Below are 45,007 nucleotides of genomic sequence, written 5' to 3'. Positions count from 1 at the left end.
CGACCACGCGGGCATAGTCCGCCGTGGGCGAGGTACGACCACTTTCGGCGTCGGCCCGCCCGTTGACGACTGTCTCCACCAATCGGAACGGCAGATCCTCCGTACCTGGGATAGCGGTAGCTCTCCCGACGTCGAGCACTTCTGCGGCGATCGAGGCATACAGGTCCATCAGTGCGTGGCGGTGTTCCCGGAAGGTCTCGAACCGCTCGTTGCGCAACTCCGGCAGTAGATAGAGCGCCCCAAGGTTCCACGTGGATCGTCCCAGCTGACCGGCGTCGAACAGAGCGAGCGCGTACATCTTCACCTCGGGCGGTGCATCCGAGGCGCGGATAGCCTGCGCGACGGCCAACGGCTGATCGACGGTCCCGCTCAGCAGCGCGTCGAGCAGTTCGTCCTTGTTGGCGAAGTGGTGATACAGCGATGCCTGACGCATTCCGACCGCCTCGGCGATCATCCGCGTCGAGGTATTGGTGAACCCTCGGGTGGTGAACAGCTCCGCCGCAGCGTCGAGGATTTCCTCGCGAGCCGTCTCTCCCGGCCGCTTCTTCGTACTGAGCCTCGGTCGGCCTGCGGTCGTCATGGTGTCCATCCTGGCATCGAACAGCCGCCGGTGAAGTTTCTGTCACTTGATAGAAATAGAGGAAACACAGTTGTTTCACAGACGCCACTGTTCGATACATGGGCGTCACCCACGGGAACTGTCGACGCGGAAAACTATCGACTGACAGAAACCCCGCACCGGCAGCGCAGACGGGCGGTCACTCTTCTTCCTTCCAGGAGACGCACATGAGCTCGACTACTCTGCCCGCGCCCGAGGGTTCACCGGCACCGGTCTCCACTGACCAGTCGGATCTCGCGGAGCTGGGATACGAACAGCAACTACACCGTTCGCTCGGCAAGTTCGCATCGTTCGCCGCAGGCTTCTCGTTCGTATCGATCCTCACCACCATCTTCCAGCTCTTCGCTCTCGGATTCAGCTTCGGCGGCCCGGCTTTCTTCTTCACCTGGCCATTGGTGTTCCTCGGCCAGTTCATGGTGGCCCTCAATTTCGCTGAACTTGCTGCGCGATATCCTATTTCGGGAGCCATCTACCAATGGTCACGACGCATGGGCGGTGAGATCGTCGGTTGGTTCGCAGGCTGGTTCATGATCATCGCGCAGATCGTGACCGCCTCGGCCGCAGCAATCGCCCTTCAGGTGGTCCTTCCCAGCATCTGGAGCGGATTTCAGATCGTCGGCGACGATCCGGCACTCACTTCGCCGAGTGGAGCTACCAACGCAGTAATTCTCGGGTCCGTCTTGCTCGTCGCCACGACGACCATCAACTCGATCGGCGTCAACTGGATGTCGCGCATCAACAGCATCGGCGTGACATGCGAGATCGTCGGTGTCATCGCGTTGGTCGCAGTCTTCTTCACGCACGCTCAGCGCGGACCGCAGGTGGTACTCGACACCGGTGCCGCAGGCGCAGAACCCGGATACATCTGGGCATGGATCGTCTCGGGCCTCATGGCTGCCTACGTGATGGTCGGATTCGGTTCTGCCGGTGAACTTGCCGAGGAAACCCACAATCCACGTCGCGTCGCACCTCGCACCATCCGCCTGGCACTGTCTGCCTCCGCGCTCGGCGGCGGTCTGATGATCGTCGGCGCACTCATGGCGGCCCCGTCACTGACCGACGGAAACCTTGCGACGCTCGGCCTCCCGTACGTGATCGATTCGATCCTCACCTCACCGTGGGGGACGGTGCTTCTGATCGATGTCGCGATCGCAGTCTTCATCTGCACGTTGGCCATTCAGACCGCAGCTTCGAGACTGATGTTCTCGATGGCTCGTGACGGACGACTTCCCGCGTCGCAGGTGCTGTCCAAGATCAACTCCAAGACCGGAACACCCATCGCCCCTTCGGTTCTCATCGGACTCGCCTGCATCGCCGTGTTGGTCGTCAACGTCGGGAACGCCGCACTGTTCACGACTCTCACCAGCGTGTGCATCGTGCTGATCTACCTCGCCTACATGATGGTGACGGTTCCCCTTCTGTTCCAACGATTGAAGGGTTGGCCGCACGGGGGAGTCCAGGTGGACGCCGAAGGCAAAAAGCTCTTCACCCTCGGTTGGCTCGGCATCCCCGTCAACGTCGCAGCCGTCCTCTACGGCGGTCTGATGGTGATCAACCTGTCCTGGCCTCGCGCCGAGATCTTCGATCCCACCGGCGAATACCCAGTCCTGCTGTGGGCCGCACCGTTGACGATCCTCGCCGTGACCGTCGTGGGAATCGCATGCTTCCCCCACGGAAAGACCCACCCACGGCCGGCATCCGCTCATCCGCAGGCCCCTTCGTCACGACAAGAAAGCACCAACGCATGAGCACCGCAACCACACACGCAGCCAAAGAACACGCCCGGTCCCAGGCCATCACCGTCGACGGACCCACCCCTCCCGCCGGCATCGATCGTCTCGTTTTCGCCGACACCGTTCCCGGCGGCCGCTACACCACCATGGTCCTGTCCCGAGGGACCAGGCTGCGGTTGCGCGACGTCGACGGCAGCGCCTGCGCGAACATCCTGCTCTACCGCGCCGAGGCCCCCTGGGAGCGCCTGAACGCCGCCGACACCGTCAAGGTGCCGTGGCAGGCATACCTCGGCGTCGGACATCCGCTGCTGTCCGATCAGGGTCTAGTGCTCGCCACCGTCGTCGCCGACAGCTCCGCGCACCACGACGCCCTGTGCGGCACCACCTCCGAAAAGTCGAACACTGCCAGATACGGAAGCGGCGCACTGCATTCGACATCACCGGCAGGACGGGAACTGTTCACCGTCGCCGCCGCCAAGAACGGACTCGAACCACGGGATCTTCCACCGTCGATCTCGTTCTTCCACGGGGTACGCGTCGAGGCCGACGGCACATTGGTGAGCACCGGCACCGCGGGTGCAGGGACAGAGATCGACCTACTGATCCACCTACCGGTGATCGTGCTGCTCGCCAACACCGCTCACCCGCTCGATCCGTCCCCGACTTTCGACACCACCACTCTCGACGTGCTGGCGTGGGATGCGACCGAGGAGTTGACGGACCTGCCCAACACCGAACCCGAATACACACGCGCAGTCTGGAATACCGAGTCTGCATGGAATTCCGGCCTGAAAGGCACCCGATGACAACGACACTCGACACGATCATTCTCGATCAGACGGCCGACGCACGCGCACCCTGGTCCACCGTCGTCGCGGCCGGAGACGTTCTGACGATCATCGACCTCCACGGAAACCAGGCTGTCGACACGCTGATGTACTCGGCACACGATCACGCAGTCCGCTATTCCGCCAGCGCGACGATCGCCGCGCAGCGCAACCTGTTTCTCACCACCGGAAGCGTTCTGCTCAGCGATGATTCGACACCGCTGATGACGATCGTCGCCGACGAGGTCGGCAACCACGACACCGTTGGTGGCGCCTGCTCACAGGAATCGAACACGCTGCGCTACGGCCACCACACCAAACACCAGCACGCGTGCGTGGAGAACTTCCTGATCGAAGGCGCCAAGTGGGGACTCGGCAAGCGGGACATGGTGTCCAACATCAACTTCTTCATGAACGTCCCGGTGGACGCCGACGGAACTCTCGGCATCGTGGACGGGTTGTCGGCACCGGGTAAGTCCTTGTCGCTGAGGGCCGAGATCGACACCCTCGTCCTGGTGTCGAACTGCCCTCAGATCAACAACCCCTGCAATGGGTTCGACCCCACGCCGGTACGGATGGTCGTGACCCGATCATGAGCGTCACCAAGATGACCGTGGTCCGACCCGGCATGCTCACCACTATCCAGGACTGGCCTGGCCGCATCGGATACTGGAAGGTGGGTGTGCCGCCGTCGGGGCCGATGGACGACCTGTCGTTTCGCCTCGGAAACGTCGCGCTCGGCAACCCCGAGGGCGCGCCGGGCCTGGAGTCCGCGATGTCGGGGCCGGCACTGACCTTCGACGCCGACACGTACGTGTGCGTCACCGGAGCCGACGCTCGGGTCCGCGTCGACGGCCGGGATGTACCGCAGTGGCGGCCGGTCATGGTGCCTGCGGGCGCTGTGTTGGACGTCGGGCCGACGCATGGTGCCGGACTACGTGTGTACGTGACCATTCAGGGCAGCATCGAGGTCGAGGACTATCTCGGCAGCGCATCGACCTTCACCCTCGGCAAATTCGGCGGGCACCGAGGCGGCACCCTCGGCGAGGGGGACATTCTCAGAATCGAGAGCCGCCACGATTCCGAACGCATTCGGTCGATCCCCATGGAGCACCGTCCGGTCCTACCCGTTACATCGAACGGCGGGAACTGGAACATCGCCGTCACCGAGGGGCCACACGGGGCGCCGGAGTTCTTCACTCGCGCCGACATGGACACCCTCTACTCGACCGACTACGAGGTGCACTTCAACTCCGACCGCACCGGAGTACGTCTCATCGGGCCCAAGCCGGAATGGGCGCGAGAGGACGGCGGCGAAGCGGGCCTGCACCCGTCGAACATCCACGACAACGCCTATTCCGTCGGCGCCCTCGATTTCACCGGTGACACACCGATTCTCCTCGGACCCGACGGCCCGAGCCTCGGCGGGTTCGTCTGCCCGGTGACGGTCGTCGCAGCCGAACGCTGGAAGCTCGGGCAGCTCAAGCCGGGGGACACCATCCGATTCGTTCCGGTGAAAGCCGCACACGCCGCGGCGCTCGGCGCGCTGGGGCTGGAGCGCCGTGCGTCGTTGCCGGTCGTCTTCTCTTCCGGAGGAGATGGAGACGACGGGGTCATCGCGCGCCGCGACGGTGACACCGCGGTGACCTATCGCCGGTCCGGAGACGACAACGTTCTTGTCGAGTACGGAGACATGAAGCTCGACCTGGCACTGCGCGCCCGCGCACATGCGCTGCACCAGCGGGTGGAAGCGCTGAACCCACGTGGCCTGCTCGATCTGACACCCGGCATCAGGTCGCTGCAGGTCAAGGTCGACCCGGATGTCCTTCCCATCACCACGCTGATGGGATTGCTACACGACATCGAAGACGACCTTCCCGCAGCATCGGAATTGGTGGTGCCCTCCCGTACCGTCCGCATGCCGCTGTCGTGGGACGATCCCGCGACCCGCGAAGCAATCGCCCGGTACATGCACGGTGTGCGCTCGGACGCGCCGTGGTGCCCGTGGAACATCGAGTTCATTCGTCGGATGAACGGGCTCGACAGCGTCGCAGATGTTTTCGACACCGTGTTCGCAGCGGACTACATGGTTCTCGGTCTCGGCGACGTCTATCTCGGCGCGCCCGTGGCAACGCCACTCGACCCACGCCATCGGCTCGTCACCACCAAGTACAACCCGGCCCGCACCTGGACGCCGGAGAATGCAGTCGGAATCGGCGGCGCATACTTGTGTATCTACGGCATGGAGGGACCCGGCGGATACCAGTTCGTGGGCCGCACCACCCAGGTATGGAATCACCGATATCCAGACCAGAGTGGTTCTTTCGAGCAGGAGAGTCCCTGGTTGCTGAGATTCTTCGATCGCATCTCGTGGTACCCCGTATCACCCGAGGAACTGATGGACCTACGCGCGGACACCGCGGCCGGACGCGGGGGCGGAGTGGAGATCACCGACGGCGCATTTTCCCTCGCCGAGCACGACGAATTTCTCGCCGCGAACAGCGATTCCATCGAGAAGTTCCGTGCCGTGCAGTCGGTTGCCTTCGACGCCGAACGTACAGCTTGGTCTGCCGCAGGAGAATTCACCAAGAAGGAGAGATCCGATGCAGCATGAGGTAGCCGAGCGAGTTCGTAAGGCTTACAAGCGAATCGCAGAAGTAGATCGGCCCGAGATCTGGATCACGCTTCGCATGGAGGACGAGGTACTCGCCGATGCCCATGCGTTGGACACCACACTCCCGCTGGCGGGCATGCTCGTCGCAGTCAAGGACAACGTCGATGTAGCGGGACTTCCCACCACAGCGGCCTGCCCGGAGTACGCCTACGTTCCCGAGGTATCGGCCACGGCTGTCCTGAGATTGGTCGAGCACGGTGCACTGATACTCGGCAAGACCAACCTCGATCAATTCGCGACGGGTCTCGTCGGCACCCGTAGCCCGTACGGCGCCGTCCGGTGCGCTTGGGATCCCGAGCTCGTCTCGGGTGGTTCGAGTTCCGGATCAGCAGTAGCCGTTGCCCTCGGCATCGCGGACATCGGGATAGGCACCGATACTGCCGGTTCCGGCCGCGTCCCAGCTGCGTTCCACGGGCTTGTCGGAGTCAAGACGACGCTCGGCATTGTGCCGTCGACGGGCGTCGTACCGGCCTGTGCCGACTACGACTGTGTGACGGTATTGGCCGGCGATCTCGACACGGCCACCCTTGCCACCCGAATCATGGCCGGCTACGACGACGCCGATCCGCGGAGTCGAACGTGGCCTACCGATGTGCCACTCGCGGCCGGCGCGACCCCGAGAGTGGCGATACCTCGGCCCGAGGACCTCGCTGCGCTGTGCCCGGAGTACAAAGACGCGTTCGATCGGACCGTGGCCGGGCTGGCATCGAAAGGAATCGACTGTGCGCCCGTCGATATTTCGTCGCTCCTGGACGTGGCGACCCTGCTGTACGACGGCGCCATCGTTGCGCAGCGATACTCGGCGGTCGGCGAATTCCTTGCCGGCGATCCTGCTTCGGCGGATCCGACGGTCGCGCAGATCGTTCGAGGCGCCGCAGACCCGACGGCGCACCGCTACGTCGACGACCTGTCCACGATCGCGAAGGGTAAACGCCGTGCGTCTGCTCTGCTCGACGGCTTCGACGGGCTACTGCTCCCCACGACCCCCGAACACCCGAGTATCGCTGCCGTGCAGGCAGATCCGCTAGGAATCAATCGGCGGTTGGGTACGTTCACCAACTTCTGCAATCTTCTGGACATGGCAGCGGTTGCGGTACCCGGCGCTCCCACCCTCGACGACCACCCGTTCGGTGTGATGGTGGTGGTTCCCACGTTCCATGATCAGGTCGCGATCGATGTGGCAGCCAAGCTCAGCTCCTCCGATGCCCCCGTTCTCGTCGACGAAGGCTTGGATGTGCTGGTCGTGGGTGCACACCTATCCGGATTCCCGGTGCACCATCAGCTCACCGATCGTGGCGCGCGTTTTGGGGGCGAAGTGCTGACCTCGGACGCGTACCGCCTCGTCGATCTGGGGACGACGCCGCCGAAACCCGGACTCGTCCGTCATGGGCCCGGTCTGGGTGCACCCATCGCAGGAGAGCTGTACCGGATGTCGGCGGCCGGGCTCGGGACATTCCTCGCTGGGCTTCCCGTGCCGATGGGTTTGACGAAGATAGAACTGTCCGACGGCAGCTGGGTGACCGGGTTCTGCTGTTCACATGACGCTGCAGAGGGAGGTTTGGACATCACCGACTTCGGCGGGTGGCGTTCCTACCGGGCTTCGGTACAGGCGGCTGGATAGAAAGCTACTGCGGAATAGAACTACTGCGGCCTGATGCTGTCGATCCACGCACGCGGATCGTTGACGTACCAGGCCGCAGAGTCGCCACCGAATCCCACCCGGAGCAGATCCTGCCCGACGGACTTACCGGCGTGCGATCGAACGATGTCGACGAATTCGATTGTCGTCAACGGTATTTCGAGCGGTTTCGTCGAACCGATCCGACGAAACCACAGTACGTGCAAGGTGAGGACGAGGGCGCCGTTGCCGCGGACCTGCCGTCCCCCTTTGGATGCGAGGCCGAAGAAGTTCGCGGCCGGGTCGGATAGAACGATGTCCTTCTCGGAGAAGTTCTCGGCAATCATTCGACCGGACGACAGAGCGACGCGACGCAGCGCTGTTCGCGTCACGATCAGGATCGCCGCAACGAGGGCGACGACGACAACCACGATCAAGACGACAATCGCGACATTCATCGGCTCAGGATAGGGGAGGCGGATCGGTTCGTCCACGCGCAAAGGAGAAGCGACGATCACGCAGGAGCCGGGCGGCTTCCGTCGGTCGCGAGCCGAACGGCAAGTAGTCCCAGCACCGTTCCCATCACGTAGCGCTGCACTCTGATCCAGCTCGGACGCACCGCGAGGAACTGTGCGATGGAGCCTGAACCCAGCACTATCAGCGCATTGATGCTCACCGCAACAGCAATCTGTACCCCACCGAGTACGAGGCCCTGCAGCAGCACCGAACCCGCTGCGGGATCGACGAACTGCGGAATGATCGAGATGTACATGACGGCCATCTTCGGGTTGAGCAGATTCGTCAGCAGCCCCATCGTGACCAGCCGTCGATTCGAATCCTGCTGCAAGCCAGTGACTTCGAATACCGTCGTGGACCCCCGGACCGCCGAGATCGCCAGCCACATCAAGTAGCACGCGCCGGCGATCTTGATCGCGAGATACAGCGTCGGGACGGCCGCGAACAGCGCCGCGAGGCCGAGGTTGGTTGCGATGACGTACACAACCAACCCCAGCGCGACGCCTCCGAGCGACACCAGACCGGCGGCGCGTCCCTGAGAGATGCTGCGTGAGACGAGGTACACCATGTTCGGTCCGGGAGTCAGCACCATCGCCAACGCGACCGCGAACACACCGGCAACTGCAGTCGTGGACACCATACGAGCAAGACTGGCACCGATACCGATGGTTGTAACGGTCCAGTTCTACGATCCTGGCTACCCGCCTACTTCTTGCCGCCACCGAGTAGTCCGCCGAGCAGGTCACCGAGCCCGCCTGCCGAACCACCGGATCCACCGGATCCACCGCCGAGAATTCCACCCAGGACGCCGCCGAGCCCGCCCGAGCCGCCGGATCCGCCACCGCCGAGCACGCTGCCCAGTAGATCTCCGAGCCCACCCCCGGAAGACTCGCCTGCTTGGCCGCCCGTGAATCTCTTCGCCAGGTACGCCAACACGATCGGCGCAAGAATGGGAAGGACCTTGGCGACGAGTCCGCTGTCTGCGCCCCCGCTGATGCCGCCGAGCGCACTGGCTACGTCGCTCTTTTTGTCTCCGAACACATTCGACACGATCTTCGCGCCGTCAGCTTCGTCGACCTGATCGATATCGACGCCACCGTCCAGCAGTGACGACGAACTATGCTGCTGCAGAGCATTTTCCAGGGACGCGGCACCCGCAGGGTCCTGCGCGTTGGCCTCGAGCCCGCCGACGAGAGTCGGCAACGCGCGAGTGACGGCAGACCGTGCCGTCTCTTCGTCCACACCGAGCTTGGACGCTATCTGGTCGATCGGAATCTGTGCGAGAAGTTCGTCGAGCGATGCCATGACAAGACCACCTACCGAGTGAGTGTGCACCCCCCGTTGGGCGCAGTCAGCTCAGAGTAAGGGAATCGGCGACAACCTGGGCGAACGCGGCCATTCCGGCAGCCGTGGGATGCAGCGGCGCGGCCGGGTTGGCGGGGATCACACCTTCGAGGTACCGCTCGTCGGGTGCAGCACACGCGTCGTGGCCGATACTGACCGGCCGCACGTCGACGAATCGTGCGCCGTGGTCTTCGGCTTGTTCGGCCAGGGCGTCGTTCAACCGATCGACGCTCGCCTGAAGGTAGTCGGCGTCGCGGGCCCACACCGGCTGAGTTCCGTAGCAGCCACCGGGCCGTACGTACGTGCCGTACCCGACCACCACGATGTCTGCGTTGGGCGCTCGACCAGCGATGGCGTCGAGGACCTGCCCCCAATTCGGCGCCGCCTCCGTTATCGCGTCGCCGATGACATCGGTTCCGCCCGCAGTCAGCGCGTCGGCACAGGAACTTCCGGACGGTTCCGGCGAGAAGTTGACACATCCGCGTGCCGAGGATACGAGATCGACGTCGTTACCACCGATCGTGATGGTCACCAGATCCGTCTCCTCGGACAACGCGTCGATCTGCAACGGAATCGGCCCGCTGTTGGTCGACTGCACGTCGGTGGCGATGTTCTCCGAGCGCGCACCTGAGCACGACACGTCGACGAAAGATCGCGCCCCGATCAGCCCAGCCAGAACGTGCGGATAGTTCGAATCCGACTGCAGGCACCCAGCCGTTCCCGTCGACTGCGGAATCAGCGGCCCCGAGGCGCCCGAATCACCGAGGGCGACGTAATCGAGAGCGGGTGCGGGCTCCACCGGCTCCACATTCTGCGCGGAACCTGTGGAGCACGACACAAGTGCCGCCACACACAGGAGCCCTACCACCGCGCGGCGCATGCATCCGACGCTACCCGCGCCGAGCACGATTCACAGGTACCCGACAGGTCCTACGACCTGTCGGTCGTCCTGAACTGCCGGTAGCCTCGATCGGGTTCACCGTGCATACGAAAAAGGGATGACTCATGCTTACCAACTTCATCAATCAGATCCTCGGCGGCGTCGGCAGTATCTCCGCAGGAAGCAGTGGCTTCGAACTGCAGCCGGGAACGCTGCCCTTCGGCCTCTGATCGGTCCGACCGGCATCGAAGGGTGACGGGTACCCGGTGGCCATTCAGCAGGCTCCTGGTGCCCGTCACCTCTAACATATGACGATGCACACGCTGCGACGGTTCTTCGCACGCCTCGAACCCGCGGCGTTGTTCTTCGCAATAGTCTTCTTCGCGTTCTCGATGACGCCGTCCCTGCTGCCCCGAGCGTGGTATCTGCAGGGCGTGGCCACCGGCATCAGCGTCGCAACCGGCTATGGCCTCGGTTGCCTCCTCGTGTGGATCGGACATGCGTGTGGAATACGTCCCAACTGGTCGGACGCGAGCAAGCGATACGGCTGGTGGGCACTTGCCGGCACCGCCATCGTTGTCTTCCCACTGTTCCTGATTCTCGGCTCGTGGTGGCAGCAGATCGTTCGGAAGCTTGTTGAAGTCGACTACGAGGGCGGCGGCCGCATCCTCTATGTCGCGGTTCTTCTCGTTGCACTAGTGGTGGCCGTTCTACTTCTGTTCATCGCCCGTGGTTTGCGTTGGTGCGCCAGAAGCCTTGCCGCGCTCTGCACGCGATTCGTACCGGTTCCGATCGCCAAGGGCATCGGGGTCGCGGTCGTAGCCGTTCTCACCCTCTTTCTGCTCAACGGCGCAGTGAACAACGTGCTGATCGCAGCGATCGCAAGCTCCTCCGAGCTGGCCGACAAGGGCAGCCATCCGGGCGTCGAACAGCCGAGTGCACCCGAGAACTCCGGGTCTGAAGAGTCGTACGAGGACTGGGATTCGTTGGGCATGGAGGGGCGCCGCTTCGTCTCCTCGGGTCCGACGGCCGAGGAGATCGAGAGCTTCACCGGGACAACCGCATTGACGCCGATACGCGCGTATGTCGGCGCAGCCGACGTGGATTCGATCGACGAAGCTGCAGATCGTGTGGTGGCCGAACTGGAGCGAACCGGCGCTTTCGATCGGGCCGTACTGGCTGTGGCCACGACGACCGGGCGCGGCTGGGTCAACGAATCTGTCGCCGGACCGCTCGAATACATGTACGGCGGGGACACTGCTATCGCGTCGATGCAGTACTCCTTCCTTCCGAGCCCGATAGCCTTTCTGGCCGATCGAGATTCACCTCGCGAGGCCGGACGAGCACTGTTCGAGCGGGTGTACGACGCGGTGCAGGAACTACCGGAGGAATCCCGTCCGAAGCTCGTGACATTCGGCGAGAGCCTCGGCGCCTACGGCGGGCAGGACGCGTTCGGCGGGGCCCGGGACATGGCCGCACGAACAGACGGCGCTCTGTGGGTGGGCAATCCCAACTTCACGAAGCAGTGGTCCGAGATCACCGCCGATCGTGACGCCGGGTCCCGCGAGATACTGCCGGTGGTCGACGACGGGCGCTACGTACGCTTCGCGGGTCGGCCGGACGATCTCGAGATCGGTACTCCCTGGGCAGAACCCCGCGTGGTGTATTGGCAGCACGCGTCGGATCCGATCACCTGGTGGTCACCCAACCTTGTTTTGCATCAACCGGATTGGTTGCGTGAGGAACGCGGTGTCGACGTCGATCCAGGGGTCCGCTGGTTTCCGTTCGTGACGTTCTGGCAGACGACTTTCGACATGGTGTTTTCCACCGACGTGCCGCAGGGTTACGGGCACAATTACGGCGAGGACTCCGTCGAGCTGTGGGCCGAAATCCTCCAACCCGAGGGTTGGACCGATTCCGACACCGAGCGCCTGCGGGATATCGTCGCCCGCTGACCGGCAGCGTTTCGGTTACCCCTGGGCGGGTATGGCCACGTCATGACCGATACACAGCCAGACCCACACACCGAAGACGCCGGCAAGAACCAGGAAGGCGCCGAGGCTGACGTCCAGTCCGACCCTGCCGAGGGCGAAGAGTCCGGCGACTGGTCGGGCGAAGGAGGAGCGACGCACGACGGACCCGCCACCGACACGGACTGATCGATCAGGCGCCCGACATCCGCTCTGCAACCCCGCGGACAAGCCGCACGTCACAGGGAGCCACTACCTTCACGGCGGTCGACCGGCGCTCGAACCAATCGCCGTCGAGAACGAACTCGACACGCAGATCACCGAGCCAGTCGATATCCACGACTACTCCCACGGTGCCGAGGGGCACGCCGCTACACAAGGCACGCTTGCCTAGATGTCGGGCCGCGGCCACTACGTCCCCGTGTCGAAGCGCCTTCTCGTCTCGGATGCCGCGTGATGCTGGATACATGTTCCCCGCTCGTGTCGTGTTCCCCGCTGACCAGTGAACACCCGACGAGGGCGGGCTTCAAGTCGCCCACGGTTCGCTGACCAGGCCTTTCCATGGCGGGCAGATTGGTCGATACCGCAAATCGGACGCATCGCCGAAGAAGGCGTCCAACGACGAACTGATTCCCCGAACATCGAGCCCGTGGGTGTTTCGGTGTTCTTTCGGGGTGCCGTACTTGCGTAGCTCGTGGTGCCCGACGCCGAGCCCGATCACCCGATGCCGAACAGTCACAGCACCGGCGCGAATGCGCCTTGCTGTTTCAGCAATTTTTCTTGCCGAAATGTTGGCGGGCGACCATAGTGGCTCCTATGACATCGAATCCGCGCTACGACGTACTCATCATCGGCGGCGGGGCCGCCGGCCTCTCCGCGGCAGTGACGCTGGCACGTGCCCGGCGGCGTGTACTCGTCGTCGACGCCGGAACTCCGCGCAATTTGCCTGCCGCACATGCCCACAACTATTTGGGCGCGGAGGGGATCTCGCCTCTCGAACTAGTGAAGCGAGGACGCACGGAAGCACTCGGGTACGGCGCCGAATTCCGCGATGGATCCGTCGAGTCCGTCACCGGGAGTATCGGCGAGTTCACCGCTTACCTCGCCGACGGCACTTCGATCGACGCCCGACGACTGCTCATCACGACCGGATTGACCGACGAGCTTCCCGATATCCCTGGCGTGGCCGAGCGGTGGGGCAGAGAAGTGCTGCACTGCCCGTTCTGCCACGGCTGGGAAGTTCGCGAAGACAGGGTGGGAATCATCGGCAGCGCGTTCGGCGTGCACCAGGCCTTGATGTGGCGGCAGTGGACGGACCGAGTCGTGTTGTTCGCCCAGGACTTCGAACCGACCGACGAGGAATACGAGAAGCTGGCAGCTCGCGACATCGGCGTCGTCACCGGAACGGTGAGCAAATTGATCGTCGCCGATGACACGCTCGTCGGTGTGAAGCTTGCGTCGGGAACAACCGTCGAGATCGATGCGGTCGTCGTGAAGCCCTACTTCGCTGCCAACGCGTCTCTCCTTCTCGGACTCGGACTCGAGGTCACCGACGTCATGATGGGTGAACACTCGATGGGTAGCGCACTGGCTGCGGATCCGACCGGCGCCACATCCGTCGCCGGCGTCCTCGCGGCAGGCAACGTCGTTGGAATCACCGAGAATTTGATCGGCTCGGCCGCGGCCGGCTCGAAGGTAGGCGGCGCAGTCAACGGCAGTCTCATCGAGGAGGACGTCAGGTTCGCCGTCGACGCGCGGGCCGCCGTCCCGTCTTCGTAGGCGCTGTCAGAGCAGCTCCCGTTGAGGTCGATAAGCGTGAAGCACTCGTAGCGCGCGAAGGGTCACCCACCGACTCGGCGAGCGTGCAGGTGGGTATTCGATGTGGGTCCGGCCGGGATACTGGGATGCGGCAACCCATCGGCCATCGCGTCGGCGTCTGCTCTCGACCACGCGCAGAGCGTCCTCCAATCGCGGATCCCACGGGATTCGCGCAGCACGCAGGACATCGAGGCCGTGAAGGACGTCGAAATGCCACCGTGCGGGGTGATGCAGCCTGGTGAACTCAGCACTGATCGGTTCGTGGTCCGAGCGTCGTTGGTACAGACGGCGCGACAGTAGCGATTCGGTCGCCGCGAGCAGTGCACTCAGCACGTCACCCGAGCGATAGGCGTAGTCCCGGCCCAGATATTCGGCGAGGCCGTCGATGACGCTGGTCGTCGAGTGCACGGATGCGGTGCGTGCGCCGGAACGATTGGATCGACAATTGAATCCACCATCGGCCATCTGCTGACCGAGAACGAAGTCCACCACACTCTCCAGCGCGGCGGCCTCGGCGCGGAAGTGCGAGGCGTAGCTCAGAAACATCCCGTTGATGCAGACGTCCGATTGCTTCACGCTTCCGGCCGGATTGACACCACCGTCCGCGCCCTTCTCTCGAGTGAGCAGTGCGACCGTTTTCACGCAGGCGGGGTGTGTCGGCATGACTCCGAGGTCACGAAGTTCGAGCAGCGTGTAGTGGCTGCATGTCCACTTCGGCTGGTAGAAGCCGCGTCCCCAGTGTCCGTCGGGTCCCTGCGCGGACAGGATCCCCGCGGCATCCCCGTCGAGCGTGACCCGTTGCTCGAGATCGGGGCGCTCGTCGTCCAGAATGTCTCGCCTCGTCTGGTACTGGACGGCCGCATCGCCGGCCAGTAGCCATTGCATCGTGTCGGAGGACTGGGCGAAGACCTCGATCGACGACACAGTCGCGACTCTAACTCCTCACGCCTCGAACTGCGCGAGGGCCGCCACCAGCTCCTTCTCCACGGCTCCCTTCTCCAGGCCGAGTTCGGCGAGTACACCTGTGCCATCCTCGTATTCGAGGAGCGCCAGGAGGATGTGTTCGGTTCCGACGTAGTTGTGCCCGAGCCGAAGCGCTTCGCGGAAGGTCAATTCCATGACCTTCTTCGAACCGGCGTCGTATGGAACGAGCACCGGCGGCTCCGCAACTCGCTCCGGCAACAGCGGCGAGACAGCCTCTCGGATCGAAGTTTCGGTACGCGAGGAGGACAGGAGAAATCTCGCCCCGAGCGACTCCTGCTCCGAGAGCAGCCCGAGCACGATGTGCGCGGGCACGATCTCGGCGTTCTTCGCAGCCTGCGCTTCGTTCAACGACGCTGCGACCACGTTTTTCGCCCGGGGGGTGAACCGACTGAATCCCTGATTGGGGTCCAGATCGGGCTCCGACCCCTTCGGCACGAACCGCTTCTGCGCGGCCTGCTTGGAGACGCCCATGCTGCGTCCGATGTCGGTCCAGGACGCACCGGATCGGCGAGCTTGATCGACGAAATGTCCGATCAGGTGATCGGCGAGTTCACCGAGATGGTCGGCCGCGCCCACCGCGTCGGACAGTTGTTCCAGCTCGCTGTCGTGCACTTTCTTGATGGCGGCGATGAGATCGTCGAGTCGGATGGGAACGGTGACCTGCGTGGGTTCTGTCATTCGTCAACCATAGGTTGACGCACACCGCGCGTCAACCCTGAGTTGACGAAGAACTATGACGCCGGGGCGGTACCGGCCATCATGATCTGTTCGACGATGGTCATGAACTCGTCCGGAGCCCGCACCTCGGTGGATGCGGCGATCGTCGTCGACGCCGTCAGAATCGGCTGATCACGCTGGTCGAAGATCTCGTTCTCCACCACCATCAGATCTGCTCCGACGGCCCGACGTGCCGAGACCAGCGTCACCTCACAGCTCAGTCGATCGCCTGCGCAGAGCGGCCGGTGAAATGAGAACCGCTGATCGACCTGCAGGATCTGCGGCATCGAATAGCAACTGAACGCCTCTTCGAACAAGCGGCGCTGCGCTACGAACGCGATGAGCGACATGAACGTGGGAGGGGCAAGCACAGCCGGGTGTCCCAGATCCCGCGCGGCGTCGGTGTCGTGATGTGCCGGGTGGAAGTTCTGAACTGCCTTCGCGAACTCGGCTACCTTGGCTTTGCCCACCACATAGACGTCGTCGATCCGATAGCTCTGCCCGACCATTGCGCGAACCTGCCCTGGTACGTCGTCCGCTGCACTCATACCTTCAATTTACGCCGCGCCGCGTCGCATCGACTCCAACCCGATCGGGACGACGATTGCGATGACCACGTGCATGAGCGCGAGCGTCACCGTGGTGGCGGCGTCGAAATCGGCGTCGACAGTCATCGCGATCGTCCCCAACGGAGCGAGAACTCCGACAACCTGCGCAATCCTGATCACGCCTATCCACCGAAGCGAGATCAGTGCCGCGAGCCCCATACCGACCACGATCGGGACGACTGTCAGCATCACCACGCCACCGGGCGCGACTGGCGTCGTCGTCCCGCCGTCGGTCAGCTCGAAGGATCCTCCGGCGGCGAGGCCGACGAGCCACAGGACGAGGTTGGCGAGAAGCGACGCACCGACGGAAAACAGCACAGAACGCGGGCGGGTCGAGGCAGGTACGCCCATTTTCGTAGGGGCAGAGATTGTCATGACAAACTCCTGTCTGTGAGGTAATAGAAGAATCAGGTCTACGTTTCGACCTGGCGAATCCGGGAAACTCATCGCAGCGGCACGCGCGTTCAAAGGGTCCTGCAGTAATCTCCAGAGCACAGTAGATTCGTGGATTACAACATCAGTTGAGGATTACGACACAGTTGAGGGGGCCTTCGATGAGTACGAAGGCTCACCCATTGCAGCGCCTGCTCGCTCCGACACCCAGGCTGGTTGGCCTCGGCTCGGTAATTCTCGCGGCGAGCGTCGTCTTCTACGTCGGAAGTGCGTCCATTCGCTCGGCCGTCCTCGGCACCTTCGCCCTCGGATCGATAGTCGCGATCAGTGTGGGGATTCGCCGGTACAAACCTGCCGACTCGACCTCCTGGTGGTGCCTGTTCGCGGCCGCCGCCCTGTTCCTCGTCGGTGTCGGTCTGCGGGGCGATCCCAGCATCTATCCCCTGGGCGTCACCACTCTGTCGAACGCGTTCATGCTGTCCGGCTACGTTCTCATCGGCACTGCCCTGGCGCGGTGGATACTCGAGCGTCGCTCACGCGACGACATCACCCCGCTGATCGATGCAGGCCTGATCGCGCTCGGAGCGCTGTTCCTCTCCTGGGTGCTGCTGATCTCGCCGCTGCTGAACACCGAGAGCGATACGGCCACCGCTGTACTGAACGGCATCTACCCGGCGATCGACGCCGGCATGATCACCCTGGCCGCGTACCTTCTCATGTCCTCCAGACGCGGCAACACCTCGCTACGACTGCTTCTGCTGGCGTTGTTGGCCGTATTCGCCGGAGACATCGCCTACGCGCACTTTCTCTCGCGTGGCTCACCGTTGTCGCCCGGTCTGCTCGACGGCATCTACCTGCTCGGATACGCATCCCTGGCACTCGCCGCACTCGACCCACAGATGGCCACGATGTCGCAGCGTCAGCGCGCGGCACCACGCCAACGCCGCCGCACCACGTTCCTGATCGTGATGCTGTCCGTGTCCGCGGCGATACCAGTCCTCGGAACCGCCGTGTCCACACCCGACCTGGTCGTCCGGTCGACGCTGCTCTCGGCCATCCTCATCGGCAGCTTCCTTCGCGGCGAACGCGCCATGAGCCTCATGGAACGCAGCGAGGACGACGCCCGCTATCGGGCCGCTCACGACCCTCTCACCGGGCTTCCCAACCGAACGATGCTCGATGACCAGTTCACTCGACTCGGCGCACTCGACAAACCGGGCCGCATCTTCATCCTGTTCGTGGACCTCGACAACTTCAAGATGGTCAACGATTCGTACGGTCATCGCGTCGGCGACGAGATGATCGCGGCCACAGCACACCGTATCCGCGCAACCGTGCGTTCGTCGGACACTGTCGTCCGCTACGCCGGCGACGAATTCATCGTCATCGGCCGCTGCACGCGACCCGAGATGGAATCGCTGGCTCGGTCGCTGATCGATCGGATAGCGGAACCGTTCGTCCTCAGTGCAGCCATTGCCTACATCACCGCGTCCATCGGAATCGCTGCCACCACCCACCGCGCTCACGAACTGGACGATCTCATCCGCGAGGCGGACACCGCGATGTACCACGCCAAATCGCAGGGTGCCTCGCGGATCGAATTCTTCGACGAGTCGCTCCGGGCAGCTTCGACAGCTGCGATCGAAACAGCCACCGCACTGCGCGGTGCCGTCCGACGTGGTGAACTCGAAGTCCATTACCAACCGATCGTGATGACCTCCACTCGAAAGACCGTCGTCTACGAGGCACTCGTCCGATGGCGCCACAGCGGCAGACTGCGCGGACCCGGCGAGTTCATCGGCATCGCGGAATCGACCGATCTCATCGGTGAAATAGGCGAAGAGGTTCTTCGCACTGCGCTGACGGACCTGGCGGTACTGCGCGCCGAGGGCCAGGACGTGACCATGTCGGTCAACATTTCACCTGTGCAATTGCGCAACGACTCGCTGCCGGGGATCGTCGGAAAGCTCCTCGACGAACTCGGACTCAAGGGCTCCGATCTGGCGCTCGAAGTCACCGAGACTGCGCTCATCGACGACGTATACGCCGCCAAAGCTATTCTCGACCGACTTGCCGCCATGGACGTGCTGATTGTTCTCGACGATTTCGGTGTCGGGTACTCCTCGCTCAGTCGCCTCCGTGAGCTCCCGATCGGGCTGCTCAAGATCGACCGCTCGTTCATTGCCGAAATCGGCACGACGGACACCGGCGGATCACTGGTATCGGCAATCGCTGCGATGGCGCGCGCGCTACCGGTCTCCATCGTCGCCGAGGGCGTCGAGACCGAACAGCAGGCTCACGCGATCGAGGCCCTTCATTGCCGCTTCGCGCAGGGCTACCTGTACGGAAGGCCTGCGCCACTACAACACTGGCTGAAGCAGAGCGCCACAACAGCCTCCTGAGACAGTGCCGGTGGCGGGTAGTCACACCAATCGATAGCCCATGCCGGTTTCGGTCAGCAGATGCCGAGGATGCGACGGATCGTCCTCGAGCTTCTGCCGTAGTTGGCCGAGGTAGATTCGCAGGTAGTGAGTTTCACGCTCATGCCGAGGACCCCACACTGTCTGCAGAATTTCTTTCTGCGACACCAGTTTTCCACGGTTGCGCGCCAACAGCTCGAGCACTCCCCACTCGGTGCGGGTGAGATGGACCGTCTCACCGCCGCGGGTGACTCTCTTCGCCGCGAGGTCGACGATGAACGAATCCGTCACCACCACAGCATCTTCCACCGCCCGTGGCCCACGCCGCAATGCTGCACGTAAGCGAGCGAGCAGTGCATCCATTTCGAACGGCTTGGTGACGAAGTCGTCCGCGCCCGCGTCGAGCGCCTCGACGGTGTCCGCCGAATCGGTTCGCGCCGACAACACGACTATGGGAATGTCGGTCCACCCGCGCAACCCGCCGATGACGTCGATGCCGTCGAAATCGGGTAGGCCGAGGTCGAGTAGGACTATCTCGGGATGAAAGTTCGCCGCCACCCGCAGCGCTTCGGCTCCCGACGCAGCGGTCGCCACGTCGTACCCGCGCACCTTCAGATTGATACGCAGGGCCCGAACGATCTGGGGTTCGTCGTCGACGACGAGGATTCTGATCCGTGCGGTCTCGCTCATGGTGCAGCCTGCAGGTCCACGGTGATCGTCAGTCCACCGCCGGGTGTGTCCGAAGCGTCGACACGGCCTCCCATGGCTTCGACGAATCCGCGGACGACGGACAGTCCCAGTCCCACCCCGGTGGTGGTGTTGCGGTCGCCGAGACGCTGAAAGGCGTCGAACATCGTCTTCTCGGATCCCCGTGCGATTCCAGGCCCAGTGTCCGCCACGGTGATCGACGCTCGGTCTCCGAGTTGTGTTGCTCCGATTCTGATCACACTTCCGGCTGCGTGTCGGACGCTGTTGTCCACCAGGTTCGCGAGCACGCGCTCGAGCAGTCCGGCGTCGGCAAGAACTTGTGTGTCTCCGACGTCGACGTGCACCGTGTCGGCCGACGCTGCCGTGCCGATCAGCGCGCGTTGGACTGCATCCTCGACGTACACCGGGGCGAGTGCCGGACGAACGACCCCGGCCTGCAGACGAGACGAATCGAGAAGGTTGCCGACCAGCGAGGTCAACTGATCCGCCGACTCGTCGATGGTGGCGAGCAGTTCGGCGGTGTCCTCGGCGGAGAACTCGACGTCGGTGCTGCGCAACGACGATGACGCCGCCTTGACGGCCGCAAGGGGAGTGCGCAGATCGTGACTGACGGCGGACAACAGAGCACGCCGGAGCACATCCGCCTCGGCGAGCGCGGTGGCGCGGCTGGCCTCCTCGCTCAACCTGCCTTGTCGCACCAGCCCTGCAGCCTGATTCGCAACGGCTGCAAGCACCCGTCGATCACGTGCGCGGGTCCGGGGGCCGACGAGCAGCATCGTGAAGTCCCCTCCTGGAGCTTCTATCCGGGTATCCGCCTCCGTTGCTGTCTTCTCACCGACTGCACCGACGGTCACGCCCGTCGATTCTTCGACGAGCAGCACCGCGCGCTGCCCGTAGGTCTCGCGCACTTTCTCCAGTAGCGCATCGAGATCGGCACCTCGCAACACCGATCCGGCGAACAACGTCAGCAGTTCGGCTTCCCGGGATGCGTACCTGGCTTCGCGTGTGCGGCTGGCTGCGGCGTCGACCAATCCCGCCACCGCAACTGCCACGAGCAGAAGGACGACGGTGACGACGAAGTTCTCGGGTTCGGCGACGGTGAGGCTGTAGCGCGGTGCAGTGAAGAAGTAGTTCAGCAAGAACCCGGCGATCAGTGCCGAGAGTGCCGCAGGTGCAACGCCACCGAGCAGTGCGACGCACAGCACGACCATGAAGAACAGTGCACTTTCTCCGGTGGAGTCGAGCCGTGAATCCAGGACGGTCAACAGGCCCGTCGCCACACACGGCACCACGATCGCAGCGATCCACGACAACACGCGTCGACTGCCACGGCCGACCTGGAGTCGCCAGCCTCGCGCGCGCTCGTCGTGGGTCACCATGTGCACGTCGATCGTGCCTGAATTCTGCACGACCGCGGCGCCGATGCCCTCGTCCAGAATTCGGGCGGCACGCGAGCGCCGCGAGGTCCCGATCACCACCTGCGTCGCGTTGGCACCTCTGGCGAACTCCAGCAGAGTTGTCGGCACGTCCTCGCCGACCACACTGTGCATAGTGGCGCCGAGCGCAGCGGCCAACGTGCGCACCGCACCCATCTGCGGAGCTGATACGCCGGAGAGTCCGTCGCCCCGGACCACGTGCAGCACCATCAGTTCCGCACTCGACCGCGACGCGATCCGACTGGCTCGCCGTACCAACGTTTCCGATTCCGGTCCACCGGTGACCGCGACGAGGACGCGTTCACGGGCCTCCCAGGTATCGGTGATTCGATTGTCGTTGCGGTACTTCACGAGTGCGGAATCGACCTGGTCCGCGGTCCACAGCAGAGCAAGCTCGCGTAGTGCGGTCAAGTTGCCGAGACGGAAGTAGTTGCTCAGTGCCGCATCGACCTTGTCGGCCGCGTAGATGTTCCCGTGGCTCATTCTGCGACGTAGAGCCTCCGGCGTCACGTCGACCAGCTCCACCTGCGCGGCACCGCGAACCACACTGTCCGGGACTGTTTCTCGTTGGGTGGCGCCGGTGATCTGCCGAACCACGTCGTTCAAGGATTCGAGATGCTGGACGTTGACGGTGGACACCACGTCGATGCCGGCATCGAGCAACTCCATCACGTCCTGCCACCGCTTGGGGTGCCGTGATCCGGGCGTGTTCGTGTGGGCAAGCTCGTCGACCAGGACCAGGTCCGGCTTACGGGCCAGCACTGCCTCCACGTTGAGCTCCGGAACAACCACGCCCCGGTAGGTGATCTCGATCGGGGCGACCATCTCGATTCCAGCGAGCGCCGCCTCCGTGCGATCGCGGCCGTGCGTTTCGACTACCGCGGCAACCACGTCGCACCCGCGCTCCATGCGTCGGTGCGCCTCGTTCAGCATCGCCAGCGTCTTCCCGACGCCTGGAGCCGCGCCGAGATAGATTCGCAGCTCACCTGGCTCCACTGTCGGCTATCCCTCTCCGCTCGCGCACGACGGGGCAGTCAACCCGAGCGCCACGTTCAGCTCCGGCACGGCGACTGCCACTGCTCCGAGTACACCGTACTGCCGACCGTGCGTGTGTTCGCGGACGAGCGCCTCCACGTCGTGCTCGCTCAGTCCGTTGACCCTCGCAACCCGCGCCACCTGGATGGCAGCGTATTCCTCGCTGATGTCCGGATCGATACCCGATCCGGATCCGGTCACCGCATCGGCGGGAACCTGCGCGGGATCCACCGACTCGCGCTGTGCGATGGCCGCACGGCGCTGCTCCACGAACTTCGCGAGCAGTTCACTGTTGGGGCCCTGATTCGTGGGGAGCGCGGCACTCGGGTCGCCCGGGGCGAACGCGTCGTCGTCGGCGACCGATCCGGTGGTGCGCGTGTGGAAGTACGGGTCCGGCTCTCCCGGCGGCACCTGCGGGTCGACGCCGATCAACGAGCTCCCCACGACGCATCCGTTGCTGTCTCGCAACGGCGAACCCTCCGCCGAGGACATGTCGAGCCTGCTGACGACCCAGACGGTCGCAGGATAGGCAACTCCGAGAAGTGCAGTGAACACTGCCAGCACTGCGAAGCCGGCCAGTGTCTGACGAAGGAAACTACGGAACAGTCGCATATCAGCCGATCCCTGGGACGAGTCGAACGAGTTGGTCGATGAGCCAGATCCCGAGGAACGGCGTCACGACGCCGCCGACCCCGTAGATCAGCAGGTTGCGTCGAAGCAGCGCCGACGCCGATGCTGCGCGATACTTCACGCCCTTCAGCGCCAGCGGTATCAGCGCGACGATGACGAGTGCATTGAAGATGACCGCGGACAGGATCGCCGACTCCGGCGTCGCAAGCCGCATGATGTTCAACGCGTCGAGCTGCGGGTAGAGGGGCGCGAACATTGCGGGCAGGATTGCGAAGTACTTCGCGAGGTCGTTGGCCAGCGAGAAGGTCGTCAACGCGCCTCGGGTGATGAGGAGCTGTTTGCCGATCTCGACGATCTCGATGAGTTTGGTCGGATCGGAGTCCAGATCGACCATGTTCCCCGCTTCCTTGGCGGCAGACGTCCCGGTGTTCATCGCGACGCCGACGTCGGCCTGCGCGAGGGCGGGGGCGTCGTTGGTGCCGTCTCCGGTCATCGCGACGAGTCGGCCGCCGTCCTGCTCCTTCCTGATCAGCGCGAGCTTGTCCTCCGGTGTCGCCTCGGCGAGATAGTCGTCGACCCCGGCCTCGGCGGCGATTGCTTTGGCCGTCAAGGGATTGTCACCGGTCACCATGATGGTTCTGATTCCCATGGCCCGTAGCTGACCGAATCGCTCGGCGATCCCCGGCTTCACCACGTCCGACAGCTCGACGACTCCGAGCGCCCTTACGGTGCCGCCTCGGGCTTCGGCAACGACGAGAGGTGTACCGCCGGCCTGAGCGATGTCGTGGACCGAACCTTCGAGCGCGGGATCCACCGAACCGCCGGCCGAGCGAACCCATTGAGCGACAGAGTCGGACGCACCCTTTCGGATACTCCTGCCGTCGATATCGATGCCGCTCATTCGTGTCTGGGCGGTGAATGCGACGAACTCCCCCGCACGTTCGGTGTCGTCGGCCGTATCGATCATTCCGAAATCACGGCAGCACAATTCGACGATGCTGCGGCCCTCGGGAGTACCGTCGGCGAGCGAGGACAACCGAGCTGCACCTGCCAGCTCTTCGGCGTCGACTCCCGGCGCGGGATGCAGACCCGTCGCACGACGGTTTCCGAAGGTTATCGTTCCGGTCTTGTCCATCAGCAGCGTGTCGATATCGCCGGCTGCTTCGACGGCTCGACCCGACATCGCCAGCACGTTGCGCTGCACCAATCGGTCCATTCCGGCGATACCGATAGCGGACAACAGCGCGCCGATAGTGGTCGGAATCAAGCACACCAGAAGAGCGATCAGGCGGATCGGATTCTGCGAGTCACCGGCGTAGACGCTCATCGGTCCGATTGCGACGACGGCCAGAAGGAACACTATCGTCAACGACGCGAGGAGGATGTTGAGCGCGATCTCGTTGGGTGTCTTCTGTCTGCTTGCACCCTCGACGAGTCCGATCATCCTGTCCACGAACGTCTCTCCCTGCGCTGCAGTGATCCGAACGACGATCTCGTCGGAGAGCACCGTGGTCCCGCCGGTGACTGCCGATCTGTCGCCACCGGATTCCCGCACCACCGGTGCCGATTCGCCGGTGATCGCCGACTCGTCGACGGAGGCGATTCCGTCGATCACATCTCCGTCCCCTGGGATCACCTCACCTGCCGACACGATCACCTCGTCGCCGACCGAGAGCTCTGCAGCACGCACCTCGGTCACGACACCGTCGGCGCCGCGGCGTCGAGCAGAACTGTCCTGCTTGACCTTTCGCAGGCTCGCGGCCTGCGCCTTGCCTCGACCTTCGGCGACCGACTCGGCCAGGTTGGCGAACAGCACCGTGAACCACAACCAGCCCGCCGTTGCCCAGGCGAACACCGTAGGTTCCATGGCTGCGAGCACGGTGGTGACGATCGAACCGACGAACACGATGAACATGACGGGGTTCCGTGCGAGGTGGCGAGGGTCCAGCTTTCGGAATGCGCCGACTACAACGTCAGCGGTCAACAATCCGGTCATCGAAGAGCCTCCGCGATAGGGCCGAGCGCAAGCGCCGGGAAGAAGGTCAAAGCCGACACGAGAACGACTGTGCCCAGCAACAATCCACCGAACAGTGGGCCAGTGGTGGGGAGCGTTCCGACGTCTGCCGAGGTGCGCTTGGACTTGACCAGCGAACCTGCGAGCGCGAGCACGAACACAATCGGAAGAAAGCGACCGAGGAGCATGGCCAGACCCAGTGATATCTGGAACCACTCACTCGTCACCGTCAGACCACCGAACGCGCTGCCGTTGTTGTTGGACGCGGAGGCATACGCGTAGAGCACCTCGGTGAAACCGTGGATCCCCCCTGCAGTGCCAGGATCACCGGAATTGCCTTGAAAACCCTGCGTGGAGTCGAGAATCACGGTGATCGACGTGCCGAGTAGCACCAGCGCCGGCATGACGAGCACGGACAGCGCGGCCATCGTGATCTCCCGACGACCGAGCTTCTTGCCCAACAATTCCGGGGTTCGCCCGACGAGCAGGCCGCCGACGAAGACCGCAATGATCGCCAGTACCAACAGACCGTACAGCCCACTTCCCACCCCACCCGGCGCAATCTCGCCGAGCAGCATGTTCAGCAGCACCGCGCCACCACCGAGCGACGACATACTGTCATGAGCGGAATTGACTGCACCAGTGGATGTTCCGGTCGTGGATACTGCGAACAACGCAGATCCAGGTATCCCGAACCGAACTTCCTTGCCCTCCATCATGGCGCCTGCAGCCTGCGCCGCGACACCACGCGCACCCGATTCGGCCGCGAGCGTGACGGCGAGAAGTCCACCCCACAGCACCGCCATGACGGCCAGGAGAGTCAGCCCCTGCTTCCGGTTGCCGACCATCGTCCCGAACGTCCTGGTGAGTGCAACGGGAATCAACAGCAGCGCAATGATCTGCACGACGTTCGTCAGCGGAGTGGGATTCTCGAACGGATGCGCCGAGTTGGCGCCAAGAATGCCACCACCGTTGGTTCCGACTACCTTGATCGACTCCTGCGACGCGACGGGAGCCAGTGCATTCTTGACCGTCGTTCCGTCGACTCCGGTAGAGACGAATCCGGTCGAGAACGACTGAACAACCCCCTGGGTCAACATGATCAGAGCAACCAGCAAGGACAGCGGGAGCAGGATCCGCAGCGTCCCCCGCGTCAGGTCGACCCAGAAATTGCCGATCTCACCGCGCGAGCGGACCCGTACGAACCCTCTGACGAGCGCAACGGCGACGGCCAATCCGACAGCGGCGGAAAGGAAATTCTGCACCGCCAGCCCGAGGGGCTGCGTCAGGTTCGACATGGTCGTCTCTGGAACGTAGGACTGCCAGTTGGTGTTGGTGACGAACGACGCGGCGGTGTTGAACGCCACGAGCGGACTCACCCCTGGCAGTCCACCGTTCAGCGGCAACACCCCTTGGATGCGCTGCAGGACGTAGAGCACGATCAGGCTCGCGGCGGAGAATCCAAGCACGCTCGTGGCGTATCCCACCCAGGTCTGCTCGGCCTTCGGATCGATGCGGCACAGTCGATAGAGCATCGACTCGACGCGGCCGTCACGGGGAGCGTCGAACACCCGGGCCATGTAGTCACCTAGTGGCACATACGCAGCGGCGAGCACTGCGATCACGATGGGGATCTCGAGGCCGCCCATCAGAACTTCTCTGGATCGAGCAGCGCCACGAGAAGGTAGATCACGGCTAGTGCAGCCAGACCCACAAGCACGATTTCAGTCATCGGGCAAGCATCGGCTCTCGTCCCGGCCGCAGACGAGTTCCTTACGTAGCGCTTACGCCCTCAGCAGCGGTTCTTGACGAAGTTCTTACACGTCGATGTCGTCGACGCGAACGTCGACGTCCGAACGGACCAGCGGGACCCCGAGGGTGTCCGCCGCCACGCCGATGGCAATGCGCGCCAGATCGTTCCCGACCGCTTGCAGATCGCTGCCGTAGGCACCGACGACGGCGATCGACATTCCGGTGCACGTGTGATCGTCGAGATAGAGCGATATGTCGGTCGGCTGGCATCCGTGAACGCCGGTGAGCGCCCCAAGCACTGCTCTGCGAACGACCTGGTCGCTGACGCGCAGCGAATCGGCCTCGCGGCCCACGGGAGACGTGGGATACGACGCGTCGACCGGCCACGTGCGTCGCGTCGTGGCTCGGACCTTGGAAATGATCGAGCTGCTGATGTCCACCCAGCGCGGTTCCTCGGGTGCGTCCCGCAGCTCGCGGGCCGCCCGGTCCAGAATCGAGTCGGGGTCCGGCGTCATCGTCGCATCACTGCCATGCCGCCAACCTTTCGCTCAGAGTTGTTCGTGCTCGTTGCAGCTGCCCGCGAACTGCACCAGCCGACAATGTCATGATCTGCCCGATTTCCGGATGTGTCATCCCTTCGACCTCACGCAGCAACCAGCACGCACGCTGGCGATACGGCAACTCGGCCAAGGCACGGCCGAGATCTTCCATGAAGTTCTCGGCCGTCGCGCTCTTCTCCGGGTCTCCGGTGGCATCGGTGCTGCTTCGCTCGAAGATCCAGTCCTCGGCGGGCGCCACGGCTCGCTTGCGCCGGTGGTCCACCACTTTGTGGGACACCAACGAGAACAACCAGGTCCGCAGCTTCGAATCGCCCCGAAAGGTGTCCAGACCCTTCCACGCTGCGACAAACGCGTCCTGCACCACTTCCTCGGCAGCACCGTGATCGGACAGCATGTTGCTTGCGTAGCGGAACATCTCAGGGCCGTACCGCGCAACGATCTGCTCGAACGCATCGGTGTCGCCGAGAGCTGCGTTGCTGACGAGGACGTGGTCCGTCCGCAACGCCTCGTCGTTCACGACACCGTTCTACCAGGGATGGCGCATTGTGTCCCAGATCACCCGACTCAGGCGTGCTCTTTCGGATTCTGGGTACGACCTACTTCCGACACAATCGCACTCGAAGAGAGAGAAACAATGAGCAGCCAGACACTGGACAAGTCGGACGCCGCATCTTCGCAGACTGCAGTGACTCCCAGGACCGATTCCGCGCTCGTGAGCACCACCGGGCGGACCACCATCGCCGACACGGTCGTATCGAAGATCGCCGGAATCGCGACACGTGAGGTCGAGGGTGTCCACGACGTCGGCGGCGGCACGTCCCGCGCGATCGGCGCTCTGCGCGAGCGGATTCCGGGTGCGCGCGTCAACCAGTCACAGGGTGTGTCGGTCGAGGTCGGCGAGCGCCAGGCAGCCGTCGACATCGACATCGTCGCCGAGTACGGCGTGTCCATCGCCGATCTCGCGTCAGGCATCCGTCGCAACGTGATCACCGCCGTCGAACGGATGACCGGCCTCGAGGTCACCGAGGTCAACATCGTCGTGCACGATGTCTTCCTCGACGAAGGTGACGACGAGGGTCAGGAAGTCACGGGAACTCGAGTTCAGTGACCGAGCAACCCGACATCTCCGAAGTCATTGCCGATGCAGTGCTGGCGATATCAGGTGTTGCCCGCCTGCACGGCGGGATGTTCGGTGAAGCGGCCACGTATCTGCCGGGCAGGCGGGTGTCGGGTATCCGGATCGGCGACGACGGCGTCGAAGTCCATGTGTCTGTCGCCGCCGGTAGTTCGATTCGTGAGACGGCCGATGCGATCCGTACCGCCGTCAGTGCGCTGTCGGCCGGGCCCGTTCACGTGACCGTGGAGGACGTAGTTCGAGTATGACCCGATCTGCCGAACACACGGCTGCTCGCCGAGCCGTTGCCCGCGCACATCACCCGGACGTCGGGGGAGACCCCGACGTCTACGCGGCCGAACTCGCGGCCGTGGAACGCAGGTTCGTCCCGGCGCCCGCCACATTCGGCACGGCGCCCGCCACGCTCGAACCCATCACTCTTCGACGCAGCGTGTGGAAGCACCGAAAGCGTTCAGCCACAACAGCAGTCGTACGCTCCCTCAACCGGGTGCGATCCAAGCGCTACTTCGAGATCTAGCCAGGAGCAACATCACATCATGACGACTTCGACCATCGGTTTGTTCGTAGGACTTCTGTTGGCGATCGCGGCTGCAGCAGGCGGATTCACCGGATTCCTGTTCGCAGTCGTCCTCGCTGTAGCCGGCTTCGCCGTCGGCCGGTACATCGACGGCGAACTCGACGTGTCGGCGTTCTCTCGCGGACGCAGGCATGACCGATAGCGAACCAGGCGGCGACGCTACGCGGGGCACCCTCGAAGTACGGGAGCGCGTCGTCACGCGTATCGCCGAGATCGCAGCCGGACGTGTCTCGGGTGTCGAACGCGTTGCCGGTGGATTGACGGCGCGCACGCTTCCACACGTCGAGGCCTCCGTGCGCAGCGGACGGGTCACGGCGACGGTCGAGGCCGCAACGCGATGGCCGACGCCGATCGCCGACGTCGCATCTCGTATTCGTACCGCAGTGTCCGAGGACCTCGTCCGGGCCAGTGGCCTCGACGTCGACACGATCGATGTCCGCGTTCATTACGTTGCACCCGAACGTAATTCCACTACCACCAGGAGAGTCGAGTGACCCCGAAAGCAGCGCCGAGGGCGACACCGATCGCGGTGCTTCTTGCAGTTGCCCTGTGCGTTCTCGGCATCATTTTCGGGCGAGACGCTCTCGTCGAGTTCGGCGCGATCTCGGGTACCGCATGGATCAGCCCCCTCCTCGACACACTCGTCGGTTCGACTGTGTCGTCGGCATTGCTACCGGTCGGGATCGCTATCGCAGTACTGGGGTTGATACTCGTCGTCCTCGCCCTTCTGCCACGAAAGAAGACACACCGTCTGTCCGACTCCGAGGGAGTATGGCTCGGGCGGCGCCCGGGACGCACACGGATCTCGTCCATCGGTACCGGTGCCGCTGTCTTCGATCGATTGGCCACCGTCGTCGTCGGCGCCGTGCTCATGGCTATCGGTGCAGCTGCTGCCGCGTGGCAGCGCGGACAACTTCCGGATCAGGTTCACGATGCCCGCAGAACGTTCGAGACGTGGTCACCCGGCAGCTGGGCCGACACGGCGTGGTGGCCGTGGGCTCTGACCGCTGCCGCCGCGCTGGCGCTGGTCATCGGTCTTCGGTGGCTGTACGCCCACCGGCCGAGACGCCAGCCTGCCCGGTTGGTCAGTGAGAACGACGAACATGCCAGTGTCGACCTCGTGTCGGCTGCACAGAATGCGGCAGCCGAGTTCGAGTCCACTCCTGGAATCGCCTCCGCAAGCGGCCGGGTACTGGAGGTCAAGAAGCAGCGCGTACTCAGGATCTCCGGCGTCACCGACAACAGCGGAGTCGCACACGAGGAGCTCGTGGAGTCTGCGGCGCACCTGCGCACCACGTGCGCCTCTGCCCTCACCGGCCTCGCCGTGGAAGTCCAGGTTCTGATCGATCTCAGACCAGCTCGGTAGCCCAGGACTGGGTGTGCTCTCAGGTTGGCCACGTACAGTCGACCCTCCGGCCTCGTCCGCTTCGCCAGAAGGATCACACCATCACCTCCCCGAGCTCTGCGCACAATCTGCGCCACGCTGCAGCCGGGACCGCATGGGTGCTGAGCTTCGCTTACGTGCTGGCAGAGCTGTTCACAGCCTCGGCGTGGAGCACACCCTACAGCTTCGCGCGGAACTCGATCAGCTCGCTCGGTGTAACCAGCTGCGAGGTGGACTCGTGCTCACCGATGCACGACGTCATGAATTCGACCTTCGTCGCGCTGGGAGTGCTGACGCTGGTAGGCGCGTACTTCTTGCATCGACACATCCGGAACGGGCGGTCGAAGAAGTGGATCCTCTCGCTCGCCGTCATCATCGCAGTCAGTACCGCGGCGACGGGACTGTTCCCCGCGAACGACGGAACTATCATGCACTGGGCTGCAGTGATGCCCGGCTTCGTCGCCAGACACGTGGTTCTCGTACTCATCGCTTGGCACCTCTGGCACGAGCGTCGGGTGGTCGCGTTGTGGTCCGCTCTGTGCGCGCTGGTCGGAGTTGTCGGGGCCATCCTGATGCTCGCCCAGACACTCCACTTCGGTTTGGGTGAACGATTGGCCCTCTACCCGATGCCGGCCTGGATGGCGGTGACCGGTGCCGCGGTCCTCCTCGCCCTGGCCCGCCGTACGGTTCTGCGTCGCTTCGACTTCTCCTGGCTCGGCTACCTACGCATCCCCCTCCGCGTCCGCACGAAGCCGAGGCCCGCCCTCTCTGTCGCGCCGCTCGTTCCCAGTTCCGAATAGATACGTTGGTGGCGTAGCTCAGATCCAGGCCGTCGCCATGCCAAACGGGAACGGGTCACAGCCAATTGCGTGGCCTCTTTGGTTGGTTCGGATCGGCTGCAAGGGCGGTGGCCAGCGGTCGGGTCCGTAGTTTCGTCCCAGTGCTCGCCGACGTAGCTGGGGTCGAAGTCGGCGGATGCGGTCGCTGAGTAGCGAGGTCGGATGTCGTCTTCGAAAACGAGGCGGTCCTGCCAGTGTCCGTCGCCCTCAGGTGCGCGGTCCCGGTGCCGGACAGTGGATGCGGTTCGGGCCGAACACGGGCCCGACACGGCTGGGTTCACCCAGTAGCTATCACGCGAGCTCGTCGATGGTGAGACCGTCTTGTTTGGATCCGGTCACATACAAGGTGGCTGCAAGGTCCACCGGTAGGTCGTACGCTTGGATGCTGTGGCCGACCATGCTGTACCGAACCTGCCATCTCGTGATTTCGATGACACGCTCACCTTCTATGGCGGGTTCGGGTTCGAATTGGCCTACCGAGATGATGGCTGGCTGATTCTCAGCCGTGGAGCACTCCGGTTGGAGTTCTTTCGGTTTCCTGATCTTGTGCCCGAAGACAGCTCGTTCATGTGCAGCATCCGCGTAGACGATGTCGATGAACTGTATCGAAAGATCGAGGATGCAGGTGTCGTGGTAAGGCCCGTCGGGCGTCCTCGACTGCATCCAGTGCGGCTTCAGCGCTGGGGGCAGCGCGTCGGGTTCCTCGTGGATCCCGACGGGACACAGCTGAATTTGATCGAAAACCTCGACGCGCCATCCACACGCACGACCGACTCCCCCTAGCTACCGAAGCAACACATCGCACGGCGAACGATTTGACCGTACACTGTACGGTATGACTGTCTTGGTGACCGGAGCTACCGGCAACATAGGAAGAATGCTCGTCGATCACTTGATCGCGGCGGGCGCGAGCGACATACGGGCGCTCACCAACAAACCCGAAATCGCGGACCTGCCAGACGGCGTCGAGGTCGTGAAGGGCTACCTCGGCCGAGTCGAGTCGCTTCCCGCTGCGTTCGATGGCGTCGACAGTGTCTACCTCGCCCCACTGGAGAAGACCGTGCACCAGGTACTCGAGTTGGCGAAGTCAGCGCGGGTGCGCTACATCGTCGATCTAGCAGGGCCACCCGGGAACTGGTGGTACCCGATCTCTCGCGCCGTCGAGGAATCCGGTCTCGAATGGACGCATCTGTGGCCGGGCGAGTTCATGGAGAACGCGACGATGTGGGCGCCACAGATCCGCGCAACAAGGTCGGTCAGCGAACCGTTCCCCAATTCCGCGAATGCTCCGATCGCGATGGACGATATCGCCGCCGTTGCCGCCGCATGCCTGACGGAACCGGGTCACGCCGGGAAGGCGTACGCATTGACCGGCCCGGAAAGCCTGAGCCGCAGCGCCATCCTTCGACACATCGGTGACGCGCTGGGTGAAAGTCTCCGATTCGACCAGGTCTCACGGCAGGAAACTATCGACGCGCTGACCCCTACGATGGGCGACTTCGCGGTCACCTACGTCGACGGCCTGGAGGCACAGGTCGACAATCCCCAACTCGTCGGCACCACGGCCGCCGACCTGACCGGGAGATCGACCACGTTCGCACAGTGGGCGCACGAAAACGTGAACGAATTCAGCTGAACCGCGTTCGCACATCCGCCCCCGTCGACGCGGCCCCGAACAACCAGCCCTGCCCGAGGGTTGCTCCGAGCCGAATCGCCCGAGCCCGATCACGTTCCGATTCGATTCCTTCGGCCAGGATCACGGCACCGCTGGAGGCTACGTATCGACGAACTGCGGACATCACCCGAGCGCTGCGGAACGAATAGGGTCGACGCAGAATCGATGCGTCGAGTTTGACGATGTCCGGCTCGACGAACGTGAGTGCCGTCAGCGTGCCGGGGTTGGATCCGACGTCGTCGAGTGCGATCGAAAAGCCCCGTCGTCGCGCAGAATCGACCATCGAGCGCAGGTGTTCCTGGTCCCCGTCGAGCCCACGCTCGGTGATTTCGAGAACCACGTCGCCCTCGCATTCCAGCGCGTCGAGATGCGCCTCGGTACGTGCACGATCGGTGATACCCGACGGCTCGTAGTTGAGGTACAGCGCCAGGCCGTCGGTCAGGTTCGCCGAACGAGCTTCCTTCACCGCGGCTGTGCGACAAGCGAAATCGATGTCGGCTACCACACCCCGAATACGGGCGAGCGCGAAGACCTCGGCAGGATCGACACCCTCGACGGTAGGCCAGCGAGCGAGCGCTTCGATTCCGACTACTGCATCCGACTGCAAGGACACCACCGGCTGAAAGCACGGCACCATGTCGTCGATCGCAATCAGAGCTGCTCGCGCTGCGATCGAGGTGACGGGTGCGGTACGGGTGATTGTCACGTGGGCTTCTTCGGATCGAGTGAGTCGGCGATCAACGCAGCGTGCAGAGCGCGCAGACCAGAGGACTTCATCGGGTCGATGCCGGTGATCTGCTCGATGCGCTTGAGTCGGTAGTCGACGGTATTGGGATGGACCACAAGCTGAGTCGCGGCCTTCTTCCGGTTTGCCTCGGTGGACACGAACACTTCCAGGGTCGGCAGTAAGTCCGGCACCCGACGAAGCGGGTCGAGCATTCTCTTCAGGTGTCGACGCCCGACTCCGGGGCGAGCGATCTGAAATTCCAAGGCCAAGTCCGCAATTCGATAGACACCCGGTCGGTAACTCAGTCGTTGAACGAGTCGGAGAAGTTCGTATGCGTTCTCGGCAGCACCGGGAACACGCTCGGGTATCGCCGTGGCGGCGGCCGCCGAGACCAGCACCCCTCCCGCGTCGGTCAGGAGAGACACGAGTTCTTCTGCTGCGTGCTCGGCCGCATCGGGAATCAGGATGGTTCCACCCGACGGACTCAGAATCGCCAATGGGGGAGCAGGAGAGAAGTAGTCGGACATCGCTGCGGAGATCGTCTGAAGCTTGCGGGACGCCGCTGCTTCGCGGGCACCGGGCGCACCTGTCTCGTCCGCGTGGGGCGGAAAATGAACGGCAACGACCTCATAGGAGGCCGCCAACTCGGTACCGTTTCGTTCTGCCACCGCCGAGGCGGCAGGATCACCGCCCAACAGAGCCGTGACCACAGCGTGAGCCTGATCCTGGCCCTGGACTGCGACGGCCTTGTACTCGTCGAGGTACGCCGAGGAGACCGCTTCCGAGACGACGTCGAGAAGACCGAACATCAAGACTGCTCCATCGACGAGGGCTTCATGTTCACCGTCGACGGCGTGGAGAGCAACCAAGCGAAGGCCGACGGAGAACCCTTCGTGAAACGCATGCTGGATGGGCGCCAAGGGCACGCCGATGCGTGCCCACTTGCCGGCCGCACGACGAAGGCGATCCAACTGCGGTGCCGACGGCTGCCTTCCACTGTCGAGGACATCGGCGGCGAGTGCGACGCATTCGGCCGTGATGTCGGCGACAACTCCGCGTCCGAGCTCATCGGTCAGATCCCGGCACTCGGTGGTGCCGACAATATGCTCTACCAGCTGATTCGTCGTATCCCGCGACACACGCAATTGGTGCGACGCCGGTTGCCCACCCAAACTCAGACCCTCGGTCGGATCCATGGACACCATCGTTGTTGCCATCGACAAACCCATCCTCTCAGCACAGTCGTTCACTGCCCCTGCCCCAGAAAGGTAGCGCACAAAACAGTCCCCCGGGCCATTTTGATGCGTTAAAACCAACTTGCAGTTTGTTTGTGTCTTTTTCAGAGGGAATGCACGGACATCTGGTTGCCCCCCGCGGCCTTCGAGCGGTACATCATCGAATCCGAAGACCGAAGCATTCGGCCGATGATGGACTGGCCGGCGTGCCGCAACACCGAGTCCGATTCGAGGATGGATACCCCGAAGCTGGCCGTGATCGGTACGTCGTCGTCCTTGTCGTGGACGGCTGCGACCGCCTCCAGCAATCTGAACTCGACAGCAGTGCGCTCACCCGACATCACGACGACGAACTCCTCACCGCCGGTTCGCGCCGTGATCCCGCTGTCGCCGACGATTCGTTCGAGTCTGCGTGCGATGTCGGTCAACACTCGGTCACCGGCGTCGTGACCGTAGACGTCGTTGACCGCTTTGAACTTGTCGACGTCGACCATGGCAACCGCAATCGACTCGTCCTTACCGACTGCCGAATCCCACAGGTCGAGTACTGCGGAATCGAAACCACGCCGATTCAGCAGCCCAGTCAGCGGATCACGAGCCGACCGGCGAGCGTCGCCGGCGATTGCGGTCCATGCGATATGGGCGAAAACCGGCACACCCGCGATTGCCGTGAGGATTACCGTGAGCACCGCGAGAGTCGTCGCCGGATGCTCGCCGCTGCTCGACCATCCGCGCCACGCCGAGAAGACGACGAAGCCGCACGAGAACAGCAGATGGGCGACCATCCACCGAGGGCTGAGAAAGAAGGTGCAGAACGCACCGGTGATGACGAACAGTGCACTGCCCATGGTCGCCGCTGTCGCGTCGTAGCAGGCGAGTACAGACGCGAGACCGACGTCCCCGAAGATTCCGAAGGCAATGAAGCCGTATTTCTTGGGCACCGGACAGACGATAAGAACGTATGCGACGGCGACCTGCACGACGAGGACGAAGCACACCCACAGCCGCGCCTCGAGAACCTGCGGTCCGCGCGGGCTGAACAGCATGATTGCCGACGTCAACGCAAAGATAAGGGTCGCGAGACTGAAGACACCCCGAATGACCGTGTGCAGGTGTCGGACCGAGCGATGCGCGACGATCCACTCGTAGTCGTGCGGCTGATGGAACCAATCCGAGAATGCAGCTGCGCCCTGAGGCAACATGCCTCGGCGATGTCTGCCGGAACGCTTGGCACCGAGAGTCTCGCGCTCGGTCAGCTTCCCCTCGAGTGTCGTCACGATCCATCCCCCAAGCAGTTCTGTGAGATGCCAAGGGTGAAACGCCCCTCAGCGTGTGCAAGATCACGCTAATGCAGCAAACGGGTTCACAGTTTGTTTTGAAGCAGTCAGCCGCACGTGCAGTCGGATTCGAGGAGATCTACCGAAGACGCAGGTGCACCGCTGTCACAAGTCCCAATTGATTTCGTAGATCTACCAAGGTGTCGATTTCGGTCGGTCCCGATCGTCATAGCTGTGTGCGACCGCACGACGCGGTACACAGTGGAACGACATGAAGTGGAACGACACGGAATGGGAGACGGTCATGAGATACACACTCGTTCTCAACCACGCAGAGCCCGCAGAAGGCGAGATCGACGCCGACGTCATCACCCAGATCCAGGAGGCCTTCGGCGTCTACGGGCGGGCGCTGCAGGCGGCGGGGGTTCTCGTCGCCGCCGAGGTGCTGGCCTCGTCCTCGGCGACGAAGACGGTCACGCTGCGAACCGGGGATCTCCAGATTCAGGACGGCCCGTTCGCGGATACGAAGGAAGGCGTCGCCGGAGTGTTCGTCATCGACGTTCCCGACGAGGACGCGGCGTTGATGTGGGCGGAACGATGCCCCGGCGCGCAATTCGGAGTCGTCGAGGTGCGAGCTGCTGCCACGTCGTTCATTGACGGTTCGTGGACCTGAGCGGCAGCCGAGCCGGTGATCGAGGTCGAGTACGTCGTTCGCACCTCGTACGGCCGACTCCTCGCGCTGCTCGCGTCGGCAGACGGGGATATCGCGGCCGCCGAGGACGCACTCTCGGACGCCTTCGAGCGCGCGTTGCGGACCTGGCCGAACGACGGCGTTCCCGCTAATCCCGACGGCTGGCTGCTCACCACCGCCAGGAACCGTCGACGCGACGCCTGGAAATCCGCCGCATACCGCATGTCGGTCTCGCTGAACCCGGCCGAGCACACACGGACTCATCTCGACTCGATCGATCCCGACGCGTTGCCGGACAAGCGGTTGCAACTGATGGCGGTATGCGCGCATCCCGACATAGACCGAGCCGTACGCACTCCGCTCATGCTCGACGTCATCCTCGGCTACACGGCCGCCGATATCGCGCGAGCATTCGCGCTGCCATCCTCGACTCTGGCAGCGCGGCTCGGTCGGGCCAAGAAACGAATCCGCGACGCAGGTCTTTCGTTCGAACTTCCTGATCGCACGGTGCTGCCGGAACGCATCGACGCCATCCTTGCCGCCGTCTACGGGGCGTTCGCCATCGACTGGCACAGCACCGGTTCGGAAGTGCGTGATGGGCTGACCGGCGAGGCCCTCCATCTCGCGGAAACGGTGTGCGATCTGCTGCCCGACGACGCCGAGGCGCACGGTCTCGCCGCGCTGATCTGCCTGTCCTCCGCGCGACTTCCCTCTCGCTACTCCGGCGGAATGTTCGTTCCGTTGTCGGAGCAGGACTTTCGACTGTGGGACCGACACCTTCTCGCCCGCGGAGAAGTCCATCTGAGACACGCCCACGCACTGGTGGCCACTGGAGTGAGCGCCCTGGGACGATTTCAACTCGAGGCCACGATCTCGGCCGTACACTGCGCGCGAAGACATAGTGGGTCCACGGACTGGTCGACTCTTCGCGAGCTGTACTCGGTATTGCAAGAGCTGGCTCCGACGCTCGGCGGGGCTGTGGCGCTCGCGGTAGTGACCGCCGAGACCGACGGAGCGGATGTCGCATCGACCATGCTCGATGCTCTCGACGGGACCGATCGCTTTCAGCCGGCGTGGGCCGCCCGTGCCCATCTGCTCGCACGACTGGGTGACACCGAGAAATCACGTGCAGCGTACGAGAAAGCGATCTCCTTGACTCCCGACGCTCCTACGCGCAGGTATCTGGAGAGGTTCGTTTAGGCTGCCTGCCGCTCCTGGTCATGCTCTTCGTCGACTCGTGCCTCGGTGCGCACTGCCCACCTATCCGTGTACTGGAAGTGCGGACGCTTGTCGCCGATGTACGAGCTCAACCACGACACCACTGCGACGTATCGGTTGCGGAACCCCACCATGTACATGAGGTGGACTGCCAGCCACATGACCCAGGCGATCGGCCCCGACATGTCGACCTTGCCGAAAAGCCGTGCGACTGCACTGAATCGCCCGACGATCGACATGCTGCCCTTGTCGACGTAACGGAACGGCGTACCTGCATCGACCTTGCCGACGATGGTCTTCGCGACGTGACGACCCTGCTGCATCGCTACGGGTGACTGACCCGGGAGACCGTTCAACGACGTCACGTCGCCGATCGCGTAGATGTCCTTCGCCGATCCGACCGTCAAGTCCGGGTGAACGAGAAGCCTTCCTGCACGGTCGGTTTCGCACCCTGTGCGCTCGGCGAGCGTAGCCGCAAGGTCGCTTGCCTGCACTCCGGCCGACCAGATGACAGTCTTGGCGGCGATGGTCCTCGAGGTTTCGGTGTCCACGTCCTGCACCGTGACCGTGTCGTCGACGATGTCGGTGACCATGGCTCCGGTCACGACGTCGACTCCTGACTTCTCGAGCTTCGCGCGGGCATACGTGCTCAGCTTGCCGCCGAATGCGGGCAGAACTTCCTTCACACCGTCGACGAGCGTGACGCTGACCTCGTCGGGACTGATGTCGGGGAAGGATCCGGCGAAATATCGGTGTGCCAGATCCCTGATCTGGCCGGCCAGCTCGACGCCTGTCGCACCGGCGCCGACGACGACGAAACTCAACAGCTCCTTCTTGGCGACCGGATCGGTGGTGAGGTGCGCGGTTTCGTAGCAGCTCAGAATTTGCTCGCGCAGGGCGATCGCGTCGTCGACGGTCTTGAGTGCGAAGGTTCGGTCCTTGAACTCATCGCGCCCGAAGTACGCCTGCGTAGCGCCCGTGGCAACGATCAGTCGTCCGAAGCCGATGGTGTGCGAACTGCCTGCTGCGGAGTAGGTGACCTGGTGCTCGTCGGGGTCGACGTCGACGACTCGACCCAGACGGACGTCCGCCGATTCGTACTGAGCCAGGATGCGCCGGATCGGCGGGGCGATCTCACCCGTCGACAGCATCCCGGTCGCGGCCTGATAGAGCAGTGGCTGAAAAAGGTGCTCGGTAGTGCTGGAGATGAGTGAGAACTTCACGCCGGCCTTGCCGAGGGACTTGGCAGCTGCCAGTGCTCCGAATCCCGATCCAACGATGACGACCTCGTACATATCCGCTTTCATGTCCTCCATAGAACCCCGCGGGAGCTGGTCTATCAACGTGAAAGATGGAATAGCATTGATGAGTAGAACTTATGAATGGAGACTCGATGGAGCTGCGACAACTGAAGTACTTCCTTGCGGTCGGGGAGGAACTGAGCTTTTCGCGCGCGGCGGAACGCTGCTACGTCTCGCAATCTGCAATCAGTCTCCAGATAGCCAAGCTCGAGCGAGAAATGGGCGAGGCCTTGTTCGAGCGAACTTCCCGTACGGTTCGATTGACCGTCGTAGGAGCACAATTGGTGTCCATAGCGCGCCACATGATGGAACTCGAGCAGACGGCTCTGGCATTGACTGCTCGCCGCCGCAACCAGCTCCGCCTCACCGGCAACATGACCTTCGCGGCCAATGCCATTGCCGCCATCGTTGCAGTGCGTGAGCGTCATCCCGAGGCCGAGATCGACTTCGTGTTGAAACGATTCGCGGAGCAAATCGAAGCGGTGACTTCCGGCGACTGCCAGGTTGCGCTCATCCGGGGAAGCGTGGAGCGCTCCGGTCTGCACGTGACGGAGTTGTGGACCGAGGATCTGGTGGTCGTTCTCGCCGACGGCCATCCACTGGCGAGCGAGGACAATCCGAACCTCGAGCAGCTGGCCGCGTATCCGCTGCTGCTTCCCAAACGCAGTGAACAGATTCTGCTGCACCGGGTCATCGAGGGAGCAATGAAGCGCAGCGGTCTGCGGCTCGCCTTCGGACCGCCGGTCGCCCCCGATCACACGGCGAGCGCCGAACTTCTCAACCACCCGGAATGCTGGTCGATCATCTACGCGAGCACCGCCGAGAGTACGCCGAAGACGGGGCTCGTCTTTCGCACCGAGGCGCAGCACAGACTGCAACTGCCCGTCTCGGCAGTGGTCGACGCCTCGTCACCCGCGACAGACATTCAGCGTGACCTCATCGACGCGTTGGCTGCGACTGCTCCGCAAGGGATTTGGTCATGACGACTTCGAGTTCATCCTCCGCCAGCGGGTAAAGCACGGTCTCGACGCCCGTTGTGCGCAGAGGACAACCAATCTCTCGAACTCTGGCCTCACAGGCCGTTTTGGAGTACGCCCACTGTCACTAGTGTCATGGATCACAGCATCAGTGAGGAGATCGAAAAAGTGTCCGTCATCAGTTATTTCACGTGGAACGCTGGGGCCGAGCGCGCTACCCGTCCGTGCGTTCGCGACGACAACACCGCGTTGACCTACGGCGAGTTCTCCACCCGTGTCGACGCCTTCGCGTCGCAGTTGTCCGCTCGTGGTCTCGGCAAGGGTGACGTCATCGCGGTGATGCTGCCGAACCGCGTCGAACTGCTGACGGCGATGATGGCGGCATGGCGAATCGGAGCGGTCGCGACTCCGGTAAACCCCACGTTCACCCAGCCAGAAGCGCTGTACCAGATCCACGACGCGAATGCGCTGTTGGTGGTCACCGACGATCCCAGTCCGGTGCCGGGGTACCCGGTCATCTCGATCGACGAGATCGACACGAGAGCACCAGTCGACGGCGACGCCGGCTTCGGCGATCCGGACCTCGACGATCTCGCGTTGTTGATATACACCTCGGGTTCGACCGGCCGCCCGAAAGGGGTCGAACTCACGCATGCAAATCTGGAGTACATGGCTTCGGCTATGGCGCAGCACTTTTCGTTGACAATCGACGACCACTGCATGCTGATCCTGCCACTGTTCCATGTGAACGCAATCTGCGTGAGTGTCCTGGCACCCCTGCTCGTCGGCGGGCAGGTCAGTATCACCGGACGGTTCTCGCCATCACGGTTCTTCGACGATGTCGAGCGGCTCCGGCCCACCTATTTCTCGGCGGTGCCCACCATCTACGCACTTCTGGCCTCTCAGCCCGACGACGTCGTCCGTGACACGTCGTCCTTGCGGTTCGCGGTCTGCGGCGCTGCCCCGATCTCGAAGGAACTACTGGACAGAGCCGAATCGAGGTTCGGCCTGGCAATTGTCGAGGGATACGGTCTCACAGAGGGAACGTGCGCTTCTGCGTGCAATCCCCCGAACGGCGTTCGCAAACTGGGTACGGTCGGCCCAGCACTGCCTGGTCAGACAATCGCCATCGCGGACGAGCAGGGAACGCTCCTGCCGATGGGCACCGTCGGGGAAGTCCTCATTGCCGGGCCGAATGTGATGCGCGGCTACCTCGGCCGCCCCGACGAGACAGCACGCACAGTGGTCGACGGGTGGCTACACACCGGTGATGTCGGCCGACTGGACCAGGACGGATACCTCACGCTCATCGACCGCATCAAAGACATGATCATCCGCGGTGGCGAGAACATCTACCCCAAGGAGATCGAGAATGCACTCGCCACCCATGCAGACATCCTCGAAGCTGCGGTCGTCGGAGCACCGGACGTCGTCTACGGGGAAGTCCCCATTGCGTACGTAGTGACCTACCCGAACGCGGCGGTCCACGAAGCCGAGTTACTCGACCACCTACGCGAGCGAATAGCGAAAATCAAACTGCCCGTAGCGATTCACATCATCGACGCGCTGCCTCGGAACCCTGTCGGCAAGATCGACAAGCCCGGTCTACGCCTGGCGTTGCAAGCGTCCGCGGTCGAAACCGTGAGCTGACCAGTTCCGCATTCTGCACCACCTCTGCACGATTCATTTCCTACACAGGAGCATTCGCATGGGATTCAAAGAAGGAAACTTCCCACCGGTCGACCCTGCTACTTTCCTCGACCTTCCGTTCCGAGACCGTCTCAGGGCAATGTCGACCCATTGGGCAGACCACGGATTCGGAACACCGAAGATGGTCCACACCATCTACATTCTCAAATTGCTCGTTCTCTACCTCGGCGCTGGAGTCGCGGTCGCCACACTCACCACCGGACACAATCCGTTCGAGATCTCGACGTGGTGGAACGAACCGGTCGTCTACCAGAAGTTGTTGCTCTGGACCCTCCTACTCGAATCGGTAGGGCTCGGCGGATCCTGGGGACCTCTGGCCGGACACTTCAAACCCATGATGGGCGGCGCTCTGTTCTGGCTGCGCCCCGGGACGATTCGCCTTCCACCGTGGCCGGGCAAGGTTCCGCTCACCACGGGGGATACGCGCACCGTGTTCGACGTCGTCGTCTACACTGCGATTCTGGTCAATATCGTTGTTGCATTGGCCCTTCCAGGAGTGCACACCAGCTCCATCGACACCGCGATCACCGACAACGCCGGTCTCGTACGTCCTGCGCTGATGATCTCGCTCGCCGCACTGCTGATAGTGATCGGCCTGCGCGACAAGGTCATCTTCATCGCCGCCCGTGGTGAACAGTACTTCCCGGCAGTACTGATCTTCGGCTTCCTGCCGTTCGTCGACATGATCATCGCCCTCAAACTGCTCATCGTGACCGTCTGGGTCGGAGCCGGCATCTCCAAGCTCGGGCACCACTTCTCCATGGTGATCCCACCGATGCTGTCGAACACCCCGTGGATCCCGTCCACAGCACTCAAGCGTGCGCACTACCGGAATTTCCCGCACGACCTCCGCCCCTCCAAAGTCGCTGGCGGTGTCGGGCACATACTCGGAACGCTGGTAGAGGTCGCAACACCTCTCGTGTTGCTCTTCACCACCAACGCGGCCGTTGCGCTTGCCGCTGTCGCGTTGATGGTCGCCTTCCACTTGTTCATCATCTCCACCTTCCCGCTCGCCGTTCCGCTGGAATGGAACCTGCTGTTCGCGTTCGCATCGGTGTTCTTGTTCCTCGGATTCCCCAACGCCGACGGCTACGCCGTCTGGGACTTCTCCTCTCCCGCTCTGCTGGCCGTCATCGTGGCGGGGCTGATGTTCTTCCCGATCCTGGGCAACCTCCGACCTGACCTCGTCTCGTTCCTGCCCTCGATGCGGCAATACGCCGGAAACTGGGCCTCGGCCACCTGGGCGTTCGCTCCGGGCTGCGAGGACAAGATCGACCAGTTCATCAAACGGCCCAGCCAGAACACCCGCACCCAGCTGCTCGCCACCTACCCGCCAGATGTTGCCGACGTCGTGATGCACCAACTGCTCGGATGGCGTTCGCTTCACAGCCAGGGTCGCGCCCTGTTCTCGCTGATGATGAACCACCTCGGCGACGACATCGACACCTACACGCTGCGCGAGGGAGAGTTCTCCTGCAACTCGATCGTCGCGTTCAACTTCGGCGACGGACATCTGCACGACGACAAACTCATCGCGGCCATTCAGCGCCGCTGCAACTTCGCTCCGGGCGAGTTCCTCGTGGTGTGGATCGAATCGCAGCCGATTCACAAGAACTACCAGCAGTATCAGGTCATCGACGCAGCACTGGGAGTCATCGAACGCGGCACGTACAAGGTCGCCGATGCTATCAACGAGCAGCCTTGGTTGCCGAACGGACCCATTCCGATGACCGTGACATGGACACTGGACATCGACGCCAACCGCGCCGCTACCGACCCCGGCACTGTGGAGGAACCGAAGATGCGCGACACCACGACAACCGAGTCCGGTGACTCCGTCGGTGTACCTACCTCGCAGCGGAGCAACCGGGTATGACCACCGCTGTCGTCGTCGGCAGCGGGCCCAACGGGCTCGCTGCCGCGGTTCGCCTCGCCCGCGCCGGAGTTGACGTTCAGGTACTCGAAGCTGGTGACACCATCGGGGGCGGAACGCGCAGCGCCGAACTGACAGTGCCGGGGGTGCTCCACGATCTGTGTTCGGCATTCCACCCGATGGGCGCCGGCTCGCCCTACCTCGCCACCCTCGATCTCGAACGCTACGGCCTGAACTGGAAGTGGGCGGACGTCGACTGCGCGCATCCGCTCGACGACGGTGACGCGGGACTCATCCACCGCTCGATCGACGCGACCGCCGATGGTCTCGGAGCGGACGGGCCCCGCTGGCATCGGATGTTCGGAGACATAGCCCGCAACTTCGACATCCTCGCGGCAGACCTGATGCGTCCCATCGCGAACGTGCCGCGGCACCCGTTGGCCTTGGCTGCGTTCGGCCCACGGGCACTGCTACCGGCCACGGTGGCTGCGCGATGGTGGCGCACCGAGAAGGCAAAGGCCTTGTTCGGCGGTGTGGCCGCTCACGCCTACTACCGTCTGGACCGCCCAGCCACCTCGGCGGTAGGGCTGATGATCACCGCGTCCGGCCACCGGTACGGGTGGCCGGTGGCAGAGGGTGGATCCGGATCGATCGCCCAATCGCTGGCTTCGATGCTGCTCGACTGGGGCGGCAAGATCGACACCGGCGTCAGCGTCCGAACGGCCTCCGACATTCCACCGTCCGATGTGGTACTTCTCGACACGTCACCTCGTGGAGCGCTCAGCATCTACGGCAATGCACTACCCACGCGTGTCATGAAGGCGTACAACAAGTTCCGTCGCGCACCGGCAGCATTCAAGGTCGACTTTGCCATCGACGGTGATGTGCCGTGGACCAACGCGGGCTGTGCTCGAGCAGGAACCGTCCATCTGGGTGGTTCTTTCGACGAGATCGCCGCGCACGAGAAAGCCGTCACGCAGGGGGTGATGCCGTCCCGCCCGTTCGTACTGGTTGGTCAGCAGTACCTGGCCGATCCGACCCGTTCGGCTGGAACGATCAACCCCCTCTACGCGTATGCACATGTGCCCAACGGATACACCGGTGATGCGACGGAGGCTGTGGTCCGACAGAT

Annotated in this window: 47 protein-coding genes; 24 read left to right on the top strand and 23 right to left on the bottom strand. The window is 63.5% G+C overall.

Features of this window, described 5'->3' with window-relative positions; translation table 11 throughout:
• Window positions 1-580 (bottom strand): TetR/AcrR family transcriptional regulator (locus tag A2J03_RS06650; RefSeq protein WP_068371113.1); only part of this gene is annotated, 580 nt, incomplete at its 3' end.
• A 206-nt stretch (window positions 581-786) separates the two neighbouring features.
• Here A2J03_RS06650 and A2J03_RS06645 point away from each other — a divergent pair.
• Genes A2J03_RS06645 through atzF form a run of 5 tightly spaced genes read left to right on the top strand, consistent with a single transcriptional unit; the run spans window position 787 to window position 7,474 of the window.
• Window positions 787-2,367 (top strand): amino acid permease, encoded by a 1,581-nt coding sequence (locus A2J03_RS06645; protein ID WP_068371110.1) that lies wholly within the window; start codon window positions 787-789, stop codon window positions 2,365-2,367.
• Entirely contained in the window at window positions 2,364-3,158 is a 795-nt protein-coding gene (locus A2J03_RS06640) for an urea amidolyase associated protein UAAP1 (RefSeq protein ID WP_068371077.1), read from the top strand. Before A2J03_RS06645 ends, A2J03_RS06640 begins: the two co-directional genes overlap by 4 nt.
• Complete coding sequence (locus A2J03_RS06635; protein WP_068371074.1) at window positions 3,155-3,775, top strand: urea amidolyase associated protein UAAP2; 621 nt, start codon at window positions 3,155-3,157, stop codon at window positions 3,773-3,775. Before A2J03_RS06640 ends, A2J03_RS06635 begins: the two co-directional genes overlap by 4 nt.
• Window positions 3,772-5,793 (top strand): 5-oxoprolinase/urea amidolyase family protein, encoded by a 2,022-nt coding sequence (locus tag A2J03_RS06630; RefSeq protein ID WP_068371071.1) that lies wholly within the window; start codon window positions 3,772-3,774, stop codon window positions 5,791-5,793. The genes A2J03_RS06635 and A2J03_RS06630 overlap by 4 nt, the downstream gene beginning before the upstream one ends.
• On the top strand, window positions 5,783-7,474 hold the full coding sequence (atzF, locus tag A2J03_RS06625) for an allophanate hydrolase (protein WP_068371069.1): 1,692 nt from the start codon (window positions 5,783-5,785) through the stop codon (window positions 7,472-7,474). The genes A2J03_RS06630 and atzF overlap by 11 nt, the downstream gene beginning before the upstream one ends.
• A 20-nt stretch (window positions 7,475-7,494) precedes the next feature.
• Here atzF and A2J03_RS06620 read toward each other — a convergent pair whose 3' ends face one another.
• The 4 genes from A2J03_RS06620 to A2J03_RS06605 form a co-directional block, all read right to left on the bottom strand.
• Window positions 7,495-7,929: a hypothetical protein gene (locus tag A2J03_RS06620; RefSeq protein WP_156520242.1), complete on the bottom strand. Its 435-nt coding sequence runs from the start codon at window positions 7,927-7,929 to the stop codon at window positions 7,495-7,497.
• Between the two features lie 56 nt (window positions 7,930-7,985).
• Window positions 7,986-8,627 carry a LysE family translocator gene (locus tag A2J03_RS06615; RefSeq protein WP_068371063.1) on the bottom strand — a complete coding sequence of 214 codons (642 nt, stop codon included), beginning with the start codon at window positions 8,625-8,627 and terminating at the stop codon, window positions 7,986-7,988.
• A 65-nt stretch (window positions 8,628-8,692) separates the two neighbouring features.
• The gene (locus tag A2J03_RS06610; protein ID WP_068371060.1) at window positions 8,693-9,292 is read right to left on the bottom strand and encodes a DUF937 domain-containing protein; all 600 of its coding nucleotides are present in this window, start codon (window positions 9,290-9,292) and stop codon (window positions 8,693-8,695) included.
• 46 nt (window positions 9,293-9,338) lie between these two features.
• Window positions 9,339-10,130: an SGNH/GDSL hydrolase family protein gene (locus A2J03_RS06605; RefSeq protein WP_231912398.1), complete on the bottom strand. Its 792-nt coding sequence runs from the start codon at window positions 10,128-10,130 to the stop codon at window positions 9,339-9,341.
• Window positions 10,131-10,525: 395 nt separating this feature from the next.
• Between A2J03_RS06605 and A2J03_RS06600 the strand changes: the two genes are divergently transcribed.
• Window positions 10,526-12,166, top strand: coding sequence for an alpha/beta hydrolase (locus A2J03_RS06600; RefSeq protein ID WP_068371104.1), 1,641 nt, complete (start codon window positions 10,526-10,528; stop codon window positions 12,164-12,166).
• A gap of 42 nt (window positions 12,167-12,208) precedes the next feature.
• Window positions 12,209-12,370 (top strand): hypothetical protein, encoded by a 162-nt coding sequence (locus A2J03_RS30920; protein WP_197480642.1) that lies wholly within the window; start codon window positions 12,209-12,211, stop codon window positions 12,368-12,370.
• A gap of 4 nt (window positions 12,371-12,374) precedes the next feature.
• On the opposite strand, the gene A2J03_RS06595 is transcribed toward A2J03_RS30920, so the two are convergent.
• Together A2J03_RS06595 and A2J03_RS06590 are read right to left on the bottom strand one after the other, a co-directional pair.
• On the bottom strand, window positions 12,375-12,650 hold the full coding sequence (locus A2J03_RS06595; protein ID WP_231912397.1) for a hypothetical protein: 276 nt from the start codon (window positions 12,648-12,650) through the stop codon (window positions 12,375-12,377).
• 57 nt (window positions 12,651-12,707) lie between these two features.
• Entirely contained in the window at window positions 12,708-12,920 is a 213-nt protein-coding gene (locus A2J03_RS06590; RefSeq protein WP_156520241.1) for a hypothetical protein, read from the bottom strand.
• Window positions 12,921-12,997: 77 nt separating this feature from the next.
• Between A2J03_RS06590 and A2J03_RS06585 the strand changes: the two genes are divergently transcribed.
• Window positions 12,998-13,960: an NAD(P)/FAD-dependent oxidoreductase gene (locus tag A2J03_RS06585; protein ID WP_068371051.1), complete on the top strand. Its 963-nt coding sequence runs from the start codon at window positions 12,998-13,000 to the stop codon at window positions 13,958-13,960.
• 6 nt (window positions 13,961-13,966) lie between these two features.
• Here the strand turns inward: A2J03_RS06585 and A2J03_RS06580 are convergent, their stop codons facing one another.
• Genes A2J03_RS06580 through A2J03_RS06565 form a run of 4 tightly spaced genes read right to left on the bottom strand, consistent with a single transcriptional unit; the run spans window position 13,967 to window position 16,659 of the window.
• Window positions 13,967-14,923: a hypothetical protein gene (locus A2J03_RS06580; protein WP_231912396.1), complete on the bottom strand. Its 957-nt coding sequence runs from the start codon at window positions 14,921-14,923 to the stop codon at window positions 13,967-13,969.
• Between the two features lie 18 nt (window positions 14,924-14,941).
• On the bottom strand, window positions 14,942-15,661 hold the full coding sequence (locus tag A2J03_RS06575; protein WP_068371048.1) for a Clp protease N-terminal domain-containing protein: 720 nt from the start codon (window positions 15,659-15,661) through the stop codon (window positions 14,942-14,944).
• A 53-nt stretch (window positions 15,662-15,714) separates the two neighbouring features.
• Window positions 15,715-16,248: an FAS1-like dehydratase domain-containing protein gene (locus tag A2J03_RS06570; RefSeq protein ID WP_068371045.1), complete on the bottom strand. Its 534-nt coding sequence runs from the start codon at window positions 16,246-16,248 to the stop codon at window positions 15,715-15,717.
• 9 nt (window positions 16,249-16,257) lie between these two features.
• A complete protein-coding gene (locus A2J03_RS06565) occupies window positions 16,258-16,659 on the bottom strand; it encodes a DUF6069 family protein (protein WP_156520244.1) in 402 nt (133 codons plus the stop codon).
• Between the two features lie 203 nt (window positions 16,660-16,862).
• On the opposite strand from A2J03_RS06565, the gene A2J03_RS06560 reads away from it, so the two are divergent.
• A complete protein-coding gene (locus A2J03_RS06560) occupies window positions 16,863-19,103 on the top strand; it encodes a putative bifunctional diguanylate cyclase/phosphodiesterase (RefSeq protein ID WP_231912395.1) in 2,241 nt (746 codons plus the stop codon).
• A 21-nt stretch (window positions 19,104-19,124) separates the two neighbouring features.
• Here A2J03_RS06560 and A2J03_RS06555 read toward each other — a convergent pair whose 3' ends face one another.
• The 8 genes from A2J03_RS06555 to A2J03_RS06525 all read right to left on the bottom strand — a co-directional run bounded on the left by A2J03_RS06555 (window position 19,125) and on the right by A2J03_RS06525 (window position 27,773).
• Window positions 19,125-19,811: a response regulator gene (locus A2J03_RS06555; protein ID WP_068371039.1), complete on the bottom strand. Its 687-nt coding sequence runs from the start codon at window positions 19,809-19,811 to the stop codon at window positions 19,125-19,127.
• The gene (locus tag A2J03_RS06550; protein ID WP_068371036.1) at window positions 19,808-22,261 is read right to left on the bottom strand and encodes a sensor histidine kinase; all 2,454 of its coding nucleotides are present in this window, start codon (window positions 22,259-22,261) and stop codon (window positions 19,808-19,810) included. The genes A2J03_RS06555 and A2J03_RS06550 overlap by 4 nt, the downstream gene beginning before the upstream one ends.
• 6 nt (window positions 22,262-22,267) lie before the next feature.
• The gene (locus A2J03_RS06545; RefSeq protein WP_068371033.1) at window positions 22,268-22,912 is read right to left on the bottom strand and encodes a potassium-transporting ATPase subunit C; all 645 of its coding nucleotides are present in this window, start codon (window positions 22,910-22,912) and stop codon (window positions 22,268-22,270) included.
• A 1-nt stretch (window position 22,913) separates the two neighbouring features.
• On the bottom strand, window positions 22,914-24,926 hold the full coding sequence (kdpB, locus tag A2J03_RS06540) for a potassium-transporting ATPase subunit KdpB (protein WP_068371030.1): 2,013 nt from the start codon (window positions 24,924-24,926) through the stop codon (window positions 22,914-22,916).
• Window positions 24,923-26,593, bottom strand: a complete 1,671-nt coding sequence (gene kdpA / locus A2J03_RS06535; protein ID WP_068371027.1) for a potassium-transporting ATPase subunit KdpA — start codon at window positions 26,591-26,593, stop codon at window positions 24,923-24,925. The genes kdpB and kdpA overlap by 4 nt, the downstream gene beginning before the upstream one ends.
• On the bottom strand, window positions 26,593-26,676 hold the full coding sequence (locus tag A2J03_RS29795) for a potassium-transporting ATPase subunit F (RefSeq protein WP_082897646.1): 84 nt from the start codon (window positions 26,674-26,676) through the stop codon (window positions 26,593-26,595). Before A2J03_RS29795 ends, kdpA begins: the two co-directional genes overlap by 1 nt.
• Window positions 26,677-26,761: 85 nt before the next feature.
• Complete coding sequence (locus A2J03_RS06530; protein WP_068371024.1) at window positions 26,762-27,211, bottom strand: hypothetical protein; 450 nt, start codon at window positions 27,209-27,211, stop codon at window positions 26,762-26,764.
• A gap of 7 nt (window positions 27,212-27,218) precedes the next feature.
• Window positions 27,219-27,773, bottom strand: coding sequence for an RNA polymerase sigma factor (locus tag A2J03_RS06525; protein ID WP_068371021.1), 555 nt, complete (start codon window positions 27,771-27,773; stop codon window positions 27,219-27,221).
• A 117-nt stretch (window positions 27,774-27,890) separates the two neighbouring features.
• On the opposite strand from A2J03_RS06525, the gene A2J03_RS06520 reads away from it, so the two are divergent.
• From A2J03_RS06520 to A2J03_RS06480, 9 genes are all read left to right on the top strand, one after another.
• Complete coding sequence (locus A2J03_RS06520; protein ID WP_068371018.1) at window positions 27,891-28,364, top strand: Asp23/Gls24 family envelope stress response protein; 474 nt, start codon at window positions 27,891-27,893, stop codon at window positions 28,362-28,364.
• Window positions 28,361-28,639, top strand: a complete 279-nt coding sequence (locus A2J03_RS06515) for an Asp23/Gls24 family envelope stress response protein (RefSeq protein ID WP_068371015.1) — start codon at window positions 28,361-28,363, stop codon at window positions 28,637-28,639. Before A2J03_RS06520 ends, A2J03_RS06515 begins: the two co-directional genes overlap by 4 nt.
• Window positions 28,636-28,908: a hypothetical protein gene (locus A2J03_RS06510; protein ID WP_068371012.1), complete on the top strand. Its 273-nt coding sequence runs from the start codon at window positions 28,636-28,638 to the stop codon at window positions 28,906-28,908. Before A2J03_RS06515 ends, A2J03_RS06510 begins: the two co-directional genes overlap by 4 nt.
• A 19-nt stretch (window positions 28,909-28,927) precedes the next feature.
• Window positions 28,928-29,110 carry a DUF2273 domain-containing protein gene (locus A2J03_RS06505; RefSeq protein WP_068371009.1) on the top strand — a complete coding sequence of 61 codons (183 nt, stop codon included), beginning with the start codon at window positions 28,928-28,930 and terminating at the stop codon, window positions 29,108-29,110.
• Window positions 29,100-29,462 carry an Asp23/Gls24 family envelope stress response protein gene (locus A2J03_RS06500; RefSeq protein WP_068371006.1) on the top strand — a complete coding sequence of 121 codons (363 nt, stop codon included), beginning with the start codon at window positions 29,100-29,102 and terminating at the stop codon, window positions 29,460-29,462. Before A2J03_RS06505 ends, A2J03_RS06500 begins: the two co-directional genes overlap by 11 nt.
• Window positions 29,459-30,334: a hypothetical protein gene (locus A2J03_RS06495; protein ID WP_068371003.1), complete on the top strand. Its 876-nt coding sequence runs from the start codon at window positions 29,459-29,461 to the stop codon at window positions 30,332-30,334. Before A2J03_RS06500 ends, A2J03_RS06495 begins: the two co-directional genes overlap by 4 nt.
• 137 nt (window positions 30,335-30,471) lie before the next feature.
• Complete coding sequence (locus A2J03_RS06490; protein ID WP_442971326.1) at window positions 30,472-31,152, top strand: DUF998 domain-containing protein; 681 nt, start codon at window positions 30,472-30,474, stop codon at window positions 31,150-31,152.
• Between the two features lie 426 nt (window positions 31,153-31,578).
• Window positions 31,579-31,974, top strand: a complete 396-nt coding sequence (locus A2J03_RS32000) for a bleomycin resistance protein (protein WP_068371000.1) — start codon at window positions 31,579-31,581, stop codon at window positions 31,972-31,974.
• A 52-nt stretch (window positions 31,975-32,026) separates the two neighbouring features.
• A complete protein-coding gene (locus A2J03_RS06480) occupies window positions 32,027-32,827 on the top strand; it encodes an SDR family oxidoreductase (RefSeq protein WP_068370997.1) in 801 nt (266 codons plus the stop codon).
• Here A2J03_RS06480 and A2J03_RS06475 read toward each other — a convergent pair.
• The 3 genes from A2J03_RS06475 to A2J03_RS06465 all read right to left on the bottom strand — a co-directional run bounded on the left by A2J03_RS06475 (window position 32,820) and on the right by A2J03_RS06465 (window position 36,105).
• Window positions 32,820-33,572, bottom strand: coding sequence for an EAL domain-containing protein (locus A2J03_RS06475; RefSeq protein WP_231912394.1), 753 nt, complete (start codon window positions 33,570-33,572; stop codon window positions 32,820-32,822). The two genes, A2J03_RS06480 and A2J03_RS06475, sit on opposite strands and share 8 nt — an antisense overlap.
• A complete protein-coding gene (locus A2J03_RS06470; protein ID WP_068371092.1) occupies window positions 33,569-34,810 on the bottom strand; it encodes a PucR family transcriptional regulator in 1,242 nt (413 codons plus the stop codon). The genes A2J03_RS06475 and A2J03_RS06470 overlap by 4 nt, the downstream gene beginning before the upstream one ends.
• A 122-nt stretch (window positions 34,811-34,932) precedes the next feature.
• A complete protein-coding gene (locus A2J03_RS06465; RefSeq protein WP_082897645.1) occupies window positions 34,933-36,105 on the bottom strand; it encodes a GGDEF domain-containing protein in 1,173 nt (390 codons plus the stop codon).
• A 304-nt stretch (window positions 36,106-36,409) separates the two neighbouring features.
• On the opposite strand from A2J03_RS06465, the gene A2J03_RS06460 reads away from it, so the two are divergent.
• Together A2J03_RS06460 and A2J03_RS06455 are read left to right on the top strand one after the other, a co-directional pair.
• Entirely contained in the window at window positions 36,410-36,778 is a 369-nt protein-coding gene (locus A2J03_RS06460; RefSeq protein WP_068371086.1) for a YciI family protein, read from the top strand.
• Window positions 36,779-36,793: 15 nt separating this feature from the next.
• Complete coding sequence (locus A2J03_RS06455; protein ID WP_068370994.1) at window positions 36,794-37,996, top strand: RNA polymerase sigma factor; 1,203 nt, start codon at window positions 36,794-36,796, stop codon at window positions 37,994-37,996.
• Here A2J03_RS06455 and A2J03_RS06450 read toward each other — a convergent pair.
• Complete coding sequence (locus A2J03_RS06450; RefSeq protein ID WP_068371083.1) at window positions 37,993-39,321, bottom strand: NAD(P)/FAD-dependent oxidoreductase; 1,329 nt, start codon at window positions 39,319-39,321, stop codon at window positions 37,993-37,995. The genes A2J03_RS06455 and A2J03_RS06450 overlap by 4 nt on opposite strands.
• An 86-nt stretch (window positions 39,322-39,407) precedes the next feature.
• Here A2J03_RS06450 and A2J03_RS06445 point away from each other — a divergent pair, with 86 nt between their 5' ends.
• From A2J03_RS06445 to A2J03_RS06430, 4 genes are all read left to right on the top strand, one after another.
• Complete coding sequence (locus A2J03_RS06445; RefSeq protein ID WP_068370991.1) at window positions 39,408-40,298, top strand: LysR family transcriptional regulator; 891 nt, start codon at window positions 39,408-39,410, stop codon at window positions 40,296-40,298.
• A gap of 162 nt (window positions 40,299-40,460) precedes the next feature.
• Entirely contained in the window at window positions 40,461-41,942 is a 1,482-nt protein-coding gene (locus A2J03_RS06440) for a class I adenylate-forming enzyme family protein (protein ID WP_068371080.1), read from the top strand.
• Between the two features lie 58 nt (window positions 41,943-42,000).
• The gene (locus A2J03_RS06435) at window positions 42,001-43,878 is read left to right on the top strand and encodes a DUF3556 domain-containing protein (protein WP_068370989.1); all 1,878 of its coding nucleotides are present in this window, start codon (window positions 42,001-42,003) and stop codon (window positions 43,876-43,878) included.
• The coding region (locus tag A2J03_RS06430) for a phytoene desaturase family protein (RefSeq protein ID WP_068370986.1) at window positions 43,875-45,007 on the top strand (1,133 nt) is incomplete at its 3' end. The genes A2J03_RS06435 and A2J03_RS06430, both read left to right, overlap by 4 nt.

It is taken from the genome of Rhodococcus sp. EPR-157, assembly GCF_001647195.1.
Lineage (GTDB): Bacteria > Actinomycetota > Actinomycetes > Mycobacteriales > Mycobacteriaceae > Rhodococcoides.
Note: the sequence above shows the minus strand (reverse complement) of the source record. Positions and strands in the feature narration are given on the sequence as shown.

Coding starts and splice junctions, on each gene's coding strand:
- A2J03_RS06610 (WP_068371060.1), bottom strand. CDS start 9,292: ATGGCATCGCTCGACGAACTTCTCGCACAGATTCCGATCGACCAGATA.
- A2J03_RS06635 (WP_068371074.1), top strand. CDS start 3,155: ATGACAACGACACTCGACACGATCATTCTCGATCAGACGGCCGACGCA.
- A2J03_RS06520 (WP_068371018.1), top strand. CDS start 27,891: ATGAGCAGCCAGACACTGGACAAGTCGGACGCCGCATCTTCGCAGACT.
- A2J03_RS06500 (WP_068371006.1), top strand. CDS start 29,100: ATGACCGATAGCGAACCAGGCGGCGACGCTACGCGGGGCACCCTCGAA.
- A2J03_RS06615 (WP_068371063.1), bottom strand. CDS start 8,627: ATGGTGTCCACGACTGCAGTTGCCGGTGTGTTCGCGGTCGCGTTGGCG.
- A2J03_RS06445 (WP_068370991.1), top strand. CDS start 39,408: ATGGAGCTGCGACAACTGAAGTACTTCCTTGCGGTCGGGGAGGAACTG.
- A2J03_RS06560 (WP_231912395.1), top strand. CDS start 16,863: ATGAGTACGAAGGCTCACCCATTGCAGCGCCTGCTCGCTCCGACACCC.
- A2J03_RS06545 (WP_068371033.1), bottom strand. CDS start 22,912: ATGCGACTGTTCCGTAGTTTCCTTCGTCAGACACTGGCCGGCTTCGCA.
- A2J03_RS06600 (WP_068371104.1), top strand. CDS start 10,526: ATGCACACGCTGCGACGGTTCTTCGCACGCCTCGAACCCGCGGCGTTG.
- kdpA (WP_068371027.1), bottom strand. CDS start 26,593: ATGGGCGGCCTCGAGATCCCCATCGTGATCGCAGTGCTCGCCGCTGCG.
- A2J03_RS06450 (WP_068371083.1), bottom strand. CDS start 39,321: ATGAAAGCGGATATGTACGAGGTCGTCATCGTTGGATCGGGATTCGGA.
- A2J03_RS06575 (WP_068371048.1), bottom strand. CDS start 15,661: ATGACAGAACCCACGCAGGTCACCGTTCCCATCCGACTCGACGATCTC.
- kdpB (WP_068371030.1), bottom strand. CDS start 24,926: ATGACCGGATTGTTGACCGCTGACGTTGTAGTCGGCGCATTCCGAAAG.
- A2J03_RS06480 (WP_068370997.1), top strand. CDS start 32,027: ATGACTGTCTTGGTGACCGGAGCTACCGGCAACATAGGAAGAATGCTC.
- A2J03_RS06620 (WP_156520242.1), bottom strand. CDS start 7,929: ATGAATGTCGCGATTGTCGTCTTGATCGTGGTTGTCGTCGTCGCCCTC.
- A2J03_RS06470 (WP_068371092.1), bottom strand. CDS start 34,810: ATGGCAACAACGATGGTGTCCATGGATCCGACCGAGGGTCTGAGTTTG.
- A2J03_RS06570 (WP_068371045.1), bottom strand. CDS start 16,248: ATGAGTGCAGCGGACGACGTACCAGGGCAGGTTCGCGCAATGGTCGGG.
- A2J03_RS06630 (WP_068371071.1), top strand. CDS start 3,772: ATGAGCGTCACCAAGATGACCGTGGTCCGACCCGGCATGCTCACCACT.
- A2J03_RS06555 (WP_068371039.1), bottom strand. CDS start 19,811: ATGAGCGAGACCGCACGGATCAGAATCCTCGTCGTCGACGACGAACCC.
- A2J03_RS06595 (WP_231912397.1), bottom strand. CDS start 12,650: ATGTATCCAGCATCACGCGGCATCCGAGACGAGAAGGCGCTTCGACAC.
- A2J03_RS06640 (WP_068371077.1), top strand. CDS start 2,364: ATGAGCACCGCAACCACACACGCAGCCAAAGAACACGCCCGGTCCCAG.
- A2J03_RS29795 (WP_082897646.1), bottom strand. CDS start 26,676: ATGACTGAAATCGTGCTTGTGGGTCTGGCTGCACTAGCCGTGATCTAC.
- A2J03_RS06435 (WP_068370989.1), top strand. CDS start 42,001: ATGGGATTCAAAGAAGGAAACTTCCCACCGGTCGACCCTGCTACTTTC.
- A2J03_RS06530 (WP_068371024.1), bottom strand. CDS start 27,211: ATGACGCCGGACCCCGACTCGATTCTGGACCGGGCGGCCCGCGAGCTG.
- A2J03_RS06505 (WP_068371009.1), top strand. CDS start 28,928: ATGACGACTTCGACCATCGGTTTGTTCGTAGGACTTCTGTTGGCGATC.
- atzF (WP_068371069.1), top strand. CDS start 5,783: ATGCAGCATGAGGTAGCCGAGCGAGTTCGTAAGGCTTACAAGCGAATC.
- A2J03_RS06585 (WP_068371051.1), top strand. CDS start 12,998: ATGACATCGAATCCGCGCTACGACGTACTCATCATCGGCGGCGGGGCC.
- A2J03_RS06565 (WP_156520244.1), bottom strand. CDS start 16,659: ATGGGCGTACCTGCCTCGACCCGCCCGCGTTCTGTGCTGTTTTCCGTC.
- A2J03_RS06645 (WP_068371110.1), top strand. CDS start 787: ATGAGCTCGACTACTCTGCCCGCGCCCGAGGGTTCACCGGCACCGGTC.
- A2J03_RS06510 (WP_068371012.1), top strand. CDS start 28,636: ATGACCCGATCTGCCGAACACACGGCTGCTCGCCGAGCCGTTGCCCGC.
- A2J03_RS30920 (WP_197480642.1), top strand. CDS start 12,209: ATGACCGATACACAGCCAGACCCACACACCGAAGACGCCGGCAAGAAC.
- A2J03_RS06460 (WP_068371086.1), top strand. CDS start 36,410: ATGAGATACACACTCGTTCTCAACCACGCAGAGCCCGCAGAAGGCGAG.